The organism is Williamsia serinedens (genome assembly GCF_024171725.1).
In the GTDB taxonomy this organism is placed as follows: Bacteria; Actinomycetota; Actinomycetes; order Mycobacteriales; family Mycobacteriaceae; genus Williamsia_A; species Williamsia_A serinedens.
In genome coordinates this window covers 1-57,671 of record NZ_JAMTCG010000010.1, presented here as the reverse complement: position 1 = coordinate 57,671, position 57,671 = coordinate 1, and the positions used below count along the sequence as shown (strand labels likewise).

Sequence of the window (57,671 nt, the reverse complement as noted above, 5' to 3'; positions counted from 1 at the left end):
ATACCACTCCCGGTGCGCCCGGGCCCGAGTCCGACCCGGACGACGGCTACCAGCGCGGCCTCTCCGCCCGAACCGTCCAGATGATCGCGCTCGGCGGCGCGATCGGCACGGGACTCTTCTACGGCGCCGGTGGCGCGATCGAACAGGCCGGACCGGCCCTGATCCTCGCGTACCTCGTCGCCGGGCTCGCGATCTTCGTGGTGATGCGCGCCCTCGGCGAACTGCTGATCTATCGCCCTGTCGCCGGGTCGATCTCGGAGTACGCCCACGAGTTCCTCGGCCGCTTCCTCGGTTTCACGAACGGCTGGACCTACTGGGCCGTGTGGACGACGACCTGCATGGCCGAGATCACCGTCGCCGGGAAGTACGTGAACTACTGGCTGCCGTCGATCCCGGTGTGGGTCACCGCGCTGGTGGTCCTGATCATCCTGTTCGGGGTCAACCTCATCTCCGTCGGCGTCTTCGGGGAGGCCGAGTTCTGGTTCTCGATGATCAAGGTGACCGCCATCCTCGGCATGATCCTCGTCGGCGCTCTGGTGCTGCTGCCGATCGCCGGGATCGGCCCGGGCAGTGGGCCGTCGGTGACGAACCTGTGGAACGACGGGGGCTTCTTCGCGACCGGTTTCGACTCCGCGCTGTTGAGTCTGCAGATCGTGCTCTTCGCCTACGTCGGTGTGGAACTCGTCGGCGTCACCGCCGGTGAGGCCGCGAACCCGAAGGTGACGCTGCGCAAGGCGATCAACACGCTGCCGTTCCGTATCGGCCTGTTCTACGTCGGCGCGCTGTTCGTCATCCTGTCGGTGCGGGGGTGGCGCAACTTCTCCGACGGCAACAGCCCGTTCGTCGAGGTGTTCTCCTACATCGACATCCCCGCCGCGGCGGGCATCGTGAACTTCATCCTGCTGACCGCCGCGCTGTCGTCGTGCAACTCCGGCATCTACTCCACCGGCCGCATGGTGCGCAGCCTCGCCCAGCGCGGGGAGGCACCGGCGCGGTTGACGGCGTTGTCGGGTCGGCACGTCCCTGTCGCCGGGATCGTGCTGTCGGCCGCCGTGATGGTGATCGGCGTGATCGTGAACATCGTCAGCCCCGACAAGGCGTTCGCCTACATCACCTCGGTCTCGACCATCGGCATCATCTTCGTGTGGAGCTCGATCCTCGTGGCCCACACCGTGTACCGCCGCCGTGTCGCCCGCGGTGAGGTGGAGGCATCCGACTACCGACTGCCGTGGGCGCCGTATTCGACGGCCCTGGCGCTCGCGTTCTTCGCACTGGTCGTCGTGCTGCTCTTCTTCAGCGACTCCGGGCGCACGGCCATCGTGGTCGGCGTGGTCTGGTTCGCCGGTGTCACCGCGGCGTACTTCCTGCGAGGCCGGAAAGCAATTGTGCACAGTTCGCGCTGAGTTCACAGGTTGTGCGCTTTCCGCCTGATCGCGGGACGGGGTGTCGGTGCAGGCGCCTAGAGTCGTACACATGTTCGACGAGGTGCTCGAGGCGGCGGATCGCCTCGCCGATGCCGTCCGCGGGTGCGAGATGCCCGCGGATGATGACGCGTTGGTGGCGGGGGTGCGTGCCGCGGTTACGGCGCGCAATGCTGCGGACGGGTTGCTGGCCCGGGTGACCGGGGAGATCGAGTGCCACGGGACGGCGAAGCGGGTGGGGATGTCGGCGCGAGAGCTGCTGCGACGTCACGGCTGCGTTCCTGGGGTCGCATCCCGGGCGATCCGGCTGGGGCGTGCGATCGCGCATCTTCCGGCGCTGGCGCGGCATCTGCGAGATGGATCGATGTCGGCGGAGTATGCCGACGCGGTCGCCCGCGGAGTTCGGCACGTCTGCACGCGCACCCGGTCACCGCTGGGGTCGGAGTTCGCAGTCGACACCGAGGCGGTGTTGATCGGGCACGCTTTGGCGGGCCGGTCGCCGGTTGAGATCGACGATCGGGCGCGGGCGATCGCGCTCGAGAACCAGCCTGAGGTCGACGGGCCGGTGCCACCGGTTGCGGAAGACACGACACTCAATGAACTGTCGTGGGCGCAGCGCGACGACGGTCGGCTGGCGGGGTCGTTCGACCTCGACGTTGTCGCGGGTGAGCGGTTGATCTCGTGCGTCGACACCGCCTCGCGGCCGCGGCCGCTACCGGACGGCACGCCGGACCCGCGGTCGGCGAATCAGCGGCGGGCGGATGCGTTCGTGCAAGTTGTCGAGGCGGCGTCCCGAGCGCTCGGGATAGATGGGCTCGTCGGGTCGGCCAAGACCGAGATCCTGCTGACCGTGCCCACCGCCGGTGGCTCGTGCTGCGGGATCACCCCGGTCGGGCCGGCGCACCTGCAGTGGATGGGCAGCGTCTCCGACGAGGCGGTGTCGCTGCTGTCATGCGACGCCTCGGTCACCCGCATCGCCGTGGACGTCGACGCCGCGCCCGTCGACATCTCCCCGAAGGCCAGGTTGTTCACCGGCCGCACCCGTAAAGCCATCGTCGCCCGTGACCAAACGTGCGTCATGTGCGGGAATCCCGCCTCATGGACCGACGTCCACCACATCGTGTTCCACTCCCAGGGCGGGCCCACCACGTGTGACAACGGGTGCCTGCTCTGCCGCACCTGCCACGTCGCCGTGCACCAGCACGGCTGGGAGATCGAGATGGGACCCGACCGCCACCCCTGGATCCGACCACCAGCCACCGTCGACCCCCGACGCGAACTACAACCCGCCTACAACCGACGAACACTCCGACTCGACTCCATGGCCGCCTGACACGACTCAGCGACAGCACATTCCGTGCACCTGACCACCGGTCAGGACCGCATCAGTACCTTGACAACTCCACAGAGTGGGCCGTCACGTCGGTCGGATCCCGACGTACACGCCCTCCGGCCGGAATCGCAACGGTGTCTCCGCGTACTCCTCCAGCGCGTGCGCGACCCAGCCGACGATTCGCGCGAGCGCGAAGACGGTCATCGCCGCGTCGTCGATCATCCGATACCGCGTCGCAATGACGGCCAGCGCCAGGTCCGAGGTGACAGGGAGATGCCGGGCGGCAGCCTCGGTTCGGATCGCGTCGGTCACCTCCTGCAGGTGATGCGGCATGCCGTCGTCGTACATGGCGGTGAACAGCGCCTCGGCGCGCGGGTCCTGCTCGCGATACACGACGTGACCGCACCCGGGGAGTCGTTCTCGAGCTGCGAGGTCAGTTCGCACGTCGCCCGGCACGTCGACGAGTGCACGCACGAATTCCTGCGCAGCGGAGGCGGCACCCCCGTGCAGGGGTCCGTCGAATGCTCCGAGTCCCGCGGACACGACGGCGTACACGCTGCCGCGGGCGCTGGCGGCCACCCGCGCGGCGACAGCACTGGCGGACAAGTCGTGATCGGCCAGCAGGACGAGCGCGGCGTTCAGCAGCCGTACCCGGCGCGGTGTAAGGGCCATCGCGGTGAGTCGGGGCCACAGGCATTGCGCGAGAGACGATCCGGTGCCGGGGTCGTCACCCGCAAGAGGCAGCGACATGACTGCGGTCTGCACCATCTGTGCCGCGGCGGCGACGCGCGCCGATGTCTGCTCGACATGACGGTCGGCGTCGAGGGCGCCGAGTTCTGCGACGACGGCGTGGATCACGTCGAGTCCGCGGACGTCCCGCGGCACCCGTACCGGGGACACCCGCACCGTCGGCCAGGGCGCGTCCCACAGGAGGGCCGCAACCTCGGTGACGTCGCACTCCCACGCCAGGTCGACGGCGCGGCGGCCGCGGTAGTACAACTCGTCGCCCTCGATGAGGGTGAGCTCGGTGCGGATGCGCTCGACCACCCCGGCGGGTGGTCGGCGCTCGGTCCGGCGCGCGAACGCCTCGATCTCGGCGACGGCGAACAAGCTCCCGCGCTGCCCCTCGATGCGCACGCTGGTGAGCCGGCCGCGGCTGACGTAGGCGTACACCGTCGCCGGCTGCACCCCGAGCACGCGGGCGGTCTGCGCGGTCGACAGGTAGTCGCGGCCGTCGTGACGGATGGCGGTGGGCCAGCGTCGGGTGTGTCGTCGCACGGCAGCTGCCTCCGATGTTGATCCGATCAACATTGACGACGTCGTCGCCACGGCCGAACGTAGCCGGTGTGACCACGATTCGTATGGGTGACCCGACATGACCCTCATCGAGGCGGCGCCCGGGCTGTCCGACGTCTCCGTCGCGGAGACGACCATCGGGGACGTCCGTGGCGACGAGGGCCTCTACCACTACAACCGGTACCCGGCGACGGACCTCGCCCGCTCGTCGTCGTTCGAGCGCGTGTGGTTCCTGTTCGTCCACGGGCGCCTCCCGGACCCGGCCGAACTCGACACGTTCGTCGAGCGGATCCGCACCGACCGCGTGGTGCCGGAGGACCTGGTGGCACTCGCGCGCACGATCGGCTCGACGCCCGGCGACCACCGCCCGCTGGTCGATCTCCGGACGGTGCTGTCGGCAGCCGCCCAGTACACGGGCATGCGACCACTGTGGGACTGCGACGAGGACACCCGGCGCGACGACGGGATCCGACTGTGCGCCATGGTCCCGACGCTGCTCGGCGAGGTACATCGCGCGGCCCACGGACTCGACCCCGTGGTCCCCCGCGAGGATCTGGACACGCCAGCCCACTGGCTGCACGCCGTGACCGGCGAGGTGGCCGGACCCGACGAGACCCGTGCGATCGAGCAGTACCTCATCTCGACGGTCGAGCACGGCTTCAACGCCTCCACCTTCGCCGCCCGGGTGATCGCGTCGACCGGCGCGGATTTGCCGTCGGCGATCTGCGGCGCCATCGGGGCGTTCTCGGGCCCGCTCCACGGCGGTGCGCCCGACCGCGCACTCGACGCCCTCGACGCCATCGCGGCGCGCGGTGGTCCCGCGATGACCGTCGCGGACGCCGGCGACGTCGCCCGCCGGTGGGCCCGGGACGAACTGGACGCGGGCCGTCGGCTCATGGGCTTCGGCCACGCCGTGTACCGCACGCGCGATCCCCGCTCCGAGCTGTTGCGCGAGGTCGCGACCCGACTGGGTGGGCGCACGGCCGAACTCGCCGTCGAGGTCGAACGCGCTGTCGTCGAGGTCCTCGCGGAGGCCCGTCCCGATCGCCCGCGCTACGCCAACGTCGAGTTCTACGCGGGCGTCGTGATGGATCGCTGTGGTCTCCCGCGGGAGATGTTCACGCCGACGTTCGCGGTCAGTCGCGTCGTCGGCTGGACCGCCAACGTCCTCGAACAGGCACGCGATCGCCACATCATCCGACCCCGCGCCACCTATGTCGGTCCGCCCATGGATCCGCCGGTCTGACGGTTTTGTCCTGACCGCATGCGATCCTCTCGACCCGAGTGCGGCAAACCCGGTGGGCGCGACGCCGACGGCCTGTCATCGTCGTGGGCATGCAGGAGGTACCGCCCCACGACCACCCCGAGGACACTGCTCCGACCCGCCGATACGGCGCTCCCGGCGACGCAGACCTGACGGCGACCAGCGCGCGGGCGCATCGTCTCCGACGGGCCTGGCGGCGATCCCTCGACCCGGGCCAGCAGTCGGCGCTGCTGTCGTGGACGTCGTTCACCACGACGTTCGTGGCGGTCCGCGCTCTGACGCACTGGATCCGCGCCGGGCACGGTCCCGCCGGTGGTGGCATGAGCCTCGGCGGGAAGCATTTCCACCACTACAACATCGGCATCCTCATGCTCGGCGGCGTCGGCGCCATCGCCGTCCGCGGCGCCGAGCACCACCGTCGCCATCCGCTCACCGCCATCAGCTACGGGGTCGGCACGGCGCTCATCGTCGACGAACTCGCCCTCCTGCTCGACCTGGAGGACGTCTACTGGTCCAGCCAGGGCCGCGAGAGCGTCGACGCCGCCGTCACGATCATCGGCGCCGGCGGCGTCGCGATCGCGGGCACGGCGTTCTGGCCGGAGGCACGACGGGCCCTGCGCTGATCGCGTCCGGTACCGACGTGACACGCTGAGGGTCCCGGACCCGACACGAGCGCGAGGTGAGGGTGAACGCCCGCCGCACGACCCACCGTGACCGCGACGAGGAGGGGCGCGCCCACAATGCGCGTCCCCGTGATCGCCTCGGCCGCCCGCTGCCGCGGGACGCCGCCGGGGTGACGCCACCCGGCCCGGGCGACGACGTCGTGCTGTCGGCCGCGGAATCGCTCGCCCTCGCCCAGGATCTCCTCGACACCGGCTGGCCGTTCCGCGCGCACGAGATCCTCGAGGCGACGTGGAAGCAGACCTCGGGTGACGAGCGCGGCGTGTGGAAGGGACTCGCACAGCTGGCGGTCGGCGTCACCCACGCCGAGCGCGGGAACCCGTCGGGTGCGCGGCGGCTCATCGAGCGCGGGCGCGACGCGATCACCGCCGGGTCCGATGCCGCACCCGACGGCGTCGACGTCGACGGACTGCGGACATGGGCCGACGAGTCCCTGCACGCACTGCTCGACGTGGACGGCCCGCTCGTCCTGCCGACGCCCCACCTGGGCAGGATGGGGTCGTGACCGGGCTGCACACCGCGTGGACGCGCTCGGTCGGCCTGACCACCCCGATCGTCTGCGCGCCGATGGGCGGTGCCGCGGGCGGCGCGCTCGCGACGGCGGTCAGCCGCGCCGGGGGCCTCGGCATGATCGGGATGGGCAGCAGCGGGTCCACCGACCGGTTGCGCGCTGAGCTGTCGGTGTTCGACGCCCGCGACCGCCCGTGGGGCATCGGCCTCGTCGACTGGCGGATGCGACAGGACACGGAGCTGCTGCCCACCGCCATCGCTGCCGGTCCCACGCTGCTCAGCGTCAGCTTCGGCGAGTCCTTCGAGTGGGTCGCGGACGCGCGCGCCCAGGGGATCACCACGACGACGCAGGTCGCCACCGTCGCCGAGGCGGTCCGTGCGCAGGACGCCGGGATCGACGTCGTCGTCGCACGGGGATCCGAGGGGGGCGGCCACGGCGCACCGACGGTGGGCGCGCTGACCCTGCTGTGCGCGGTGCTCGACCGCGTGCAGATCCCCGTCCTCGCCGCGGGCGGCATCGCGTCCGCGCGGGGTGTCGCCGCGGCGCTGGCCGCCGGCGCATCCGGCGTCTGGGTCGGCACCGTGTTCAGCGGATGCGTCGAGTCGCTGATCGACGACGACGCGCGGGCCGCCCTCGTGACGGCCGACGAGACGACCACCGAGGTGACCACCCGCTTCGACCGCGCCGCCGGACACGCCTGGCCCGACCGCTTTCCCGAGCGCGTCCTCACCTCCGCGGTCGACGGCGGCACCGGGGTGAACGCCGGCCAGGGGGTCGCGATGGTCCGGCGCACGCGATCGGCTGCCGAGGTGATCGCCGACCTCACGTCGGGTGCGGCGGACCTTCTGGGCCGGTGGTCGCGGTGACCCTGCCCATCGATCCCGACGACGCCCCGGACCTGGCCACTCTCGACGCCGCACTCGTCGACTGCCGCGCGTGTCCTCGCCTCGTCGAGTGGCGCGAACGCGTGGCCCGCGAGAAGCGCCGCGCCTACGCCGATCAGACCTATTGGGGCAGGCCGGTTCCCGGCCTCGGACCGGCCGACGCGCGGCTGATCATCGTCGGACTGGCCCCGGCCGCTCACGGCGCCAACCGCACCGGGCGGATGTTCACCGGCGACCGCAGCGGCGACGTCCTGTTCGCGGCACTGCACGCCGTGGGCGTGGCCAGTCAGCCGACGGCCGTGTCAGCCGACGACGGCCTGACGCTGCGCGGGGTACGCATCACCGCCCCGGTGCACTGCGCGCCGCCCGACAACAAGCCGACGATCGCGGAGCGGGACACCTGCGGACACTGGCTCGACCGCGAACTCACCCTGCTGGCCCCGACGACACGGGCGGTTCTGACGCTCGGGGGCTTCGGGTGGCAGGCCGCCCTGACCGCGCTCCGCGCCCACGGCTACGAGATCCCCCGACCGCGCCCCACCTTTGGTCACGGCGTGTTCGTCGACCTCGCCGCCGCCCCCGGCCACGAAGTCCCGCCCATCCGCCTGTTCGGGTGCTACCACGTCAGCCAGCAGAACACCTTCACCGGACGACTCACCCCGACGATGCTCGAGGACGTGCTCGCAACGGCTGTTGAGTTCGCGGGGTTGTGAGCGACCACCACCGCACATCGGCGAGAATGTGCCGATGACCCCTCTGCGACGCACATGACGGACGGCCCGGGATTCGACCCCATCGCCCGGGCACGCGACAACTGGGTCGCGGCCGGATGGGGCGACGTCGTCTCGGGGATGGTCGCCGTCACGTCGGTCATGCGGGCACACCAGATCCTGCTCGCCCGGGTCGAATCCGCGCTGCGCCCCTTCGATCTCAGCTTCTCCCGCTTCGAACTGCTGCGCCTGCTCGCGTTCAGCCGCAACGGCGCCCTGCCGATCACGAAAGCCAGTGTGCGCCTGCAGGTCCACGTCACCAGCGTGACGCACGCGATCCGGCGTCTGGAGTCCGCCGGTCTCGTCCGCCGCACACCACACCCGACCGACGGGCGTACGACGCTGGTGGAGATCACCGACATCGGCCGCTCGACCGTCGAGGAGGCGACGACCGTCCTGAACCGGGAGGTGTTCGCCGACATCGGCATCGACGAGGACGACGCCGGCCAACTGGCCGACATCATCGAGTCGTTGCGTCGCAGCGCCGGCGACTTCTGACCCCGACCGCCGCGTCAGCCGCGGTCGTGCAGCGTGACGTGGTAGCCGTCGGGATCGGCGAAGGTGAAGGTGCGCCCGAACGGTCCGTCGAACGGCTCGACCACGATGGCCGCGCCCTCGGACGCGAGGGAGTCGTGGATGTCCTGCACGTCGGTCGCATGCAGCCACAGAGCCATGCCCACACCCGGCTGCGCGACGGCGTCGAGGTCCGTCCCCGGCGCGATGTCCCGCAGGGCGAACGCGATGGGCCTCGTGTCGAAGACGACCGCGTGCGGCGGGCCCGCGGGCGATCGCACGAGACCGAGGTGGAGCGCGTAGAAAGCGTGCGAGGCGTCGAGATCGCGGACCTGCAGGGAGATGAAATCGGGACCGGTGACCGGCATGGCTGGGCTCCTTCACGGGACGTGTCAGTTTTCTGACATGTCCGAAGGTATGTCAGACTACTGACATGAGTCAAGGTGCGGAACGGATCGACCTGTCGGTCTCGGTGGGCTATCTGCTGAAGGAGGCGTCCGCGGCGCTGCGCGCGGCGATGGAGGACGTGCTCCGCCCGCTGGGGATGACCATCACCCAGTACTCCTGCATGGAGTTGCTGGCGCAGCGGCCGGGGCTGTCGAACTCCGACCTCGCGCGCGGCGCGTTCGTGACACGGCAGTCGATGAGCGTGCTCCTGCAGGCCCTCGATCGCGACGGCCTCGTGGCTCGCGCGGATCAGCCCGACGTCGGCCGCGCGCTGCCCACGCGCCTCACCCCGGCCGGACGTCGTCGACTCGACAAGGCCAGTGCCGCAGTGCGATCTGTCGAGGTGCGGATGCTCGGGGATCTCAGCGACGCCGAGCGCGACCAGGCGGTCCGCCTGCTCCGCACGATGGTGCGGTCGCTGACGACCGAGGCCGACCCCGCCTAGGGGCCCCTCAGCGCAACGTCTCGATGATGGCGCTGAAGTCGCGATGGCCGTTCTCACGGGCGAAGTCGGCGTAGAGCTCGGCGGCGTGCGTACCGATCGGCGCGCGCGCCTGCGTGGAGGCGACGGCGTCCATCGCGAGCCCGAGGTCCTTGTTCATCAGCGCGGTCGCGAACCCGGGACGAAAGTCGTTCGTCGACGGCGATCCCGGGACCGGGCCCGGCACAGGGCAATTGGTGTGCACGGCCCAGCAGTTGCCGGTCGCACCGGTGATCACGTCGAACAACGACTGTGCCGACAGGCCGAGCTTCTCGGCGAGCACGAACGCCTCCCCGACGACGATCTGCTGCGCGGCGAGGACCATGTTGTTGCACACCTTCGCGGCCTGTCCGCTGCCGGTGCCACCGCAGTGGATGACCTTGCCGGCCATGGGGTCCAGCACGGGCTGCGCAGCGGCGAACGCCTCGTCGGTCCCGCCGACCATGAAGGCCAACGTCCCCGCGGTCGCGCCCTTCACCCCACCGGAGACCGGGGCGTCGACCTGCAGCATCCCGGCCTCACCGGCACGCGCGTTCACCGCCCGGGCGTCGTCGACGGAGATGGTGGAGCTGTCGATCAGCAGCGTGCCGGGGTCGACGACGCCGAGGATCTCGTCGTAGCAGGACGACACCAGGGCGCCACTGGGCAGCATGGTGACGACGACGTCGGCCCCGCGCACCGCCTCGACCACCGATCCGAGCGTGATGACACCTGCATCGGCGGCGCGTGCGACCGCCTCGGCGACGGGGTCGTAGCCGTGCACGGTGTGACCGGCGGCGACGAGGTTCGCGGCCATCGGCCCGCCCATGTTGCCCAGGCCCAGAAAAGCGATGGTGGTCATCGTGTCCCTCCGGTGGTGTTCTTCGCGACGGACCGTCCGACGACCATCCGCATGATCTCGTTGGTGCCCTCGAGGATCCGATGCACCCGGAGGTCGCGGACGATCTTCTCCAGGCCGTAGTCGTGCAGGTATCCGTACCCGCCGTGCAGTTGTAGCGCCCGGTCGGCGATGTCGGAACAGCGGTCGGTCACGAACAGCTTGGCCATCGCGCACGCGGTGACCTTGTCGGGGTCGTCGGCGTCGAGGGCGTTCGCCGCGTGGGTGAGCATGAGCTTTGACGCCTGCAGGTCGGTGGCCATGTCGGCGAGGGTGAACCGGATGGTGGGCTCGTCGATCAGCGTGCCGCCGAACGCCTCCCGCTCGGCGAGGTAGGTGCGCGCCTTGTCGAGGGCGGTGCGGGCCCCGCCGAGCGAGCAGGCGGCGATGTTGATGCGGCCGCCGTTCAGTCCGTTCATCGCGATCCGGAAGCCGGTGCCCTCCCCCGCGTCACCGCCGAGCAGGTTGGAAGCGGGCACGCGGACGTCGTCGAAGATCACCGCGGCGGTGGGCTGGGCGTTCCAGCCCATCTTCTTCTCCTGGGCCCCGAACGACAGTCCCGGCGTGCCGCTCTCGACGACGAACGTCGAGATGCCCCCCGGGCCGTCGTCACCGGTCCGGGCCATCACGACGTACACGTCGGAGTACCCGCCGCCGGAGATGAACTGCTTGACCCCGGTGAGCACGTACTCGTCGCCGTCCCGGACCGCCCGGGTCCGCAACGCGGCGGCGTCGGAGCCGGCGGCGGGTTCGGTCAGGCAGTAGCTCGCGATGAGCTCCATCGAGGCCATCCGCGGGATCCACTGCGCGCGTTGCTCGTCGGTGCCGTAGGTGTCGACCATCCAGGTCGCCATGTTGTGGATCGACAGGAACGCCGCCGTGGTCGGGTCGGCGGCGGCGAGCTCGGTGAAGATGCGGACCCCGTCGAGCCGGGACAGCCCGCTGCCCCCGAACTCCTCACGGCAGTAGATCGCCGCCATCCCGAGCTCGGCCGCGGCACGCAACTCGTCGACCGGGAAGTGCTTGGCCTCATCCCATCCCAGCGCGAACGGGGCGAGACGCTTCGCCGCGAAGGCCGCCGCGGTCTCGGCGATCACGGCGCCGAGATCCTCGGCGTCGCCGGTGGCGGTGCTCATCGGGTCACTTCATGGTGGGGATGACGAACTCGGCACCGTCCTTGATGCCCGACGGCCAGCGCGTCGTGATCGTCTTCACCTTGGTGTAGAACTGGATCGACGCAGGTCCGTGCTGGTTGAGATCGCCGAAGCCGGACCGCTTCCAGCCGCCGAAGGTGTGGTACGCCACCGGGACCGGGATCGGCACGTTCACACCGACCATGCCGACCTGCACCCGTGCGCAGAAGTCGCGGGCGGCGTCACCGTCGCGGGTGAAGATCGCGACCCCGTTGCCGTACTGGTGATCCGACGCCAGCGCCAGCGCCTCCTCGTAGTCGCCCGCGCGGACCATGCACAGCACCGGCCCGAAGATCTCGTCGGTGTAGATCGTCATGTCCTTGGTGACGTGGTCGAACAGCGTGGGCCCGATGAAGTAGCCGCCCTCGAGCTGCGCTTCGCCGAACGTCAGATCGTCGGCCGCCCGCTCGCGTCCGTCGACGACGAGGTCGGCGCCGGCGTCGACGCCCTGAGCGATGTAGTCACGGACACGCTCCAGCGCGGCACCGGTCACCAGTGGACCGTAGTCAGCCTTCGGGTCGTGCGAATGACCCACACGCAGCGCGGTGACCCGCTCGATCAACCGCTCGCGCAACCTGTTCGCGGTCTCCTCACCGACCGGGACGGCGACACTGATGGCCATGCAGCGCTCACCGGCGCTGCCGTAACCGGCGCCGATGAGCGCGTCGACGGCCTGGTCGATGTCGGCGTCGGGCAGGACGATCATGTGGTTCTTCGCGCCGCCGAAGCACTGCGCACGCTTCCCGTGCGCCGCGGCCGTCGAGTAGATGTACTGCGCGATGTCGGAGCTGCCGACGAAGCCGACCGCCTGGATGTCCGGGTGCTCGAGGATCGCGTCGACCGCGACCTTGTCGCCGTGCACCACCTGGAACACCCCGGCAGGCAGACCGGCCTCCAGGAACAGCTCGGCCAGACGCACCGGCACCGACGGATCCCGCTCGCTGGGCTTGAGGATGAACGCGTTGCCACACGCCAGGGCCGGACCCGCCTTCCACAACGGGATCATCGCCGGGAAGTTGAACGGCGTGATCCCCGCGACCACACCGAGCGGCTGGCGCACCGAGTGCACGTCGATACCGGTGCCGGCACCCTCGGTGAACTCGCCCTTGATCAGATGCGGGATGCCGATCGCGAACTCGATGACCTCGACACCGCGCTGGATGTCGCCGTGCGCGTCGGCGACGGTCTTGCCGTGCTCGATGGACAGGAGCTCGGCGAGCTCGTCTGCGTCCCGGCGGACCAGCTCGACGAAACGCATCATCACCCGCGCGCGGGCCTGCGGGTTCCACGACCCCCACACCTTCTGCGCCTGCACCGCCGACGCCACCGCGGTACCCACCTCGTCGACCGAGGCCAACGGCACCTGCGCCTGCACCTCGCCGGTACTGGGGTTCATCACGTCGGCCGTGCGGCCGGACGTGCCCGCCGTGCGGACACCGTCGAGGAAGTGGGGGATCTCGGCGACCATGGGTGGCCCTTCTCGCGAACTGTGGATGTCGGCGAACAGCTCTCCTGTTGCGTGGATCACCGTACACTAGGAACTCCTAGTAATCGATCCCCGAGTGGAGAGCGCCCATGACATCGACCGGTCCCACCGAGGCGTTCCGCGCGGCACGAGCAGCGCTGCTCGAGAACGCCGACGACCTCGACGCGGCGCGGGCGGCGTTCGCCTGGCCGGAACTCGACCGGTGGAACTGGGCGACCGACTGGTTCGACGTGCTCGCCGCCGAGCGTGAGGCCGCCGGCGACGACCGGCCTGCGCTGTGGCTCGTCGAGGAGGACGGCAGCGAGCAGAGGTTCTCGTTCCCCGAGATGCGGGACCGGTCGATCCGCGTCGCCGCGTGGCTGCGCGAGCAGGGTGTCGCGCCCGGCCACCGCGTCCTGCTGATGCTCGCCAACCAGGTGGAGTTGTGGGAGGTCATGCTCGCGGCGATCCGCCTCGGCGCCGTCGTCATCCCCGCGACGACCCAGCTGTCGAGGGCCGACGCCGCCGACCGCATCTCGCGCGGCGGGGTCGACCACGTGATCGTCCGTGGCGACATCACCACCACCATCGACGAGGCGATCGACTCCCTCGCCGGCGACCCCTCCCCCACCCGCATCGCGGTCGGCGACGCCGCCGGCGCGTGGCTGCGCTACCCCGACGCCGGCCCGCTCCCGGATCCGAGCGGGTTCGTCGCCCACGAGACCCACGCCGACGACACCCTGCTGCTGTACTTCACCTCCGGCACGACGTCGCGGCCGAAGCTCGTCGAGCACACCCACGCCTCGTACCCCGTCGGCCACCTCTCGACGATGTACTGGATCGGCCTGCAGCCCGGCGACGTCCACCTCAACGTGTCGTCGCCCGGGTGGGCGAAACACGCGTGGTCCAACGTGTTCGCGCCGTGGAACGCCGGTGCGTGCGTGTTCCTGTACAACTACACCCGCTTCGACGCCGCCGCCCTGATGGCCCAGATGCAGCGGTGCGGTGTCACCACGTTCTGCGCGCCACCGACGGTGTGGCGCATGCTGATCCAGAGCGACCTGAGCCGTCTGTCCACGCCGCCCCGACTGGCCGTCGGTGCCGGCGAGCCGCTCAACCCCGAGGTCATCGATCGTGTCCGCGACGCCTGGGGCGTCACCATCCGCGACGGGTTCGGACAGACCGAGACCACGGTGCAGATCGCGAACACCCCCGGCCAGCCGATCAAGGACGGGTCGATGGGCCGTCCGTGCCCGGGCTACACCGTCGGTCTCGTCGACCCCGCGACCGGCGAGTCCGGGGTCACCGAGGGCGAGATCTGCGTCAGCCTCGAGCAGCGGCCGCTGGGACTGATGGTCGGGTACCACGGCGACCCCGACCGCACCGCCGCCGCGATGGCCGACGGCTGGTACCACACCGGCGACGTCGGCAGCCGCGACGACGACGGCTACATCACCTACGTCGGCCGCACCGACGACGTGTTCAAGTCGAGTGACTACCGCATCAGCCCGTTCGAGCTCGAATCCGTTCTGCTGGAACACGATGCGGTCGCCGAGGCGGCTGTCGTGCCCGCCCCGGACGAGCTGCGCCTGTCGGTGCCGAAGGCGTACATCGTGCTGGCCGCCGGGTGGTCACCCGACGAGCAGACCGCCGCCGCGATCTTCGCCCACAGCCGTGACCACCTCGCCGGGTACAAGCGCGTCCGCCGCATCACCTTCGGTGACCTGCCCAAGACCATCAGCGGCAAGATCCGCCGCGTCGAACTCCGTGCGGCCGAGAGCGCCGGCGACGTCACGGAGTTCCGCGAGGAGCAGATCGACGCGACCGGCCCGGTCAGCGGGCGGGGCTAGGCTGGTGTGATGACCGCCACCATCGCACTCGACGACCTCATCGCCGCGCTGTCCGACGGCGCGGTGGTCACCGATCCCGACATCGTCGCGGGCTACCGGCAGGACCGCGCGCTCGACCCCGACGCGGGCACCCCGCTCGCCGTCGTCCGTGCGACGAGCACCGACGACGTCGCCGCCGCTGTGCGCTGGTGTGCGCGCAACCATGTCGCGGTGGTCCCCCGTGGTGCGGGTACCGGGCTGTCGGGCGGGTCGAGCGCCGTCGACGGAGCGATCGTCCTGACCACGGAGAAGATGCGCCACATCCACGTCGACCCCGTGATGCGCACCGCGACGGTGCAGCCCGGCCTGCTCAACGCCGAGGTGAAGGCGGCTGTCGCCGAGCACGGTCTCTGGTATCCGCCGGACCCGTCGTCGTTCGAGATCTGCTCGATCGGCGGCAACGCCGCCACCAACGCGGGCGGCCTGTGCTGCGTCAAGTACGGCGTCACCACCGACTACGTCCTCGGCATGGAGGTGGTCCTCGCCGACGGCCGCGTCGTGCAGCTCGGCGGCCCGCGCCTCAAGGACTCCGCCGGGCTGTCGCTGGTGAAGCTGTTCGTCGGCAGCGAGGGGACGCTCGGGATCATCACCGAGCTCACCCTGCGCCTCCTGCCGCCGCAGCCGCCCGCGTGCACCGTCGTCGGCAGCTTCGCCTCCGTCCACGACGCGACCGAGGCCGTCCTCGCGATCACCAACCGGATCCGCCCGGCCATGCTCGAGTTCATGGACTCGGTGGCGATCAACGCCGTCGAGGACCAGTTGAAGATGGGCCTCGACCGCGACGCCGGCGCCCTGCTCGTCGCGCAGAGCGACGCCCCCGGCGCGGCCGCCGCCGAGGAGATCGCGATCATCGTCGAGGCGTTCGAGTCCCACCGCGCGTCCGAGGTGTTCTCCACCGACGACCCCGCGGAGGGTGAGGCCTTCACCGTCGCCCGACGCATGGCCATCCCGGCCGTCGAGAAGAAGGGCACGCTGCTCCTCGAGGACGTCGGCGTCCCGCTGCCCAGCCTGCCCGCCCTGGTCGACGGCATCGCCGCGATCGCCGAGAACCGCGACGTCATGATCTCGGTCATCGCGCACGCCGGCGACGGCAACACGCACCCGTTGATCGTCGTCGACCCCGACGACCCCGATCAGCGCGCCCGCGGCGACGTCGCGTTCGGCGAGATCATGGACCTCGCGATCGCGTTGGGCGGCACCATCACCGGCGAGCACGGCACCGGCCGCATGAAGAAGGCGTGGCTGCCGAACCAGGTCGGCGAGGACGTCATGGACATCTCCCGCAAGGTGAAGGCCGCCCTCGACCCGGACGGGATCCTCAACCCCGGCGCGATGTTCTGACGCGCTTGCCCTGTGGGAACCGCGCATTCCGATCCGATCACGTCGGCGCAAACCCGACCTGTCGGTGACCAGCCCGCATAGCGTCGGGGGCACTGCCACCGCGAGTCAGGAGATGCCATGAGCGATCACGTGTACCGGGTCACCGAGGTCGTCGGGTCGTCGACCACCAGCACCGACGACGCGATCCACACCGCGATCGCCAAGGCGAACGAGACCGTCCGCAACCTGGAGTGGTTCGAGGTCACCGAGACCCGCGGTCACATCGAGAACGGACGGGTGGCGCACTTCCAGGTCACGCTGAAACTCGGCTTCCGCCTGGGTGACTGACGCCGTGGCCGCTCAGTAGCCGAAGTACCCCTCGAGCAGTCGGAGGTAGATCTCGGCGGGCGTCGGGTAGCTGGGCACGGCGTGCCACAGGTCGTCGACGGTGACTTTCCCGACGATCGCGACCGTGGCGGCGTGGATGAGCTCGCCCGCCTCGGGCCCGACGAACGTCGCACCGACCAGCGTGCGGGTGGCGTCGTCGACGACGATCTGCGCCGTCCCGGACGCGTCGTCCCGCAGCAGTCCGACCCCGGCGGCCGCCGTGATCGGCTTCGTGATCACCGTGACGCTGTCGTACGTCGCGCGCGCCTCCTTCTCCGACAGCCCGCTCGACGCGACCTCCGGATCGGTGAACACCACCTGCGGCACCGGCGGGTCGGCCGGGACCGTCGGCGGTGTGCGTCCCTCGGCGATCGCGGCGATGCGCTGACCGACGATGCGCGACTGGTACTTCCCCCAGTGGGTGAGCATGGGACCGAACGACGCGTCGCCGACGGAGTACAGCCAGTCGACGCCGTCGTAGCCCTCCGGTGCGGACACCTGCGACGGGTCGGTCACGCCGACGGTGTCGAGGCCGATGTCGTCGACGGTGCGGTGCCGCCCGGCGGCGACGAGGATCTCCGCGGCGGTGATCTCCTGCCCGTCGACGGTCACGGTGACCGGCCCGCCGTGCGGGACGCCCGTTGCGCCACCGGCGTCGTCGACGGACTCCCGGCGGGCCTCGGTGATGTCGACGCCGAGGCGGATCTCGACGCCGGCATCGCGCAGCGCCTCGGCCACGGCCTCGCCGGCGAAGTCGTCGAGGCTGCCGAGCAGGGTGCTGCGGACCAGCATGGTGACGGTGCTGCCGAGCGCGCTCATCCACGTCGCCGCCTCGCAGGCGACGACACCGCCGCCGACGACGATCAGCGACTCCGGCACCTCCCGGACGCCGGTCGCGTCCCGCGAGGTCCACGGGGCGACGTCGGCGAACATGTCGGGGATCGACGCGGTGCTGCCGGTCGCGACGACGACGGCGTGACGGGCGTGCAGCGTGCGCGGCCCGTCGCCGGTCTCCACGGTGACGGTCCTCTCCCCTGCCAGTCGACCGGTGCCGGTGACGACGTCGATCCCGGTGTCCGACGCCCACTTCCGCTGCGAGCTGTCGGAGTAGTGGCTCACCCAGGTGTCGCGGCGGTTCATCAGCGCGGTGGCGTCGACGCCGCCCGCGACGGTGATCCCGTCGAGGTGGCGGGCGGTGTTCGCGACCTCCAGCGGTCTCAGCAGCGCCTTGCTGGGCATGCACGCCCAGTACGAGCACTCGCCGCCGAGCAGCTGGTTCTCGACGATGGCGGCCGTCCGGTCGGAGTTCGCGACGGCGAACTGGGCGGCCACCTCCCCGACGGCACCACCGCCGAGGACGATCACGTCGTAGGTGTCGGGGTCAGTGGCGGCGTTCTGGGGATCGGTCACCCTCACACACTGCTACGGACGCGCGGGGTTGTCACCGCCTCGGGGGTGGTTGCGTCACCGGTCCCGCGAATCGCGGAGATGCGGGCGAGGACGACGACCGCGACGACCATCACGGCCAACGCCACCACCATGAGCCCGTTCTGCCACCAACCGACGCGCACCGACTCGCCCAGCAGGGTGACACCCAGCGCCATGGAGACGGCCGGTTCCATGACCGTCATCGCGGGGAACGACGTCTGCAGCTCACCGGCGACGAAACTGCGCTGCTGCGCGACGATGCCGCCGACGGCGACGACCGCGAACAGGTAGGCCTCGGGACGCGACCACAGGTGCAGCGGGTCGTGCAGGGCCTGGTAGACGACAGCCTTCACCAGCAACGCACCGATGCCGAACAGCGTGCCGGCCACCAGTCCGTAGCAGAGGGCGCGGTAGTGGTCGTCCGCCTTCTCCGCGACGACGACGAGACCGATCAGCAGGGCGATGGCCGCGACGACGGTGCCCGCGATCAGCAGGTGGTCGGGGCGGCGGTCGACCTCTTTCGGGTCGGCCAGGAGGAGGAACAGACCGACGCAGACGACCAGCACGCCACCCCACCCCCACTCGTGGCGGGTCGGGCGTCGGTGGTCGAGCACGGCCTCCATGGGCAGGGCGAACAGCACCGCGAGCACGACGATCGGCTGGACGAGCAGGATGGATCCGAGGCCGAGAGCGCCGGCCTGCAACCCGAAGCCGAGCAGCGCGACCGCGGCACCCACCGTCCACATGACGGAGATGGCGCCACCGGTGCAGGAGGCCCGTTGTCGCAGCACGGTGCCCAGAGCGATCAGCGCGGCGGCGCCGATCGCGAGGACTGCGGGGATCCACGTGTGCACTGGATCGAGGTTAACGGTCGGGCGCGCGTGCGGCAGGGCTCAGCGCGGGTGACGGCGCGTCGTGGTCGGGGTGGGTCTCGAACTCGGTCTCGCGCTCGGCGGCGAACTTGGCCAGCACCACCACCGCGTACCCCATGGTCAGCAGGACGACCCCGACGACGACGCCCTCGACGACGTCGACGTTCGCGCGTTCGCCGAGCAGCAGCACGCCCAGCGCCATCGCGACGGCCGGCTCCATCACCGTCATCGCAGGGAACGAGGTCTGCAGGTCGTGCGCGGCGAAGGCCAGCTGTTGGGTGACCACCGACGCTCCGGCGACGACGAGGATCAGGTAGATCTCGGGGTGGGTGAAGGGTCGGGCGAGCCCGTCGCCGAACTGCGTCGTCACCGATTTGACCAGGAACGACTGGACACCGGTCAGCAGACCCGAGGCGGACCCGTACAGCAGCGCTCGATAGTGCAGCGACACCAGACGCGCGCCGATCACCAGCCCCGCGAGCACCACCACGACCGTGACGATCGTCCCGGCGAGGATTCCCGGGTCCAGGGTGTGCTTGGCCGGGGTGGGCATGGTGATCAACACGAACGCCGCGATGCACAGGGTGAGGACGATGCCCCACTTCCACTCTGCGAAGCTCAGCCTGCGGTGGTCGAGGTGGGCCTCCATCGGCAGCGCGAACAGCACCGAGAGGACGATGAGCGGTTGCACCAGCAGCAGCGTCCCCAGGGACAACGCGGCCGCCTGGAGGAAGAACCCGACGGCCGCGATCGCGACGCCGAGCCACCAGCGCCTCGTGATGCCGCCGGACGGCGTCGACGATCGCTGCCGGACCAGCGTGCCGGTGGCCACCAGCAGCGCCGACGCCACGGCCAGGGCCGCGGGCAGGATCAGGTGCATCCGGCCAACGGTACTGGCCCAGAACGGTGCTCGACAGTCGGCGACCGACGGCCTGGGGAATCCTCACGCAACTCTCAGACGCACGACTTCGCGCCGCGCCGCGCCGGGTGTTTCCCTCGTGTCCGACCGTCGTCCTACCGTGGTCGACATGCCTGATGACGGTGCTCTCATCCGCGAGCTGGAGCTGCTCGCGACGCTGTCGCAGTCGCAGATCCGCGCCGCCCTCGACAGCGTCCCCGCTCGCGCCGAGCTCGTCGCGTTCGCGCTCGACGAGGACGTCGAACTCCGGCGCGAGGCCGACCTCGCCCGTGACGTCGACGACGAGGAGACCGCCTGCCACCTCGAGCAGGAGGCCGCGGCGTGGCGCGCGACGGCGACGGCTCTGCGCCGCGCAGGGCGGCGCACCGCTCCGGACGCCGGGCGTCGCTCGGCATGACCCGCACCCTGGTGCTGATGCGGCACGGGAAGTCGGGGTATCCCGACGGCGTGTCCGACCACGACCGGCCGCTGGCCGACCGCGGGCGACGCGAGGCCGCACTCGCCGGCGAGTGGATGCGCCGCGACGGGGTCGTCGCCGACGCGGTCGTCTGTTCGACGGCGACGCGGACCCGGCAGACGCTGGAGCGGACAGGAGTCGACGCGGCGAGCGTCGCGTTCGTCGAGGACGTGTACGGGGGGATGCCCGAGCAGATCCTCGAGGCGGTGCGGCTGCACGTGCCGGAGGACGCGTCGACGGTCCTCGTCGTCGGGCACGAACCCGGCATGCCGATGACCGCACGCACGCTCGACCCGGACGCCGAGATCGGCCACTTCCCGACGTCGGCCTACGCGGTGCTGTCGGTGACGGCGACCTGGGACCGCCTCGGGTGGTCCGCCGACGACACCGCCACCTTCCGGGGCCTGTTCATCCCCCGCTGACTGTCACCCGCCGTCTGTTGGGCACCCGGAGCCGCTCGTTGGGCGGTTGGAGCCGTTCGTTGGGCAGTTGGAGCCGTTCGTTGGGCGGTTGGAGCCGTTCGTTGGGCGGTTGGAGCCGTTCGTTGGGCGGTTGGAGCCGTTCGTTGGGCGGTTGGGGCGGTCGAGTGGGCGCTCAGAGGCGCGGGAGCAGTGCCGCGGCGAGGTCGACGCCCGACCGCCACGCACTCTCGACACGCGGCGCACCCTGAGGGCACCACTGGTCGCCGGCGAGACCGACGACGCGATCACCGTCGACGGCCAGGTGGCACGAGACGTCGTGCTGCGACGCCGGCTTCGCGAACGTCCACCGATGCGCGTGTGTCCACGCCGGGTCGCCGACACCCAGGAGTCCGCGCAGAGCGTCCACGACCACCGGCACCGCACCGTCCGGATGGTCGAGGTGCTGTCGCGCACGGTCGGGCGTGGTGTGCGCGACGAGCACCGGCGCGCCGTCCCCACGTCGCGAGCCGTCGTCGGCGAGGAAGGACACGTCGGGGTGGTCGTTGACGAAGGCCGCATCGGCGAACGGCAGGTCGAGACCCCCGTCCAATCCGACGACGACGGCGATGACGGGCTCGTAGTCGACGGTGTCCGGTACGTCGACCAGTCGAGCGGCCTGCGGATCGGGCATCGCGACGACGACGTGCCCGTCGGGCAGCGACTCGAGGTCGGCGGTCTCCACGGCGATGTCCCCGAGGACGTCGCGGACGAGTGAGCGAAGTCCACCGTCGGTGGCCCAGCGGGTCGGTCCCGACTTCGTCGACGGGGCCGCGTCCGGTGAGAGCACACCGAACGTGTCGGTCCACGGACGCGCGAGTCCTCGAGCCTGCCAGTCGTCGACGACCGCCTGGAAGCCGTTGTCGCGCACGGTGAAGTACCCGGCCCCGACGTCGACGCGCCGGTCATGCAGCGTCGGCGACGCCATCCGGCCGCCGGGCGCCCGCCCACGGTCGAGGACGCGCACGGCGACTCCTACGCGGACGAGCTCCGCGGCGCACGCCGCCCCCGACATCCCGGCCCCGACGACGGTCACCTCTGCGCTGCTCATGTCACACGGTAACCGCGCCGACAGCGCCCACCCGACGGCTCCAACTGCCCAACGACGGGCTCCAACTGCCCAACGAGGGGTTCCGACTGCCCAACGAAGGGTTCCGAGTGCCCAACGAACGGCTGCGAGTGCCCAACGAGGGGTTCCGAGTGCCCGACGAACGGCTCCGAGTGCCCGACGAACGGCGGGCTACTTGACCAGGGCGCGCTCGAGGATCGGCGAGAGGTCGAGGCCCGGGGGCAGGGTGCCGAAGGCACTGCCCCAGTTCCGGGCGAGACGCGTCGCCGCGAACGCCTCCGCCACCGCGGGGTGCCCGTGGCGGAGCAGCAGCGCACCCTGCAGGCCGACGCACAGCGACTCCGCGAGTCGGCGCGCACCGATCACCACGTGCTCGAGGTCGCCGAGCTGCGACTTGATCGACGCGACGTGCGCGTCGTAGCGCTCGTCGAGACCCAGCGCGGAGTCGAGTTCGTCGGTGATCGCCTCCACCGACTTCGGAGCGGTCGCCATCGCACGCAACATGTCCAACGCGCTGACGTTGCCGCTCCCCTCCCAGATCCCGGCGAGCGGCGACTCACGGAACAGCCGGGCCATGCCGAAGTCCTCGATGTAGCCGTTGCCGCCGAGGCACTCCATCGCCTCGGCCGCGAACGCCGGCGCCCGCTTGCACGTCCAGTACTTGGTGGCGGGCAACCCGATCCGCCGGATCAGGCCCTCCCGTTCGTCGCCGCGCTCGGCGGCGTCGGTCGCCCCGGCCATCCGCATCGACACGGCGATCGCGGCCTCGGCCTCGATCGCGAGGTCCGCCAACACGTTCCGCATCAGCGGCTGGTCGATGAGGTAGTCCCCGAACGCGCTGCGGTGCTGCGCGTGGTGCATCGCGCGCGACAGCCCGGTCATCATCACCGACGCGCTCGCGACGGCGCAGTCGAGTCGGGTGAGGCTGACCATCTCGATGATGGTCCGCACGCCGCGGCCCTCCTCGCCGACCAGCCACCCTGTGGCGTCGTCGTATTCGATCTCCGACGACGCGTTGCCGTGGTTGCCGAGCTTGTCCTTCAGACGCTGCAGCCGCAGCCGGTTGCGGGTGCCGTCGGGCAGGACGCGCGGCACGAAGAAGCACGACAGGCCCCCGGGCGCCTGGGCGAGGGTGAGGAAGAAGTCGCTCATCGGTGCCGACGTGAACCACTTGTGGCCGACGATCGTGTACGTGCCGTCGCCGTTCGGCGTCGCCGACGTCTGGTTGGCGCGGACGTCGGACCCGCCCTGCTTCTCGGTCATCGACATCCCCGCGGTCAGCGCGCGCTTGCTCGTGGGGACGGCGAGGACCGGGTCGTAGTCGCGTGTGGTGAGCAGCGGCTCGTAGACGGCGGCCAGGTCGGGCGCGTGGCGCAGCGCGGGCACCACCGCGTAGGTCATCGAGATGGGGCACAGGTGACCGGCCTCGACGTTCCACACGGCGAGCTTCGCCGACCGCACCGCGTGCGCGCCCGGACGGTGGTCGGTCCACGGTCCCGAGTGCAGGCCGTGCTCGGTCGCCGTCCGCATCAGCTGGTGGTACGCGGGGTCGTACTCGACCTCGTCGACGCGGTGCCCGAACTTGTCGTGGGTGTGCAGGACGGGACGGTTGCGGTCGGCGAGGTCGCCCCAGCGCATCGCCTCCTCGGTGCCCGCCAACGCGCCGAGCGCCTGCACCTCGCCGAGACCCCACTCGCCGCCCTCGCGCACGAGGGCCTCGGTGAGCGCCGGGTGGTCGGCGGGGTTGTGCCCGACGAACGGCGGGACCTGGTTGAACACGGAATGGGTGTCGGCCATGACGGCCAGTGTCCTCCATCACAGGCGGCGCCACCAGCATCGGGGCGGCGCCGCACCGCACCTACCCTCGGCGGTGATGACGTCGACCACCGCACTCGTGCTGGCGCACGAAGACGACCGCGATCGTGGGCGCGTCGAGGCCGGGTCGCTCGCCGACGCCCTGCGGGCCCGCGGGCTCACGCCCCTCGTCGCGCACCCCTCCGACGACCTGCCCGACCCGGCGACCGTCGAGGCCGTCGTCGTCCTGGGCTCCGTCGACTCCGCCTACGACGACTCACTGTCGTGGCTCGCCGCCGAGCGCGCCTACCTCGATCGCGTCGTCGACGCCGGGACACCGACGCTCGGCGTCTGCTTCGGCGGGCAGGTCCTGAGCCGCGTGCTCGGCGGGGTCGTCGAACGGTCACCGCACCCCGAGGTCGGGTTCGTGGACCTCGTCCCCGACGGCGCGGCCGCGTCCTGGATCGACGACGGCCCGTGGATGCAGTGGCACTTCGACCACTTCTCCCTCCCGCCGGGCGCCCGTCGGCTCGCCCACAACGACGCCGGCCTGCAGGCGTTCGTCCGCGGGCGTGTCGTCGGGACGCAGTTCCACCCCGAGATCACGGCGGCGTCGTTCGCGGCGTGGCGGATGGGCTGGACCCGCGAGTCCGAGCAGGAGGTGCAGCGCGACTTCGGGATCGACGTCGACGAGCTCGGCGCCCGCATCGAGGCCGACCGCGGCTCCCTGACCGCCCGCTGCGCCCGACTGCTCGACGGGGTGCTCGACGGCGGGTTGCTCGAGAACTGACCGCCCACTCGACGTCCGGAACCGCCCACTCGACGCACGGAGCCGCCCACTCGACGGGTGACGCGACAGGCGGGTGAGGGTGAACTGCGTCAGGCGAACGCGACCACGCTGACCACACCGGCGGCGAGGCAGTAGACGACGAACGGGTACATCGTCCGGGTCCGGAAGAACCGCTCGAGGAACGCCACCGCCACCAACGCGGCGACGAACGCGCACACGGCCCCGACGATCACCTGGCCGCCGATGCCCTGTCCCTCGGGCCCGAACAGCTCGGGGATCTTCAGCACACCGGCGGCGAGGATGACCGGCGTGGCCAGCAGGAACGCGAACTTCGCCGACGACTCGTGGTCCATCCCGCGCAGCAGCCCGGCGGAGATCGTCGACCCCGACCGGGAGATGCCCGGCAGCAGCGCCAGGATCTGCGCGGCACCGATGACGACGGCGTCGCGGTAGCGCAGGCGGTCGATCTCGGCGTCGGGATCACCGGCGACCACCTCGACGGCGTGCGCACCGGTGGCCGCGCGGCGTCGCAGCAGCTCGGCGGCCAGCAGAACGAACCCGTTGGCGACGAGGAAGACCGCCGACGCGAGCGGCGTCGCGAACACCTGCCGCAGCGGCTTCTCGGCGACGAGCCCGACGATCCCGACCAGCAGGGTGCCGACGATGAGCAACCAGGCGAGCTTCGCCTCGCGGGTGTCGATGCGACGTCGGACGACGCTGTGGACGAAGCCCCGCACGATCGCGACCCAGTCGCGCCAGTAGTAGACGACCAGCGCGAGGGCCGTCGCGACGTGCAGTGCGACGAGGAACGCCAGGAACGGCGTGTGTCCCTTGCTGTTCGACTGCGTCACCAGGGTCTCCCAGCTGCCACCGATCCACGCCGGCACCAGCAGCGAGTGCCCCAGGCTCGACACGGGGAACAGCTCGGTGACGCCCTGCAGGAGGCCCATCACCACCGACTGGGTGTAGGTCAGCGAGCTCACGCATGTCCTCTCGTCGGGACGGGCTCGACGTCAGTCGTCGAGTACCAGGTCCAGGCGTACCCCGAGCAGCCGGACGGGCCGGTCGAGCTCGAAGCGGTCCAGAAGAGTGTGCACCGTCGGCTCGATGTCGGTCAGATGGGTTGTCGGCGTGGGCAGTTTGCGGGATTTGGTGCGGGTGAAGAAGGTCGACGTCCGCACCGTCACCGCGACGTGGGACACGACACGCCCCTCGGCCCGCACCAGGGCCAGCACGTCGGCCGCCAGCGCGGAGGCCCGGCGGTGCAGCTCGTCGACGTCGGTGACGTCGGTGGGGAACGTCTGCACCTTGGAGTGCGACCGCGCGACGTGTGGCTCCTCGGTGATCGTCGCGTCCCCACCACCGCGGGCCAGCACGTACAACCAGGTCCCCTGGTGGTTGCCGAACCGCTCGACGAGTGTCTCGCGCGGCGTCGCGACGAGGTCGGCGACGCTGTGGACGTCCATCGCGGTCAGTTTCTGCGCGGTCTTCGGCCCCACGCTCCACAGGTCCCGGCACGGGTGGTCGCCCATCCGGGCCATCCAGGTCTCCGCGGTGAGGATGTCGACGCGGTCGGTGCCGGGCGGCTGCTCCTTGGCGAAGTTCGTGGCCATCTTCGCGCGCTGCTTGTTGTCGCTTATGCCGACGGCGCAGGTCAGGCCGGTCTCCTCGCGGATGCGGCGGATGATCGTCGCGGCGAGGGCGCGCGGGTCCTCGACGTCGGCGCCGACGTACGCCTCGTCCCACCCCCACACCTCGACGGGGTGGCCGAGGCCGCGCAGCACCGTCATGACCTCCTCGGAGGCGATGTCGTAGGTCTCGTGGTCGGTCGGCAGGTAGACGGCGTCCGGCAGCTTCCTGTGCGCGGTCCGCAGCGGCATGCCGGCCCGGACGCCGACGTCGCGGGCCTCGTAGGACGCGCAGGTCACCACGGTCCGCGGCGCGTGCGGGTCGCCCGCCCCGCCCACGATGACCGGGACCCCGACGAGCTCGGGGGCGCGCAGCCGCTCCACGGACACCTGGAACTGGTCGAGGTCGACGTGCAGGATCCAACGCCGTGGCCGGGCGTCCGCGGCCGTCGTCACGCGCGGTGTGACGTCACCCTCGCCCACCTCCGTCGCCATTGAGCCATTGTCCCGCGTGTGGGAAGGTGTTCGGTGCCGCACAGGCACACGACGTCGGGGGACGCACGAGCGCCAGGTCTGCGCAGCTCGCATGCCGTGCGGTCATCGCGCGACGAGACGCCCCACCGGGCCCGACACGAAGTGGTAACCGCATGACCTTCGCGAGCCGCCGCGCGCCGTCCGTGCGCGCCGCCCTGTCCACCCTGGTCGTCGCCCTCGTCGCGGCGTTCGGCCTCGTCACCGTGGGCACCGGGACGGCGAATGCGTGGGGTCCCCGCCCCGCCCCGACCTTCAAGTCCGCGACCATCAACGGCTACGGCATGCCCAGCCCGGTGATCCGTACCTGGGCGTCGACGACGACGAACCCGGCCCAGGCGCCGACGATCATCTTCCTCGACGGGCTGCGCGCCACCAACGACGTGAACGGCTGGGAGAAGGAGACGAACGTCCCGTTCCTGTCGCAGCGCGGCTACAACGTCGTCATGCCCGTCGGCGGCCAGTCGAGCTTCTACGCCGACTGGAACGCCCCGAGCCCGTCGGCCGGCCAGACCCGCCCCTACCGCTGGAACAGCGTCCTGACCGGCAGCCTGCCCGCCTACCTCGACAGACTCGGGTTCTCCCGCAACCGCACGCTGGTGGGCCTGTCGATGTCGGCGGCGCCGGCCATCATGCTCACCACCACGCGCCCCGACCTCTACACCCGCGCGGTGTCGATGTCGGGCTTCCCGCACCCGACCGCGCCGGGCATGCAGACCATGCTGCGCGCCGCCGCGTTCGACTCCGGCCGCTACGACCTCAACAACATGTGGGGCATCTTCCCCAACCTGAAGGCCTTCCAGAACGACCCCTGGCTGAACCTGCCCGCCATGGCGGGACGGCACCTGTGGGTCTACGCCGCCGCGGGCATCTGGAACGGTCCGCCGACGAACATCGCGACGTTCGGCACCGGCCTGTCCGGCTCGGCCCTCGAGGTCGTGTCGCAGGAGCAGTCCCAGACCTTCGCCCTCGCGGCCCGTGCCGCCGGTGCGAACGTGCGCTCGAGCTTCTGGCCCGTCGGCATCCACGCGTGGAAGTTCTGGCAGGACGAGATCTGGCGCATCGACCGCGCCGGCTGGTTCCGCAACGGCTGATCGGACAATGCGGACCGTTCCTGTCCGCGTCCGGTGACATCGTCCCTCTCGTCAGAACCATCGACGAGAGGGACGAGTCATGAGCAGCACCGAATCCGCCACCACCGCGCCCGCCACCGGCGTGCGCGGCGGCCCCTGGACGCTCGAGGTCGTGATGCTCCCGGTGAGCGACCCCGACCGCGCCAAGGAGTTCTACACCCGCATCGGGTTCACCCCCGACCACGATCACGTCGTCCCGCCGGGCCAACCCGGCAACGACGGCGACACCCCGGTCCGCTTCGTGCAGATGACGCCCGTCGGCTCGAACTGCTCGATCGCGTTCGGCGACGGCCTCGTCGAGGGTGAGCCCGGCTCGGTGAAGGGCCTGATGATCTGCGTGACCGACATCGAGGCCGCGCGCGAGCACCTGCTGTCCGCCGGCGTCGAGGTGGGACCCGTCGACGTGCAGCCGTGGGGCCATTTCGTGTATTTCGCCGACCCCGACGGCAACGAGTGGTCGGTGCAGTACCTGCCCCATCGCCACGCCTGAGCAACGCCGGTGGGGCACACTGTGACCCCATGGCCACCATCCGCACCGACGTCCTGGGTCACCTGCAGAGCGCGGGGGTCGAGATGCTCGTGGGCACCGTCGTGAACCCCGCCGGACTGACCCACGCGAAGGTCGTCGACGTCGCCCGCGTCCCCGCGTTCGCCGACGCGGGGCTCGGCGTCAGCCCGGTGTGGCACGTGTTCACCATCGACCGGACCGGCATCGCCTACACCGACCGCTTCGGCGCCGTCGGCGACCAGCGCATCCGCGTCGACCTCGGCGCGGTCCGCATCATCGGTGACCACATCGCCTGGGCTCCCGCGGATTTCGTCGACCAGTCGTTCGAGCCGGTCGGCGCGTGCGCCCGCACGACGCTGCGGAGTGTCGAGGAGCGGCTCGCCTCGTCGGGGTTGATCGCCCTCGTCGGCCACGAGCTGGAGTTCACCCTCCTCGACGACGCCGCCGCGCCGGTCCCGTCGACGATGTGGGCGCAGTACGGGCTGGCCGGCGTGCTCGAGCACGAGGGGTTCGTGCGCGACGTCGTCGCGTCGGCGAAGCGCGCCGGTGTCGAGCTCGCCCAGATGCACCCCGAGTACGGCAGCAACCAGTTCGAGGTGTCGCTGGCGCCCCTGTCGCCGGTGGCCGCGGCCGACCAGCTGGTCGCCGCACGGATGGTGATCGGACGCGCGGCCCGTCGCCATGGCCTCCGCGCGTGCTTCTCGCCGAAGCCGTTCCACGACGGCGTCGGCAACGGTGCGCACCAGCACTTCTCGCTCGCCGGCGCCGGCGGGCCGCTGTTCTCCGGGGGCGACGGGCCGCGGGGCCTGACGTCGTCCGGTGGCGCGGCGATCGGCGGCGTGGTCGCCGGACTGCCCGAACTGCAGGCCGTGCTGTGCGGCTCGATCCTGTCGGGTCTGCGTGTGCTGCCCGGCTTCTGGGCGGGCGCCTACGCCTGCTGGGGCACCGAGAACCGCGAGGCGTCGGTGCGCTTCATCGAAGGCGGACCGGCGAACCCGGTCGGCGCGAACGTCGAGGTGAAGATCGTCGACCCGTCGGCGAACCCCTACCTCGCGTCCGCGGCGATCCTGGGCCTCGCGGCCGACGGCATCGAGCGCGGTGCGCTGCTCCCGCCGGAGACGACGGTCGACCCGGCGACGCTGTCGGACGCGGAGCGTGAGGCTGCCGGCACGGTGCTGCTGACCGGCGACCAGACCGCGATGCTCGACGCGCTGGAGGGGTCGTCGACGGCGCGGTCGGTGCTGGGCGACGAGGTGGTCGAGGCGACCCTCGCGGTCCGCCGGTACGAGGCGTCGACCTACGGGGATCGCTCCCCGGCCGAGCTGGCGGAGATGTTCCGGATGGCGTGGAGCGTGTGAGCGCGGCGTCGGATGCACTGCGGGAGCACCTGTCCCGGGTGGAGCTCGTCGACCACCACGTCCACGGCCGGTGGGCCGCCGACGGCGACGCCGCACGGCTCGCAGCGGCCCTGAACGAGGCCGACCCCGATCCGGTGACCGCGGCCGCGTCGGGGTGGGAGACGCAGCTCGGCGTCGCGGTGCGAGCTCGCTGCGCCCCTCTGCTGGACCTGCCGCGACACGCGTCGCCGTCCGAGTACTGCGCGCGACGTGCCGTACTGGGCGAGGGCGAGGTGTCCCGGCGGTTCCTGTCCGCGGCCGGGGTGTCGACGTGGTTGGTGGACACCGGGTTCCACGCCGGGCTGACCGATCCCGACGACCTCGCGACCCTCGGCGGCAGCGTCGCACACGAGGTGGTCCGCCTCGAGGAGGTCGCCGAGCAGGCCGCCGCCGCGCCGGGCGACTACGCCGACGAGTTCGTCGAGATCCTGCACCGCAGAACCGGTGCCGCGGTGGCGACGAAGTCCGTGCTGGCCTATCGCGGCGGGTTCGGGGGCGACCTGTCGGACCCGCCGGAGCGGCTCGTCGCGCTCGCCGCGGAACGCTGGCGCGCCGCCGGCGGCACGCGGCTGACCGATCGGGTGCTGCTGCGGTTCGGGTTGCACCGGGCGCTCGACGTCGGTCTGCCGCTGCAGTTCCACGTCGGGTTCGGCGATCGGGACGCGCGGTTGTCGCAGACCGATCCGCTCCTGCTCGACGAGTTCCTCCGCGAAGCCGGCGACGTCCCGATCATGCTGCTGCACTGCTACCCCTGGGAGCGGCAGGCCGGGTATCTCGCGCAGGCGTTCCCGTCGGTCCATCTCGACGGGGGGCTCTCGATCCACCACCTCGGCGCACGGTCGGGGCCGTTCGTCGGGCGACTGCTCGAGATGGCGCCGTTCACGAAGCTGCTGTACTCCTCCGACGGCTGCGGGCCCGCCGAGTTCCACTTCCTCGGTGCCACTCTCTGGCGAGACGGGATGGCGTCGGTCCTGGCGGGGTTCGTCGACGCCGACGAGTGGTCGCTGGACGACGCGCTGCGCGTCGCCGACCTCGTCGCCCACGGCAACGCCCGCCGCGTCTACCGACTCTGACCCCACGCCTGTGACCCCGCACCTGTTACGCCGCGCCCCGGGCGAGACCTCGCCGAGCGTGCACCAGATCCCGCCGATCGTGCGGTAGACCCCGCCGACCGTGCGGTAGATCCCGCCCAGGGTGCCAAAACCCTCCGCCGACCGTGCCGATACCGAACTCGCCGAGTGTGCGGCTGGACGTCGTCAGGCTGTCGCCGCGACGGGGATCGGCGCACCCTGGGCGACGAGGTCGCCGCCGCGGTCGTAGTCGTCGTCGCAGCGGTGGGTGAGCACCCCGACTGCTCGGCCGGCGTCGTCGGCGTACCAGACGGTGAGCCCACCGTCGTCGTGGAACACCGGGATCGCCGACGTGAACCCGTCACCCCATGCGCTGTACTTCACGGTCTCGTCGCCGATCTGGGTCCAGAAGCCGGGCACCGCGTCCCAGCGTGCCGCGGTCCCTGCCGCCGCGGCGCCGGCGATCCGGCCCTGGTCCTCGGCGTCCTGCCAGTGCTCGGTGGGGACCACCCGTCCGGCGGTCGCGTTCATCGCCGCGGCGACGTCGCCGGCCGCGAAGAGGTGGGTTGCCGACGTCCGCATCGACGCGTCGACCGCGATCCGACCGGACCGCATCGACAGTCCCGCGACGTCGGCAAGGCGCGAGCGCGGTGAGATGCCGGTGGCGGCGAGAACGAGGTCGACGTCGACGGTGACGCCGCTGTCGAGCTGCGCCGCGAAGCCCTCCCCCACCCGCCCGCGGACGGCGTCGACGTGGGCGCCACCGGAGTAGCGCACCCCCGCGTCGTCGAGGATGGACGCCAGCCGAGCGCCCGCGTCGGGTCCGAGTCGTCGGTGCTGAGGCACCTCGTCGGGGCCGACGACGGTCGTCGTCACGCCGCGGGCCGCCAGCGACGCCGCAGCCTCACAGCCGATGAAGCCCCCGCCGACGACGAGCGCCGACGACACCTGGCCGGCCCACCGCCGCAGCGCGTCGGAGTCGGCGACCGACCGCAGCGTCGGGACCGCCTCGCCCCCGTCCGCGGGCAGGGGCATCGGCGCCGCGCCGGTCGCGATGACCGCGTTCTCGTACCGGATGACGTCGCCGGTCCGGCTCTCCGCCTCCCGATCGCCCGGCCGTAGCCGCGTGATGTCGACGCCGGTGTGGACCTCGACGTCGTTGTGCTCGTAGAAGGTGTCCGGCCGCAGCGCGATGTCGGGCAGGTCGCTCTCACCGCGCAGGAAGTCCTTGCTCAGCGGCGGCCGCCAGTAGGGCTGATGATCCTCCGGCGTGACGACGACGACCCGTCCCCGGCCGCCGTGGTCCCGATACGACTCGGCCGCGGCGACCCCTGCCGGCCCCGACCCGATGACGAGCAGTGCGGTGTCCATCTCGACCGACTACCCACCCCACCCCGGACCTACCCACCCCACTCCCCGCGGCGAACCGCCGAGCGTGCACCAGATCCCGCCCACCGGGCAGAAAATCCCGCCGAGTGTGCGCCAGATCCCGCCCACCGGGCAGTAGATCCCGCCCAGCGTGCACTCCGAGATCCGAGTGAACCGTTCGACGGCCATGTGCGTCCAACGAGCATGAGCATCGACAACCGCCCATTCGCACTCGGCGACCACGGTCTGCCGGGCGACGTGGGTCCGCGAGACATACGCCGGGACTTCCGCATGGTGCATCGCGGCGTGTACGCCGAAGCCGCGTCACCATTGACGGCCGTGGAGACCATCCGGGCAGGATGGCTGAGGGCGGGCCCTGACTCCGTGGTGGCAGGCGTCAGCGCTGCGGTCCTGCATGGCGGCACGTTCTTCGATCACGGTGCGACCGTCGAGCTGATCCGACCGCCGACCGGCCAGGGACGGCGATTCAACGACGTCCGCATCCATCGCACTGAGGTGAACCCGGCCGACGTAGTTGTCATCGACGGCATGCCGGTCACCTCACCGATCAGGACTGCGTTCGATCTCGGACGTCGCACTCCTGCCTGGCTGGCTTTGGCACATCTCGACGACCTCACGCGAGCGACCGATTTCGACCACATGGACTTGTGGCGGTTCGTCGTCGCACACCCGGCGGTACGGAACATTCGACAGCTCCGTGGGCTCGTCCCGTGGATCGACGCCGGCGCCGAGTCGTCGGGCGAGAGCTGGACGCGGTTCCTCATGCTCGACGGCGGCCTGCCGAAGCCGGAGACACAGGTGAAGGTCTACGACGAGGCGGGCGTGATCATCGCCAAGTTCGACCTCGCCTACCGCCGCGAGAAGATCGGCGTGGAGTTCGACGGGTTCGAATACCACTACAGCGAAGACCAACGGCTTTCCAATGCGGCGCGCGATCGGCAGACCGCCGCCCTGGGATGGCACACCGAGAGACGGAACAGCGTCCAGCTGTCCGGCGATCCGGGCGGGTTTCTCGCGCAGCTACGCGGCCTGCTCGACGCCCGCGGGCGTCGACGAGGACGCTGAGCGCCACGCTCGGCGGGATCTGGTGCACGGTCGACGGCATCTGGTGCACGCTCGGGGGGATCTACCGCACGCTCGGCGAGGGGTTTTGGCACGCTCGGCGGGATCTGGTGCACGCTCGACAGCATCTACCGCACGCTCGGCGGGTTGGCGCGACGGGCACAGACGCAGGACGGCCCCCACCTCGCGGTGGGAGCCGTCCTGTCGATCAGGGACTACTCGGGGTCAGCGGTAATCGCTGGAGAATCCGTAGTCGTCCAGCGGCACCGCAGCACCCGACGGGGCACCGAAGGTGCCGTCCGGGCTGTAGTAGGTGTCGTCGTACGACGGCACCGCGTACGCGGCGGCACGCGCCTCCTCGGTCGGCTGCACCTGAATGTTCCGGTACCGGTTGATGCCGGTGCCGGCCGGGATCAGCTTGCCGATGATCACGTTCTCCTTCAGACCCACCAGCTTGTCGCTGCGGCTGTTGATCGCCGCGTCGGTCAGGACACGCGTGGTCTCCTGGAACGACGCCGCCGACAGCCACGACTCGGTGGCCAGCGAGGCCTTCGTGATGCCCATGAGCACCGGACGACCGGCCGCGGGCTCGCCGCCCTCGCCGACGACGCGACGGTTGGCCGCCTCGAACTCGGCGCGCTCGGTGAGCGACCCGGGCAGGAACTCGGTGGCGCCGGAGTCGATGATCGTCACGCGACGCAGCATCTGACGGACGATCGTCTCGATGTGCTTGTCGTGGATCGACACACCCTGGCTCCGGTACACCTCCTGCACCTCGTTGACGAGGTGCACCTGCACCTGACGCGGGCCCATGACACGCAGGACCTCGTGCGGATCCGCGGCGCCCTCCATGAGCTGCTGTCCGACCTCGACGTGGTCGCCGTCGGCCAGCAGACGCTCGGAGCCGTCGTCGTGCTTGAACACACGCAGACGCTGACGCTTCGAGATCTTGTCGTAGACGACCTCTTCCGATCCGTCGTCGGGGACGATCGTGATCTTGTAGAAGCGGTCGTCGTCCTCGAGACGGATCCGGCCGGCGACCTCGGCGATCGGAGCCTTGCCCTTGGGGACACGGGCCTCGAACAGCTCCTGGACACGCGGCAGACCGCCGGTGATGTCGTCGCCGACACCACCCTGGTGGAACGTACGCATCGTCAGCTGGGTACCGGGCTCACCGATCGACTGCGCGGCGATGATGCCGACCGCCTCGCCGATGTCGACGAGCTTGCCGGTCGCCATCGAGCGGCCATAGCACATCGCGCACACGCCGGTGCCCGTCGTGCAGGTCAGCACCGACCGCACCTTGACCTCGGTGATGCCGGCCGCGAGGAGTGCCTCGATGGCCGGGTCGCCCAGGTCGTGGCCACGCTCGACGACGACATTGCCGTCGGCGTCAAGGGCGTCGGACGCGAGGGTCCGTGCGTACGCGGAGGTCTCGACGTGCGGGTCGCGGATCAGCGAGCCGTCGGCCTGCTTCTCGGCGAGCGTCACGACGATGCCGCGCTCGGTGCCACAGTCGGTCTCGCGGACGATGACGTCCTGGCTGACGTCCACCAGACGACGGGTCAGGTACCCGGAGTCGGCGGTGCGCAGGGCGGTGTCGGCCAGACCCTTGCGGGCGCCGTGCGTGTTGATGAAGTACTCCGCCACCGTCAGGCCCTCGCGGAACGAGGACTTGATCGGACGCGGGATGAACTCACCCTTCGGGTTGGTCACCAGACCCTTCATGCCCGACAGGTTGCGGACCTGGGTCATGTTGCCCGTCGCACCCGACTTCGGGATCATCGCGATCGGGTTGTCCTCGGGGTAGTACGCCTCCATCGCGGCGCCGACCTCTTCGGTGGCCTGCTTCCAGATCTCCACGAGAGCGTCACGACGCTCGTCCGGGGTGAGGGCACCACGCTGGAACTTGCGCTCCAGGCCGTCGGCCCGCTCCTCGTACTTGTCGAGGATCTCCTTCTTGTTCGGCGGCACCAGCACGTCGGCCATCGACACGGTGACACCCGAGCGGGTGGCCCAGTAGAAGCCGACGTCCTTGAGCTTGTCGACGGTCTGCGCAACCACGATCATCGGGTAGCGCTCGGCCAGGTCGTTGATGATGACGGCCTGACGCTTCTTCGGCATCTGCTCGTTGACGAACGGGTACTCCCGCGGCAGCAGCTCGTTGAAGAGCACGCGACCCAGGGTGGTCTCGATCGTCCACGCCTCACCGACGGTCCAGCCGTCGGGGAAGTGCTCGGCCTCGATGTCGGCCGGCGGACGCTGATCGGTCAGACGCACCTTGATCTTCGCCTGCACGCTCAGCACGCCACGGTCCATCGCCATGATGGCCTCGGCCGGGGTCGAGTAGACACCGCGCTCGACGTCGTCGTCCGACGACGCCGCGTACTCACCGAGCGCCCCGTCCTTCTGGGTGGTCAGGAAGTACAGACCCGTGACCATGTCCAGACGCGGCATGGCGAGCGGACGACCCGACGCCGGCGACAGGATGTTGTTCGACGACAGCATCAGGATGCGGGCCTCGGCCTGCGCCTCCGCCGACAGCGGGAGGTGCACGGCCATCTGGTCACCGTCGAAGTCGGCGTTGAAGGCCTCACACACCAGCGGGTGCAGCTGGATCGCCTTGCCCTCGACGAGCTGCGGCTCGAACGCCTGGATGCCCAGACGGTGCAGCGTCGGCGCACGGTTCAGCAGGACCGGGTGCTCGGCGATGACCTCTTCGAGGACGTCCCACACCGCGGGCCGCTGACGCTCGACCATGCGCTTGGCCGACTTGATGTTCTGCGCCTGGTTCAGGTCGACCAGACGCTTCATCACGAACGGCTTGAACAGCTCGAGCGCCATCAGCTTCGGCAGACCGCACTGGTGCAGCTTGAGCTGCGGGCCGACGACGATGACCGAACGGCCCGAGTAGTCGACGCGCTTGCCGAGCAGGTTCTGACGGAAACGACCCTGCTTGCCCTTGAGCAGATCGCTCAGCGACTTCAGCGGGCGGTTGCCCGGCCCGGTGACCGGACGGCCGCGACGACCGTTGTCGAACAGGGCGTCGACCGACTCCTGCAGCATCCGCTTCTCGTTGTTGACGATGATCTCGGGGGCACCGAGGTCGATCAGTCGCTTGAGGCGGTTGTTGCGGTTGATGACGCGGCGGTACAGATCGTTCAGGTCCGACGTGGCGAAGCGGCCACCGTCGAGCTGGACCATCGGGCGCAGCTCCGGCGGGATCACCGGCACCGCGTCGAGGACCATGCCCAGCGGCGAGTTGCCCGACTGCTGGAACGCCGCGACGACCTTCAGTCGCTTGAGCGCACGCAGCTTCTTCTGACCCTTGCCGTTGCGGATGGTGTCCCGCAGGATGTCGGCCTCGGCGTCGATGTCGAAGGTCTCGAGGAGCTTCTTGATCGCCTCGGCACCCATCGCGCCGGTGAAGTACTCGCCGTAGCGGTCCTGCAGCTCACGGTAGAGCCGCTCGTCGATGATCATGTCCTTCGGGGCGAGCTTGGTGAACTTGTCCCAGATCTCGTCGAGCTCGTCGAGCGCACGCTGTGCGGTGTCGCGGATCTTGCGCATCTCGCGCTCGCCCGCGTCCTTCACCTTGCGACGCGCGTCGGCCTTGGCACCCTCGCGCTCGAGCTCGGCGAGGTCCTCCTCGAGCTTCTTGGCGCGCTCCTCCAGGTCGGAGTCACGGGTGTCGGCGACACCCTTCTTCTCGACCTCCATCTCGGCCTGCAGCGTCGACAGCTCGTTGTGGCGGAGCTCGTCGTCGACCGAGGTGATGACGTAGGCGGCGAAGTAGATGATCTTCTCGAGATCCTTCGGCGCCAGGTCCAGCAGGTAGCCCAGGCGCGACGGGACGCCCTTGAAGTACCAGATGTGGGTGACCGGTGCGGCCAGCTCGATGTGACCCATCCGCTCACGACGCACCTTGGCGCGGGTCACCTCCACGCCGCAGCGCTCGCAGATGATGCCCTTGAAGCGGACGCGCTTGTACTTGCCGCAGTAGCACTCCCAGTCGCGGGTAGGGCCGAAGATCTTCTCGCAGAAGAGTCCGTCCTTCTCCGGCTTGAGGGTGCGGTAGTTGATGGTCTCCGGCTTCTTGACCTCGCCGTAGCTCCACCGGTGGATGTCGTCGGCGGTCGCGAGACCGATCTTCAGTTCATCGAAAAAGTTGACGTCGAGCACGTGTTGCCTCTCGGGTTGCTCTGGGTCGGTGAGGGCTGGTGGAGGTCGGTGCGCCCGGAGGCGCACCGACGCTCATCAGTTCGCGAGGTCGTCGACGGTGGCGGACTCGTTGCGGGACAGGTTGATGCCGAGGTTGGCCGCGGCACGCTCCAGGTCCTCGTCGTCGCCGTCGCGCATCTCGATCGCGGCGCCGTCGGAGCTGAGCACCTCGACGTTCAGGCACAGGGACTGCAGCTCCTTCAGGAGCACCTTGAACGACTCGGGGATGCCCGGCTCGGGGATGTTCTCGCCCTTGACGATCGCCTCGTACACCTTCACGCGTCCGACGACGTCGTCGGACTTGATGGTGAGCAGCTCCTGCAGCGTGTACGCCGCGCCGTAGGCCTGCATCGCCCAGCACTCCATCTCACCGAAGCGCTGGCCACCGAACTGCGCCTTACCGCCCAGCGGCTGCTGCGTGATCATCGAGTACGGACCCGTCGACCGCGCGTGGATCTTGTCGTCCACGAGGTGGTGCAGCTTGATGATGTACATGTAGCCGACCGACACCGGGTACGGGAACGGCTCGCCGGAACGACCGTCGAACAGCGTGGCCTTGCCGTCACCGTTGACCATCACCTCGCCGTCGCGGTTCGGCAGCGTCGAGGACAGCAGTCCGGTCAGCTCCTCCTCGCGCGCGCCGTCGAACACCGGGGTCGCGGTGCGGGTGTCCGGGCCGGCCGAGAGCATGCTCTCGTCCAGACGCGACGCCCACTCCGGCGTGCCGCCCGCGACGTCGATGTTCCAGCCGGTCTTGGCGATCCACCCGAGGTGGGTCTCCAGGATCTGACCGATGTTCATACGACGCGGGACACCGTGGGTGTTCAGGATGATGTCGACCGGCGTGCCGTCGGGCAGGAACGGCATGTCCTCCGCCGGGAGGATCTTGCCGATGACGCCCTTGTTGCCGTGGCGGCCGGCCAGCTTGTCGCCGTCCTGGATCTTGCGCTTCTGCGCGACGTAGACGCGGACGAGCTCGTTGACGCCCGGGGGCAGGTCGTCGTCGTCCTCGCGGCTGAACACGCGGATGCCGATCACCTTGCCGGTCTCGCCGTGCGGCACCTTCAGCGAGGTGTCGCGGACCTCCCGCGCCTTCTCACCGAAGATGGCGCGCAGCAGGCGCTCCTCGGGGGTCAGCTCGGTCTCGCCCTTCGGGGTGACCTTGCCGACGAGGATGTCGCCGTCACGGACCTCGGCACCGATGCGGATGATGCCGCGCTCGTCGAGGTCGGCGAGGACCTCGTCGGAGACGTTCGGGATGTCCCGGGTGATCTCCTCGGCACCGAGCTTGGTGTCGCGGGCGTCGATCTCGTGCTCCTCGATGTGGATCGAGGTGAGCACGTCCTCCTCCACGAGGCGCTGCGACAGGATGATCGCGTCCTCGTAGTTGTGGCCCTCCCACGGCATGATCGCCACGAGCAGGTTCTTGCCCAGGGCCATCTCACCGGTGTCGGTGCAGGGCCCGTCGGCGAGGACCTGGCCGGTCTCGACACGCTGCCCCTCGTCCACGATCGGACGCTGGTTGGCGCAGGTGCCGTGGTTCGACCGGGCGAACTTGCGCATCCGGAACGTGTCGCGGGTGCCGTCGTCGGCCATGACGGTGACGTAGTCGGCCGAGACCTCCTCCACGACGCCCGCCTTCGCCGAGACGATGACGTCCCCGGCGTCGACGGCGGCACGCAGCTCCATTCCGGTGCCGACCAGCGGCGCCTCGCTGCGGACCAGCGGCACCGCCTGACGCTGCATGTTCGCACCCATCAGGGCGCGGTTGGCGTCGTCGTGCTCGAGGAACGGGATCATCGCGGTCGCGACGGAGACCATCTGTCGCGGCGAGACGTCCATGTAGTCGATCGCGTCCGGTCCGACGAACTCGACCTCGCCGCCCTTGCGGCGGACGAGGATGCGGTCCTCGGTGAAACGGTTGTCGGAGTCGAGCTCGGCGTTGGCCTGGGCCTTGACGAAGCGCTCCTCCTCGTCGGCGGTCAGGTAGTCGATCTGGTCGGTGACCTGGCCGCCGACGACCTTGCGGTAGGGCGTCTCGATGAAACCGAACGGGTTGACCCGCGCGTACACCGACAGCGAGCCGATGAGACCGATGTTCGGACCCTCGGGGGTCTCGATCGGGCACATGCGGCCGTAGTGCGACGGGTGCACGTCGCGGACCTCGAGGCCGGCGCGCTCACGGGACAGACCGCCGGGGCCCAGCGCCGAGAGACGACGCTTGTGGGTCAGGCCCGACAGCGGGTTGTTCTGGTCCATGAACTGCGACAGCTGGCTGGTCCCGAAGAACTCCTTGATCGCCGCCACGACGGGACGGATGTTGATCAGGGTCTGCGGGGTGATCGCCTCGACGTCCTGGGTCGTCATGCGCTCGCGCACGACGCGCTCCATGCGGGACAGGCCCACGCGGATCTGGTTCTGGATCAGCTCGCCCACGGTGCGCAGACGACGGTTGCCGAAGTGGTCGATGTCGTCGACCTCGACCGGGACCTCCACGCCGCCGGGGACGGTCATGTAGGTGGTCGTGTGCGCGTCGGCCTCGTGCAGGCGCACGAGGTACTCGACGGTGGCGACGATGTCGTCCTCGGTGAGCACCGAGGCACCCGTCATCGGGTTGTCGGTGAGGCCGAGCTTCTTGTTGAACTTGTAGCGACCGACGCGCGCGAGGTCGTACCGCTTCTCCTTGAAGAAGAGGTTCTCGAGCAGGGTCTGCGCCGACTCCTTCGTCGGGGGCTCGCCCGGACGCAGCTTCCGGTAGACCTCGAGGAGGGCCTCGTCGGTGCCGGCGGTGTTGTCCTTCTCCAGCGTCGACATCATGATCTCGGAGAAGCCGAAGCGCTCGGTGATCTGCTCGTTGGTCCAGCCGAGCGCCTTGAGCAGCACGGTGACCGACTGGCGGCGCTTGCGGTCGATGCGGACGCCGACGGTGTCGCGCTTGTCGATGTCGAACTCGAGCCAGGCGCCACGACCCGGGATGACCTTCACGCTGTGGAGGGTCTTCTCGGTGGTCTTGTCGATGGTGGAGTCGAAGTAGACACCGGGGCTGCGGACGAGCTGGCTGACGACGACACGCTCGGTGCCGTTGATGATGAAGCTGCCCTTGTCGGTCATGATCGGGAAGTCGCCCATGAAGACGGTCTGCGACTTGATCTCACCGGTGTTGTTGTTGATGAACTCCGCGGTGACGAACAGCGGCGCCGCGTAGGTCATGTCCTTGTCCTTGCACTCCTCGACGGAGGCCTTCACCTCGTCGAAGCGAGGGTCGGAGAAGGAGAGGGACATCGAGCCCGAGAAGTCCTCGATCGGCGACAGCTCGGCGAGGATGTCGTCGAGACCACCCGAGGGGTGCTCCTCGCCGCGGGCGATCGCACGCTCACGCCACTCGGGCGACCCGATCAGCCACTCGAACGACTCGAGCTGGACGTCGAGGAGGCCAGGGACCTCCAGCGGTTCGGTGAGCTTCGCGAAGGAGGCGCGGTGCGGCGCTCCCGGGATGGTCCGGCGCGCTGCGCCGTCGGTTGTGGGGGTGGACTGGCGGGTGACTGCCAAGATGCGTCCTTCCAACACGGATCTCTGTGTGCCCGACGAGGTGCGTCATCCGCGGGAAGACGGGTGACACCGTGGGCGTTGTTGTCGGCGGCGCTGAGACTTCCCTCCGGGGCGTCCTGCGCGATCGCCGTCGACGGACACAGGTGTGGCCCGCGTGGGAGATCGTGATGTGGACAGAAGGCAGCCAGCGCAACGTCCAACTGTATCAGAAAAAACCGGTCCGATGTCAACATCGGTACGAGGTCGTCAGAAGACCTCCGCGCTGGTGCGACCACCAGTGGCTGCCGGTGTCCGTCGCTGGGAACAGCGTGCAACCACCGGGCGTGCGAGTCAAGAGGAACGCGCAGGTCGGTGCGTCAGAATTCCGTACAGACCCTCAGAAGTCGCTGAAGTCCGCGACCAGCCACTGGCCGTTCACCTGCTGCATGGACACCTGGTAGCGCTTGGTCCCGCTGCCGGAGGCCGTCTGCCCCTCGGTCTGGCTGAGGATCAGGTTCACCACCAACGTCGCGGAGTCACCGGTGATCGACCGGACGCCCACGGTGTCGACACGGCAGTCGACCCCGCCCTCGGTGAGCCCCGTCTGCCCGAGAGCGTCACGGACGGCACCGGCGTACTGGGTGAAGCGTGTCGACGCCTCCCCCGTCACGTTGGCCTTCGCGGTGCGCTCCCAGTCGTCGAGCTTGGCGTAGTTGACGGCGAACACCGAGCAGATGCGGGTCTTGGCCTGGGCGCTGACCTGGCTGGTGAGCGACGCGTCGACGAAGGCCTTGTTGTCGGAGAGGTCGACGCCGGGTTTCGCGGCGGCGACACCCGCGACGACACCGATCACGACGGCGATCGCCGCGAGGACGCCGACGGTGCGCCAGCCGAGGAACCGGCGACGACGCGACGGGCGGGTCGCGTCGTCGGTCGCGGCCGCGGTGGGGCGCTTCGGCGCGGGTCGCGTCGACTGGGGCTTGATGGTCGAGACCTTGACCGCGGGCCGCGACTTGCCGCGCGGGCTCGCCGGCGCCGCGGGCTTCTTCCCGAGGTCCACTCCGGCGTCGGCGGTGTCGGTCGCGGCCTCGTCCGCCTCCGCGGCGGGGTCCGCGGGGGTGGTGCCCGCCGTCGACGCCGCGGCGGGCGTCTCGGTCTCGGACGTCTCCGCCTCGGGCGTCTCGGTGACAGGCGTCGCGGGGGCGGACGTGTCGGTGTCAGGCGCCGACGGTTCGACGGTCTCCGGCGTCGTCGCGTCGTCGTCGGTCGGCCGCGACGTGGGGCGGTCGGGCGAGGTGGGTCGGGTCGCCGGGCGGCCGGCGACGCGGGGACGACGGTTGCCGCGGGGTCCGCGGGGCGTGGTCATCAGTTCCCTCCGGGGGCGGGCGCGGCGCTGCTGGGGGCGGCGGACGGGGCCGCGCCTCCCGCCTGGCCGGCGTCGGTCGAGTCGATCGCGACGGAGTCGAGCGGCTGGATGTTGTTCGCCTTCCAGATCCCGCCGTCCTTCGTGACCGACACCTGGAAGCCCATGGTCTGCGACGACGACGCCTGGTTCGGTCGGGACGACGTCACGTTGAGGAACACCAGCGTCGTGGCGTTGCTGCGGTCGTCGTCGAGGGAGACCACCGCGCTGCGCTGCAACTTGGCGGTGAGCGTGGCGGCGTTCGCCGGGTCACCCGCCTGCTTCTGCAGCTCCCCCAACCCGGTGCTGCCGAGCAGCTGCTGCTGCGCGTTGCCGGTGACCGAGGCCTGCAGGCGCTTCTGGTAGGCGTCGCTGTTCTTCAGGTCGATGTTGAGGATGTTGAGCATGGCCTGCTCGGCGCCGCCCAGCGCGTCGTCGCGGGCGGTCTGCACCGGCACCTTGTTCTCGGCGTCGTCGTACCACCGGTAGCCGTAGATCCCGGCGAACACGATCGCCGCGATCAGGCCCGCCACCACGACGACCGCGGCGACCGGCAGGGCCGCGGTGCGGGCGACGCGTCGCGCACCGGCGACCCGGGACGAGGAGGTCCCCTCGTCCCCCGTCGCACTGTCGGTGGCGGTGGCCGTCGGCGACGGGGTCGATGCGGCGGCGGGCGTCGACGTCGACTCGGACTCCTGGGAGGCGGCGGTGTCCTCGGGGTCCGTCGGGTCCGTCGCGGGGGCCGTGGGGTCGGGAGTGTTCATCGCCTCGTCACTGTAGTCATGGACTCTGAGAGCTCCCCCACACCGGCGCCGGACACACGACAGCCGCACACCGACAGGGTCGGTGTGCGGCCGGCGAGGTCAGCGCGGGAACACCCCGAGCAGGTACGACAGCTGCGTGACCAGGGGGTTCAGGTTCAGCTTGTCGGGATCCTTCTTAGGGATGTTGTCCCAGGGCTGCGGCGTGTACGGATCCGCGTAGACGGCGTTCTGCGCACCGCGGACACCGGTCGGGCTGCCCTGCGGCAACGAGCACTTCGCGTCGGTGTTGAACGGGAAGTCGTCGTAGTTGATGTCGAAGTTCGGGTTCTTCCGCTTCTCCTCGGCGATGATCTGCTGCGTTCCCTCGTACCCGAACGTGCACGACGGCGGGTTGTTCGTCTCCAGGGTGGCGCCGAAGTGGATCGTGCCGTCGCCGGGTGCGGGGCTGTAGCTCGCCGACGACACCGCCGACAGCAGCGCCAGCGCCGGGGAGACCCCCGCGTAGGTGCCCTTCACGTTGCGCACGTCGAGCGCGAGGTTGCGGACGGCGGTGGTGATGTCGCCGCCGCTGCGCTCGAGCAGCGCCGACAGCTGCGACGCCGACGTCTGACCGGTGGTGAGCAGGCGACGGAGATCGGGGTCGCTGGTCGCGAGCTGGGCGGTGATGAGCCCGATGTTCTGCGACCAGTTGAGGATCTCGTCGGACTGCGCCGCCTGGGTGGTCAGCACGGTGTCGGAGTTGCGGATCAACGAGATGGTCTGCGGCAGATTGTCGTTGCCCGACTTCGACAGGTTCGCCAGGGAGTCGACCAGCGTGCGCAGGTTCTCCCCGTTGTTGTCGAACGCCTTGCCCAGCTCGGTCACGACGGTCCGCAGGTCGTTCAGCGGGACCGACCCGGTGAAGTCGACCGCCGAGGAGATGACGTCCTGCACAGGCACCGGGATGGAGGTGTTGGTGATGACCGACCCCTCCTTCAGGTACGGCCCACCCGTCGACGACGGACGCAGGTCGACGTACTGCTCACCGATGGCCGAGCGGTTGGCCACCACGGCCTGCGCGGTCGCGGGGATCTTCGCGTCACCCGAGTTCATCGTCAGGTTGACGCGGACACCGTCGGGACGCAGTTGCAGCGACCCGACGCGGCCCACCGGGGTACCGAGGTACGTGACCTCGGCGTTGGTGAAGATGCCGCCGGAGTCCGGGAAGTCGGCGTGGACCGTGTAGGTCCCGATGCCGAACAACTTGTCCAGACGGGCGTAGGTGGCACCCACGTAGGCGACGGCGACGATGGCGATGATCGCGAACACGATCAGCTGCCACTTCGCGAGCTTCGGGATCACCTGCCCCCTCCCGTCGCACCGGGCGCCAGCATCGCGGCGGGCGCGGTCAGAGCGGTCTGTCCCTGTCGCGGCGACGGCAGCAGGCTGTACTGCCCACCCGACGGCGGCGTGTTCGGCCCCGGCCGCGAGTTGAGCAGCGGCAGCAGCGTGATCGTCGGGAACCCGAGCCGGGCACCGTTGCCGTTGTAGTACGGGTTCCGCGGGTCGACCTTCTGCGGTGGACCGCTGCCGACCGGGACGTACCGCGGCTCGGGCTGACCCACGCCGAGCGCCTCGAGCTGGTTGAGCAGTCGCAGGTCGACCGAGAGGAACAGGTTGGTCGAGTCACCGCGGACACCCGGCAGCAGGTCGTCGGGGAACGGGTAGGTGAACAGCAGCGGGGCGGCGGTGATGAGATCCGGCGCCGCGCCGGCGAGCGCCGACAGCGTCGGACGCAGCGCGCGGAGGTCGGTGATGATCTCGTTGCGCGCCCGACCCAGGATGTCGACACCGACCTGACCCAGCGAGTCGAGCTTCTGCAGCAGCGTCACGAACTGCGGACGCTGGTCCTCGAGCACCTTCACACCGGCGGGCAGCTGGTTGAGGATGCGGTCGATCTGCTGGGTCTGCTGCGACGTCCGGTCCGACAGAGTCGCCAGGCCGTCGATGGCCCGCGTGATGTCGTTCTTCTGGTCGTCCAGCGAGGAGATCAGACGCTGAGTCTGGTTGAGCAGCGACTTGACCGTGCCCTCACGGCCCTCGAACGCCTTGTTGAGCTCGTTCACGATCGGCGTGATCTGCGCGATCCCGCCCCCGTTCAGCAGCATCGACAGCGCGCCGAGGACCTGCTCGATCGTCGTCGCGGTACGCGTCCGGTCGGTCGGGATGGCCTCGTTCTCCGGCTGGCGCGGCGCGCCGGCGTTCGACGACGGGTCGACCAGGGCGACGAACTTCTCACCCAGCAGGTTGGTCTGCTCGACGTTGGCCTGCGCCTTGTCCGACAGGTCGATCTTGTTCTTGACCTGCACCTCGACCTGCGCCGACCACTGGTTCGGCGCGATCTCGATCTTGGTGACCTTGCCGACCGTGACGCCGTCGAGCTTGACCGCCGACTGCGGCACCAGGTCGAGCACGTCGTCGAACTGGATCTTGTACGTCCGCGGGTTGTCACCCGTGTCCGCACCACCGGGCAGCGGCACCGAGTAGATGCCACCGGAACACCCGGTCATCACGATCGCGGCCACCAGGCCGGCCGCACCCACGGCGGCGGCCCGCAGGCGGCCACGCATCACCCGGCGGGTCATCGCGGTCCTCCGGACAGTCCCGGCGACGGTGTGCCCGGGACGGTGCCCGGCACAGCGCCGCGACGCTGCTGGTTGTCGGTGCTGAGGATGCCGAACGGCAGGTTCAACGTCGGCGTCTTGATGCCCTGGTCGATCTGTGACGTGATGTTCGCGCACTGGTTCAGGATCGGCCGCAGCGTGTTGCTGAACTGCACGAACGCCGGGTCGCCGGGCTTGAGCTGACCGAGGTCGAGCAGCTTGCAGCTCGTGCCGGCCAGACTCTGCAGCTCGGGCAGCACCACGCGCAGGTCGAGCGTTCCCGATTCGGCGTTGTAGGCGTTGGCCAGGTTGCTCAGCGTGACGGGGAGAACCGTGAGGATCTCCTTCTGGAAGTTCGTCGTGTCGGCCAGGGTCTTGGTCGTCGGCAGGAGCTCACGCACCCGGTCGCCGAGGGCGATCCGGTTGTCCTGGACGAACGTCGCGACGTCACCGAGGGCGATCGACAGCTTGTTCAGCGCCTGACCGAGCTGCTGCCGCTCACCGGCGAGAAACTCCGAGAACGACGAGAGCTGGGTGTTGAACTGCCGCACCTGGGCGTCGTTGTCGGCCAGGGCCCCGACGAAGACGTCGAGGTTCTTGATCGTGTCGACGAGGTTGCCGCGCGAGTCCGACAGGGTCTGCGTGGCCGCGGACAGCTTCTCGATCGTCTGGCCCAGCTTGTCGCCGTTGCCGCTGAGGTTCTTCGCGCCCGTGGTGATCAGGTCGCTCAGAGCGCCCTGGCGGTTGGCGCCCTGCGGGCCCAGCGACTTCGACAGCTTCTCGACGCTGGAGTAGAGCTGGTCGACCTCGACCGGCACCATCGTCTGGTTGAGGCTGAGCGTGATGTCCTTGCCCGCCTTGCGATCACCGTCGTGGTACGTCGGCGTCAGCTGGATGTAGCGGTCGGCGACGACGGACGGCGTGATCTGCACCGCGCGCACGTCGGCCGGCAGCGGCTGACCACCGTCGACGCTGAGCTCGACCTTCACCTGCTCGCCCTGGGGCTCCACCTTGTCGACGGAACCGACCTTGACGCCCATGATGCGGACGTCGGTGCCCTCGTAGATGCCGACGCTGCTCTTGAAGTACGCGGTGATGTGCGTCTTCGAGATGGACGTGAACACCCACCACAGGACGCCGGCCGCGATGAGCGCGACGACGACGGTGGTCACCAGGATCGCGATGTGCCGCGGCGTGAACCACCTGCCGGGACCGGAGGTGTCCCGGAGGTCGTGCCGGGCGGACTGGTCGGACATCATCCGGTCGCCTCCGTTCCGCCGTTGTTGAGCAGCCGGTACTTGTTCGGCGGCCGGGTCGTGTTCTGCGCCGGCAGGCCGGGCGGCAGAAGGTTCTTGATCACCGTGTCGAACCAGCGTCCGTTGCCGAGGACGTTGGCGTAGAGCCGGTAGAAGGGTGCGAGGTAGGTGATCGAGTCACGCAGGTTCTTGTCCTGCCGCTGCAGGATGTCGGTGACACCCTTCAGCGACTCGAGCGCCGGACCGATCTGCTGCTCGTTGTCCCGGACGATCCCGGTCAACGTCACCGACAGGGTCGTCGTCGACTGCAGCAGTCGGCTGATGTCCTGCTGACGGTTGTTCAACTCGTCGAGCAGGTCCCCCGCGCCGGCGATCAACCGCGTGAACTCACGGTTGCGGTCGGCCAGGATCTGGCTGGTCCCCTTCGTCGCCTCCAGCAGCCGACGGACCTCCTGGTCGCGCGAGGCGATCGTCTGCGACAACCGGCTCAACCCGTCGAGGGAGTTGCCGATCTCGTTCGGGGTGCCCGCGAACGCCGCCGACAGGGTCCGGAAGCTCGTCGCCAACTGGTCGGTGTTCACGTCGGTGATCTGCCGCGACGCGTCCTGGAACGCCTCGATCACGTCGTACGGCGACGTCGTCTGCGTGATGACCTTCTTCGGGTCGGCCAGCTTGTCCCCGCGCGGGTCGATCTGCAGGTACTTCTGGCCCAGGATCGTCTTGATCTGGATCGACGCGGTGGTCTGGTCGCCGACCCAGGTGTTGTTGACCTGGAACGCGATCCGCACCTTGTCGCCGTGGATCTGCACGGACTGGACCTTGCCCACCTTCACGCCGGCCACACGGACCTCGGCGTTGGACTTGATGCCCGCGCCCTCGGTGAAGTCGGCCTGGTAGACCGTGCCCGCGCCGACCAGCGGCAGGCTGCCGAGGAAGAACGCCGACAGCGTCACCATGATGAGCAGGAGCAGGCCCAGACCACCGACGGTGATCGGACTGCGACGAGGTGCGTCGGGACGACGGTTCTCGTTCTTGGGTGCCATGTCTGCCTCCTTCCCTAGCTCGGCGGCTTGTCGTCGGCCCAGCATCGCGTCGCGACGTTGGTGTACAGGACGTGGTTGATGTCGGGCAGCGGGATGAGCGGCTGGCTCAGCAGCGTGCTCTTGCCGTTGCCGGCGACGATGTCGATGCCGCACAGATAGAACTGGAACCAGGAGCCGAAGGTGGCGGCCCGGCCGATCTTCTGCGCCTTGATCGGCAGCGTCTCGAGCGTCTTCTCCACCTCGCCGCGGCGATCGGTGATGATCTTCGACAGGTCGTTGATCGACGCGATGCTGCCCTGGATCGACGGGCGGGTCGGCGTCAGGATCGAGCTCGTCACCGCGGTCAGGTTGGCGACCGAGGTGATGGCCGACCCGACCGAGTTCCGCTGCGCGGCCAGCCCGGTGACGAACTTCTCGGTCGTCGTGAGCAGGTCGGTCAACTGGTCGTCGTTGCGGTTGACCGTGTCGAGCACCTTGGTCAGGTTGGTGATCAGGTCACCGATCACCTGGTCCTTGTCGGCGATCGTGTTGGTCAGGTCCGCGGTGTCGGACACGAGCTGGGTGATGGTGCCACCCTCGCCCTGGAAGACCTTGATGATCTCCTCCGACAGCTTGTTCACGTCGTCGGCCGTCAGCTCCTGGAACAGCGGGCGGAACCCGTTGAACAGGTCGGTCAGGTTCACCGCGGGGTGCGTGTTCGCCTGGCTGATCGTCGTGCCCGTGCCGATGGTCTGGCCGGGGTCGCCCGGGCCCTTCTCCAGGGCCAGGTACCGGATGCCGGTCAGCGTGCGGAACCGGATGTAGACCTGCACACCCTGCGGCAGCTCCCCGCGGTTGATCGAGAAGTCGACCTTGGCGAGGTTGTGGTCGTGCACCTGCACCGACTGCACCGTCCCGACGCGCACACCCGCGATGCGGACGTCGTCACCCGGGTTGAGCAGCGAGGCGTCGGTGAAGATCGCCGAGAAGTTCTTGTCGCCCGACGTGCCCGAGTTGGCGATCGTCAGACCGAGCGCGCCGGTGGCGAGCACGGTCACGACAGCGAAGATCACGAGCCGGATGAGCGGCCCGAGGAACCCACCTCTCATTTGACGGTCACCTGCGCTCCCTGCAGGCCCGGGGCGACGATCTGCGCGATCCAGCCGGGGACGTCAGCGGGGTCGGTGCCGGCCTCGGCGGCCATGATCGCCTTGAGCGCGACCTTGTTCTGCGGGTCGTCGTAGACGCTCGGCTGGATCGTCCCGGCCGGGGTGGCCGAGAAGTCCGGGATGGGGAGCTGCGCGACCCGCTGCGGGCCGGGGTTGCGCGACGGCACCTGGTACGAACCGTCGTTGATCGACCCACCCGGGTACTGCGGGAACGGACGTCCCTGCTCGTAGTGCTTCGGGTAGCAGCGCGGCCCGCGGTTGTCGAGCAGTCGGGGCTCGTCCTGGTTCGGCAGATACCGACCCTTCGGGTTGGAGAACGTCAGGGTGACGCGCACACCGGGGTTCTTGGTGCCCTTGCCGACGATGTTGTTCACCTCCGGGATGAGTCCGGCGAAGTTCTTGAACGTGCACCCGAAGGCCGGGGACTGCGTGGCCAGTGCGGTCAGCAGCGGCTCGGACTCGATGGACAGGTCCAACAGGTCCCGACGGTTGGTGGTCAGGAAGTCGGTGGTCTCCACCGTCGCCTTCTGCACCGTCGAGATGAAGGCCCGCAGGTCCCCCTGCTTCTCCACCAACGTGTTCGACGTCGTGCGCAGCGTGTCGAGCGCGTCGATCACGTCCGGCAGGGCCTGCGAGTAGGTCTGCGAGAACGTGGCGAGGCCGCGGATCGTGCCCTGCAGCTCCGGCATGTTCGCGTTGACCTGGGAGAAGATGTTGTTCAGCTCGTCGAACGTCGCGCCGAGTCGATCGCCGTTGCCCTGCAACGCCTTCGACAGCGAGCCGAGCGTGACCGACAGGTCCTGCGGTGGGATCGCGTCGAGCACGGGCAGCAGCCGGTCGAACAGGGTCTGCAGTTCGAGGGCGTTGCCGCTCGAGTCGGTGGCGATCGTGTCGCCGTTGCCCAGCGTCGACCCGTCCGGGTTCTGCGGGAGCACCAGCGAGACGTAACGCTCGCCGAAGAGGGTCTTCGGCAGGATGCGCGCGGTGACGTTGGCCGGGAGCATCTTGGCCTTGTCGGGCTCGAGGCCCAGGGTCACCGTCACGCGGCCGTTGTCGGAGGCCTTCACGTCCCGCACCTGACCGACGATGAGTCCGCGGACCTTCACGTCGGCGTTCGGCGGCAGGTTGTTGCCGGCGGAGTCCGTCGCGAGGTCCACGTCGGTGAACGAGGTGAACGTCTGATTGAACTTCAGGATCGTGCCGCCGATGAAGAGCGCGACGACGACGAAGAAGACCAGACCGAGCAGTCGGATACGCAGTTTCCCACCCATGTCAGCCCGCCACCCTCACAGACGTGCTGGTGCCCCAGATCGCCAGGCCCAGGAAGAAGTCGAGCACGGCCAACAGGACGAGCGCCGCACGCACGGCACGTCCGACGGCCACGCCGACGCCCGCCGGGCCGCCGCTGGCGTAGTAGCCGTAGTAGCAGTGCACCAGGATGATGACGAACGCGAAGATGAGGACCTTGCCGAAGGACCACAACACGTCGACCGGTGGCAGGAACAGGTTGAAGTAGTGGTCGTACGAACCGGGTGACTGCCCGTTGAACACGGTGGTCACCGTTCGCGTCGCCAGGTACGACGCCAACAACCCGAGGACGTAGAGCGGGATGACGGCGATGAACCCGGCCACCACGCGGGTGGTCACCAGGAACGGCACCGACGGGACCGCCATGACCTCGAGCGCGTCGATCTCCTCGGAGATCCGCATGGCACCGAGCTGGGCGGTGAAGCCACACCCGACCGTCGCCGACAGCGCGAGCCCGGCGACGAGCGGCGCGACCTCACGGGTGTTGACGTAGGCGGAGAGGAAGCCGGTCAGGGCCTGCGAACCGAGCTGGTCGAGCGCCGCGTAGCCCTGCAGGCCGACGACGACGCCGGTGAAGCCGGTCAGCAGCACCATCACGCCGATCGTGCCGCCGATGACGGCGAGACCGCCGGCACCGAACGCCACCTCGGCGAGGAGACGCAGCATCTCCTTCGGGTAATGGGTGACGGTGCGCGGCGCCCATCCGACGGCGCGACCGTAGAAGGACATCTGCTCGCCGGCGCCGTCGAGCACCTTCAACGGTGCGTTGACGCCCTGGCGGAGGCGGTAGTTGAGCTGGTCTGCCCTGCTCTTGGCGATGGTCATCGTCGATCCCCTCTACGAGCCCCGAGGAGGGACGATCTGCAGGTACACGGCCGTCAGGATCAGGTTCGCGAAGAACAGCAGCAGGAACGTGATGACGACGCTCTGGTTGACCGCCTCACCCACGCCCTTGGGTCCGGAGGCCGGGTTGAGTCCCTTGTAGGACGCGACCACACCGGCGAGCAGACCGAAGATCGCGGCCTTGATCTCGGCGATGTAGAGGTCGGGCAGCTGGGCCAGCGTCGAGAACGAGGCGAGGTAGGCACCCGGGGTGCCGCCCTGCACGATCACGTTGAAGAAGTAGCCGCCGGCGATGCCGACGACGCAGACGAGGCCGTTGAGCAGGACCGCGACGAGCACCATGCCGAGCACACGCGGCACGACGAGGCGCTGGACCGGGTTGATGCCCAGCACCCGCATGGCGTCGATCTCCTCGCGGATGGTCCGCGAACCCAGGTCGGCGGCGACGGCCGAGCCGGCCGCACCCGCGACGAGCAGGGTGGTGATGACCGGGGCGGCCTGCTGCACCACCACCAGCACGCTGGTGGCACCGGTGAACGACTCGGCGCCGAGCTGACGGATCAGCGAACTGGTCTGCAGGGAGACCACGGCACCGAACGGGATCGCGATCAACGCGGTCGGCAGGATCGTCACGCTGGCGATGAACCACGCCTGCTGGACGAACTCACGCAGCTGGAACGGGCGGACGAAGATGTTCCGGATGACGTCGGCGAACAGCTGGACGATGTTGCCCGTCTGTGTCAACGCCGCGCTACCGGCCTGGTTCACCCGTTCGACGCCACGCGTGGTGGCTGAGCTCATCGAGATGCCCTTGTCGTCGTGCTGTCAGGGAGGGTCGTGCTGTCGGAGAGGACGGTGTCGGTCACGCGTTGCCGGCCCGGTAGGCCGGGAACTGCTCGGTGTTCGCGTCGGATCCGGCGTACTGGTCGTCGTGACCGTCCCGCTCGGAACCGTTGCGGCCGTCACCGTTCTGGGCGTCGACCTTCTGACGCTCCTCGCGGATCTCGTCCTCGGCCTGCTGGGACTCGCGGATCGCACGCTGAGCGTTCTCCGGCAGGGTGTGCAGCATCTCCTCGACGCGCTCGCGGTGGCGAGCGGCCGCCTTCCGCTCCGGCATGCCCGGGTTGGGCTGCACCTGCGGGATGATCTCGGAGAAGTCGTCCTTCGTGCCACCACCGGAGACGCCGGCCTCGGCCAGCTGCGCCTCCTGGGCGGCGGTCGCGTCGTCCTTCTCCTCGGACATGCCGATCGGACCGAAGCGGTCACCGGAGAGGAACTGCTTGACCGCGGGCTCCTCGGAGGTGAGCAGCACCTCGCGGGGCCCGAACATGACGAGTTCCTTGCGGAACAGCATGCCGATGTTGTCCGGGATGGTCCGGGCGATGTTGATGTTGTGCGTGACGATGAGGATCGTCGCGTCGATCTCGGCGTTGATGTCGATCAACAGCTGCGAGATGTAGGCCGTGCGGACCGGGTCGAGACCGGAGTCCGGCTCGTCGCAGAGGATGATCTGCGGGTCGAGCACGAGCGCGCGGGCCAGACCGGCGCGCTTGCGCATACCGCCGGAGATCTCGCCGGGCAGCTTGTCGCCGGCGTCGGCCAGACCGACGAGGTCGAGCTTCTCCATGACGATGTCACGGATCTCGCTCTCCCCCTTCTTGGTGTGCTCGCGCAGCGGGAAGGCGGTGTTGTCGAACAGGCTCATCGAGCCGAAGAGCGCGCCGTCCTGGAAGAGAACACCGAAGAGCTTGCGGATCTCGTAGAGCTCCTTCGAGGAGCACTTCGTGATGTCGGTGCCGTCGACGATGACCGAGCCCTGCTCGGGGTGGAGCAGACCGATGAGGGCCTTGAGGAACACGGACTTGCCGGTACCCGACGGGCCGAGGAGAGCCGAGACCTCGCCCTCGGGGAGCGTCAGGGTGACGTCGCGCCAGATGTTCTGGGAGCCGAAGGACTTGGTGAGCCCCTCGACACTGACCTCGACACCCACTATCGGACTCCCTCTGCTGTTCCCGCCCCGCTTGTGGTTCGAGTCACTGTAACCCACGGTTCGCTATCGCCGAACATCAACGCCCCATTTCGTGACCCGCATGGGGAATAGGCCTTCTAGCTGGGACAACGGCGCGAAATCGGGCTCAGACGACGACAAGGCCACCCCGCGGATGCGGGGTGGCCTCGTCTGGTCCGCGCAGGGAACCTACGCAGGGGTAGCTCGCGTCAGCGAGCCGGCGTCACTTGACCGAGACGGACGCGCCGGCCTCTTCGAGCTTGGCCTTGGCGGCGTCGGCGGCCTCCTTGTCGACCTTCTCGAGGATCGCCTTGGGGGCGGACTCGACGAGGTCCTTGGCCTCCTTGAGGCCCAGGCCCGAGACGACCTCACGGACGACCTTGATGACCTGGATCTTCTTGTCGCCGGCGCCCTCGAGGACGACGTCGAACTCGTCCTGCTCGGCAGCGGCCTCGGCGGCACCGCCGGCGGCGGGCGCACCCGCGGCCGCGACGGCGACCGGAGCGGCCGCGGTGACCTCGAAGACCTCTTCGAACTTCTTCACGAACTCGCTGAGCTCCAGCAGGGTCAGTTCCTTGAACTGATCGATGAGCTCGTCGGCGCTGAGCTTCGCCATGATGGCGTCCTTCCTGTCAGACCCCGGTGGGGGTGTCGATCCCCGCGGGGATGGTTTCTGTGGTGGCAGCGGATGCCGCCGGGTGTGGAGGGGTGTGGCGGAGGACTACTCCGCGTCCCCCGACTGCTTCTCCTGCAGGGCCGCGGCGAGACGCGCCACCTGCGACGCGGGCTGCGTGAACAGCCCGGCGGCCTTGCTGAGGTTGCCCTTCATGGCACCGGCCAGCTTGGCCAGCAGGACCTCGCGGGTCTCGAGATCGGCGATCTGCTCGATCTCGGCCACGGACAGCGCGCGGCCGTCCATGTACCCGCCCTTGACGACGAGCGCCCTGTTGTCCTTGGCGAAGTTCTTGATCGCCTTCGCCGCGACGACGGGCTCGCCCTCGATGAAGGCGATCGCCGTGGGGCCGACGAACAGGTCGTCGAGTCCCTCGATGCCCGCCTCACCGGCGGCACGCTTCACCAGGGTGTTCTTGGCGACGGAGTACGTCGTGCCCTCGCCGAGCGAACGACGCAGCTCGGAGATCTGCTTCACCGACAGACCGCGGTACTCCGTGATGACGGTGGCCGTCGAACCCTTGAACTGCTCCGCGATCTCCGCGACAGCGGCGACCTTCTCGGACTTGGCCATGTCTCGCCTCCTCTCTGTGCATCTCGTGCCGGGCGACTCCCCTGGGGGATCGCGGGCCCGTGAGACGACGAACGCCCCGGACGCAGTTGTCCGGGGCGCGAGAGAGGCACACCGACACGGTCGGCAGCACGGTCACACCTCGATCACCTGCGTGGGTCGCCGGCGTGAACACCGGGCCTTCGGAACCCTCCGTGCGGAGAGATCGACCGACGGTCTCTGGTTGAACGATCAGAGCGTGTCGTCGAGGCGACGAACGCACTGGTGTCCCAGCGTACGGGGCGTCGGGCCGGCACTCCAAATCGCGGCGCGGGCACACGTCCCGGCCGCCCGGACGGTGTGCGGAAAGTGACGGTTGCATAACGGTCGGATGGAGCGATTCCACTGTTGTCACGAAGCCCGCAGGCCCCTCGTGGCCGCGCAATAGGTTCGGTTACATTCGATCGAACATGGTCGTGACCTGCGCCACAATCGGCGGGGTCGTGACCACCGACGAGGGAGTGGACTCGAGGACGCGTCCGCTGCGATCACCGGCACATCCACGCAGGTGAGGGTCGCAGACACGTGCTCACCCGCCACAGCGAAGGTGCACGAGATGACAGTGTCTGCAGAACCCGGCGACGTGCCGGCCATCCGGCCGACGTCCACAGCGCCGCGTGCGGTCCCCGTCCCGCGGCGGACGGTCGGCGACCGCACGGCACCGCTGCCCACCCTTCCCCTCGGTGACCCGACCGGCGGCGCCGACGCCCTGCGGTGGACCCAGCTCGTCGACGGACCGCAGCGCTACCCGCACGTCTCCATCGACCGCGACGTCGAGATCGTCATGTCCGACGGCGTCACCCTGCGCGCCACGGTCATCCGCCCGGCCGACGCGATGCGCAGTGCCGTCCCCGCGGCGCACCCCGCGATCATCAGCATGAACCCGTACAACCGCGCCCTGCTCGACGCGATCGACACCGCCCTGCACAACCCGGTCTTCGGGCGCGGGCTGCGCGGCCTCGCGGGCGCCGTCGACCTCACCGGGACCCCGCTCGCGGGTGTCACGGGGGTCACCCAGACCCTGTCGGGCGGGGCGCTCGAGGTGTTCGGCATCAACCGCAGCCTCGTGCGCAGCGGGTACACCCAGGTCATCGTCGACGTGCGCGGCACGGGGTCGTCGCACGGCAAGTGGCAGATCCTGGGCGCGCGGGAGCAGCAGGACTCGGTGGAGATCTGCGAGTGGGTCGCCGAGCAGTCGTGGTGCGACGGCACCTTCGGTCTCGCGGGGTGGTCGTACTCGGCCATCAACTCGCTGCAGGCCGCCGACAAACGACCCGCCGGCCTCAAGGCGGTCTTCGCCGTCGAGGGTTGCGAGGACATCGTGCGCGACATCTACATCACCGGCGGGATGCCGTCGCTGTTCATCCCGATCTGGCTCGGCGTCGTCAACGTCCTGAAGTGGCTGCCGAACCCGGCCACCGCGGCCGGCGACCTCGTCGACGGCAAGGCACTGCACTGGTTGCGGCACCGCGTGGCCTCGCCGGCCACCGAGGTCGGCTCTCTCGCATGGGGTTTCCTCACCGGCCGCGACGACCGGATCTACGACGATCCCTACTTCGACGAGCGCGATCCCGAGGTCGAGCGGATCGACGTGCCCACCTTCCTGTTCGGCGCCTGGCACGACCTCTTCGGTCGGAGCGCGACGTCGGTCTATCAGCACCTGCGGATGGCGCCCGGTCGCAAGCAGCTCGTCGTCGCCGACGGCTACCACATCGACGCCGGGGCCGGCTTCGGCGGAACGGGCAACCCACCGCGCGTGGACGTCCTCGAGCGGGCGTGGTTCGACCGCTGGCTCAAGGACATCGACAACGGGGTCGAGCACTACGGTCCGGTCACCCTGCAGCAGCAGGGCGGGTCCTGGACGTCGGGGGAGAGTTTCCCCCGTCCCGGCGCGACGGTGCGTCGCCTCGAACTGACCGACGCCTGCTCGTCGACCGCGGACCACGCCGTGTTCGACGGGGCCCTCGGCACCGATCGTCCGCGGGGGCGTCGCGCGCTCGGCGTGCGCCCGGACACCCGCGGACTCCGCTCGCGCGACATGACGCAGGTGACGGCGGGCATCACCGCGATGCTCGGCCGCGACTACACGGTGGACGCCCGCGGGCAGGAGGCCGGTGGCCTCACCTTCACGACGGCCCCCGCGCGGGAGCGGACGCAGATCTCCGGTGCGATGAACCTGCACCTCTACGTCTCGACGACGGGCAACGAGGGCACGTGGGCGGTGACCGTCAACGACGTCGCCCCCGACGGCACGTCCACGGTGCTCACGAACGGTGCGCTCACCGTCTCCAACCGCGCCTACGACAAGTCGCGGTCGGAGTACGCCGAGGACGGCACCCTGCTCTCGCCGTACCACCACCTCAGTCGCCGACGGAAGCTGCCGGTGCCCGCCGACGTCCCGGTGCCCATCGACATCGACCTGGTGCCCACCGACGCCGTGCTCGACATCGGCCACCGTCTCCGCGTCGACGTCTACGCGTCGAGCTTCCCGCGCTACCTCACCGTCGTGCCGGATCTTCTGCGCGCGCGGGGTCGTCGCCAGGCGCTCGTCCTCGACGCCAAGCACCCCAGCCACCTGTCGTTCCTGGCGATCGGCGCGCCCGGCTGGTGACCGCGGGCGGTCAGCCCGCCTGAGCTCCCCGACCGTGCACCAGATCCCGCCGAGCGATGCTCCTATAAGAGTCAAGCCGCGAGCGGGACGGGTGTTGCGGCGATGTGGTGGTAGATCTCGCGGGCTACGTAGCGTTTGAGGCAGCGGGTGATCTCTCGTCGGGTTTTGCCTTCGGTGGTGCGTCGGGCGAGGTAGGCGCGGGTGCGTTCATCGGTGCGCAGTCGGGTGGTGACGATGGTGTGCAAAGCCCGGTTGGCTTGCCGGTTGCCGCCGCGGTTGAGGCGGTACCGGGTGCGGGTGCCTGAGGAGGCGTGGATCGGGGCTGCTCCGCAGAGGTGGGCGAATTTCGCGGGGCTGGTGATGCGCACGGGGTTGTCG

General features: G+C 69.8%; 50 protein-coding genes (1 of these 50 running past the window's edge). 21 read left to right on the top strand and 29 right to left on the bottom strand.

The features are described 5' to 3' along the window. Both LX12_RS21030 and LX12_RS21025 read left to right on the top strand, forming a co-directional pair. Positions 1-1,403, top strand: the 3' portion of a protein-coding gene (locus LX12_RS21030; RefSeq protein ID WP_253656571.1) for an amino acid permease. Its footprint begins 10 nt before the window's first position; 1,403 of the gene's 1,413 nt are visible here — the last part of the coding sequence; the start codon falls outside the window, past its left edge; its stop codon occupies positions 1,401-1,403. Positions 1,404-1,473: 70 nt separating this feature from the next. Further along, the gene (locus tag LX12_RS21025; protein WP_253656570.1) at positions 1,474-2,754 is read left to right on the top strand and encodes an HNH endonuclease; all 1,281 of its coding nucleotides are present in this window, start codon (positions 1,474-1,476) and stop codon (positions 2,752-2,754) included. Between the two features lie 84 nt (positions 2,755-2,838). On the opposite strand, the gene LX12_RS21020 is transcribed toward LX12_RS21025, so the two are convergent. Next, entirely contained in the window at positions 2,839-4,032 is a 1,194-nt protein-coding gene (locus LX12_RS21020) for a citrate synthase (protein ID WP_253656569.1), read from the bottom strand. Between the two features lie 97 nt (positions 4,033-4,129). Here LX12_RS21020 and LX12_RS21015 point away from each other — a divergent pair, with 97 nt between their 5' ends. From LX12_RS21015 to LX12_RS20990, 6 genes are all read left to right on the top strand, one after another. Further along, positions 4,130-5,296: a citrate/2-methylcitrate synthase gene (locus tag LX12_RS21015; RefSeq protein ID WP_253656568.1), complete on the top strand. Its 1,167-nt coding sequence runs from the start codon at positions 4,130-4,132 to the stop codon at positions 5,294-5,296. A gap of 89 nt (positions 5,297-5,385) precedes the next feature. Beyond that, positions 5,386-5,937: a hypothetical protein gene (locus LX12_RS21010; RefSeq protein WP_253656567.1), complete on the top strand. Its 552-nt coding sequence runs from the start codon at positions 5,386-5,388 to the stop codon at positions 5,935-5,937. Between the two features lie 56 nt (positions 5,938-5,993). Beyond that, positions 5,994-6,500, top strand: a complete 507-nt coding sequence (locus tag LX12_RS21005) for a DUF309 domain-containing protein (protein WP_253656566.1) — start codon at positions 5,994-5,996, stop codon at positions 6,498-6,500. Further along, the gene (locus LX12_RS21000) at positions 6,497-7,372 is read left to right on the top strand and encodes a nitronate monooxygenase (protein WP_308214049.1); all 876 of its coding nucleotides are present in this window, start codon (positions 6,497-6,499) and stop codon (positions 7,370-7,372) included. The genes LX12_RS21005 and LX12_RS21000 overlap by 4 nt, the downstream gene beginning before the upstream one ends. Further along, on the top strand, positions 7,360-8,103 hold the full coding sequence (locus tag LX12_RS20995; protein WP_372505120.1) for a uracil-DNA glycosylase: 744 nt from the start codon (positions 7,360-7,362) through the stop codon (positions 8,101-8,103). Before LX12_RS21000 ends, LX12_RS20995 begins: the two co-directional genes overlap by 13 nt. A 54-nt stretch (positions 8,104-8,157) precedes the next feature. Beyond that, positions 8,158-8,658 carry a MarR family transcriptional regulator gene (locus LX12_RS20990; protein WP_253656565.1) on the top strand — a complete coding sequence of 167 codons (501 nt, stop codon included), beginning with the start codon at positions 8,158-8,160 and terminating at the stop codon, positions 8,656-8,658. A gap of 14 nt (positions 8,659-8,672) precedes the next feature. Here the strand turns inward: LX12_RS20990 and LX12_RS20985 are convergent, their stop codons facing one another. Next, entirely contained in the window at positions 8,673-9,041 is a 369-nt protein-coding gene (locus tag LX12_RS20985) for a VOC family protein (protein ID WP_253656564.1), read from the bottom strand. Between the two features lie 65 nt (positions 9,042-9,106). Between LX12_RS20985 and LX12_RS20980 the strand changes: the two genes are divergently transcribed. Then, positions 9,107-9,565 carry a MarR family winged helix-turn-helix transcriptional regulator gene (locus LX12_RS20980; protein ID WP_253656563.1) on the top strand — a complete coding sequence of 153 codons (459 nt, stop codon included), beginning with the start codon at positions 9,107-9,109 and terminating at the stop codon, positions 9,563-9,565. A 7-nt stretch (positions 9,566-9,572) separates the two neighbouring features. Here the strand turns inward: LX12_RS20980 and mmsB are convergent, their stop codons facing one another. From mmsB to LX12_RS20965, 3 genes are read right to left on the bottom strand one after another with little or no spacing between them, the layout of a single operon-like run. Continuing rightward, a complete protein-coding gene (mmsB, locus tag LX12_RS20975; protein ID WP_253656562.1) occupies positions 9,573-10,442 on the bottom strand; it encodes a 3-hydroxyisobutyrate dehydrogenase in 870 nt (289 codons plus the stop codon). Next, positions 10,439-11,614, bottom strand: a complete 1,176-nt coding sequence (locus LX12_RS20970) for an acyl-CoA dehydrogenase family protein (protein ID WP_253656561.1) — start codon at positions 11,612-11,614, stop codon at positions 10,439-10,441. Before LX12_RS20970 ends, mmsB begins: the two co-directional genes overlap by 4 nt. A 4-nt stretch (positions 11,615-11,618) precedes the next feature. Continuing rightward, positions 11,619-13,139, bottom strand: coding sequence for a CoA-acylating methylmalonate-semialdehyde dehydrogenase (locus tag LX12_RS20965; RefSeq protein WP_253656560.1), 1,521 nt, complete (start codon positions 13,137-13,139; stop codon positions 11,619-11,621). A 107-nt stretch (positions 13,140-13,246) separates the two neighbouring features. On the opposite strand from LX12_RS20965, the gene LX12_RS20960 reads away from it, so the two are divergent. The 3 genes from LX12_RS20960 (at position 13,247) to LX12_RS20950 (ending at position 16,693) form a co-directional block, all read left to right on the top strand. Further along, positions 13,247-14,986: an AMP-binding protein gene (locus tag LX12_RS20960; protein WP_253656559.1), complete on the top strand. Its 1,740-nt coding sequence runs from the start codon at positions 13,247-13,249 to the stop codon at positions 14,984-14,986. A 9-nt stretch (positions 14,987-14,995) separates the two neighbouring features. Then, complete coding sequence (locus tag LX12_RS20955) at positions 14,996-16,366, top strand: FAD-binding oxidoreductase (RefSeq protein WP_253656558.1); 1,371 nt, start codon at positions 14,996-14,998, stop codon at positions 16,364-16,366. Between the two features lie 117 nt (positions 16,367-16,483). Further along, a complete protein-coding gene (locus LX12_RS20950) occupies positions 16,484-16,693 on the top strand; it encodes a dodecin (RefSeq protein WP_253656557.1) in 210 nt (69 codons plus the stop codon). 12 nt (positions 16,694-16,705) lie between these two features. Here LX12_RS20950 and LX12_RS20945 read toward each other — a convergent pair whose 3' ends face one another. From LX12_RS20945 to LX12_RS20935, 3 genes are read right to left on the bottom strand one after another with little or no spacing between them, the layout of a single operon-like run. Further along, positions 16,706-18,142 carry a dihydrolipoyl dehydrogenase family protein gene (locus LX12_RS20945; RefSeq protein WP_253656556.1) on the bottom strand — a complete coding sequence of 479 codons (1,437 nt, stop codon included), beginning with the start codon at positions 18,140-18,142 and terminating at the stop codon, positions 16,706-16,708. 2 nt (positions 18,143-18,144) lie between these two features. Next, on the bottom strand, positions 18,145-19,014 hold the full coding sequence (locus tag LX12_RS20940; protein ID WP_253656555.1) for a DMT family transporter: 870 nt from the start codon (positions 19,012-19,014) through the stop codon (positions 18,145-18,147). 10 nt (positions 19,015-19,024) lie between these two features. Then, a complete protein-coding gene (locus tag LX12_RS20935) occupies positions 19,025-19,912 on the bottom strand; it encodes a DMT family transporter (protein ID WP_253656554.1) in 888 nt (295 codons plus the stop codon). 148 nt (positions 19,913-20,060) lie between these two features. On the opposite strand from LX12_RS20935, the gene LX12_RS20930 reads away from it, so the two are divergent. Further along, the gene (locus LX12_RS20930) at positions 20,061-20,348 is read left to right on the top strand and encodes a hypothetical protein (protein WP_253656553.1); all 288 of its coding nucleotides are present in this window, start codon (positions 20,061-20,063) and stop codon (positions 20,346-20,348) included. Continuing rightward, positions 20,345-20,830, top strand: a complete 486-nt coding sequence (locus tag LX12_RS20925) for a SixA phosphatase family protein (protein WP_253656552.1) — start codon at positions 20,345-20,347, stop codon at positions 20,828-20,830. Before LX12_RS20930 ends, LX12_RS20925 begins: the two co-directional genes overlap by 4 nt. Before the next feature lie 172 nt (positions 20,831-21,002). Here the strand turns inward: LX12_RS20925 and LX12_RS20920 are convergent, their stop codons facing one another. Both LX12_RS20920 and LX12_RS20915 read right to left on the bottom strand, forming a co-directional pair. Then, complete coding sequence (locus LX12_RS20920) at positions 21,003-21,917, bottom strand: NAD(P)/FAD-dependent oxidoreductase (protein ID WP_253656551.1); 915 nt, start codon at positions 21,915-21,917, stop codon at positions 21,003-21,005. A 189-nt stretch (positions 21,918-22,106) separates the two neighbouring features. After that, entirely contained in the window at positions 22,107-23,732 is a 1,626-nt protein-coding gene (locus LX12_RS20915; RefSeq protein ID WP_253656550.1) for an acyl-CoA dehydrogenase family protein, read from the bottom strand. A 76-nt stretch (positions 23,733-23,808) separates the two neighbouring features. Here LX12_RS20915 and LX12_RS20910 point away from each other — a divergent pair, with 76 nt between their 5' ends. Further along, complete coding sequence (locus LX12_RS20910) at positions 23,809-24,519, top strand: type 1 glutamine amidotransferase (RefSeq protein WP_253656549.1); 711 nt, start codon at positions 23,809-23,811, stop codon at positions 24,517-24,519. 89 nt (positions 24,520-24,608) lie between these two features. On the opposite strand, the gene LX12_RS20905 is transcribed toward LX12_RS20910, so the two are convergent. Both LX12_RS20905 and LX12_RS20900 read right to left on the bottom strand, forming a co-directional pair. Continuing rightward, positions 24,609-25,502 (bottom strand): undecaprenyl-diphosphate phosphatase, encoded by an 894-nt coding sequence (locus LX12_RS20905; RefSeq protein ID WP_253656548.1) that lies wholly within the window; start codon positions 25,500-25,502, stop codon positions 24,609-24,611. A 30-nt stretch (positions 25,503-25,532) separates the two neighbouring features. After that, positions 25,533-26,642: a DNA polymerase IV gene (locus LX12_RS20900; RefSeq protein WP_253656547.1), complete on the bottom strand. Its 1,110-nt coding sequence runs from the start codon at positions 26,640-26,642 to the stop codon at positions 25,533-25,535. Between the two features lie 152 nt (positions 26,643-26,794). On the opposite strand from LX12_RS20900, the gene LX12_RS20895 reads away from it, so the two are divergent. The 4 genes from LX12_RS20895 to LX12_RS20880 all read left to right on the top strand — a co-directional run bounded on the left by LX12_RS20895 (position 26,795) and on the right by LX12_RS20880 (position 30,789). After that, entirely contained in the window at positions 26,795-27,772 is a 978-nt protein-coding gene (locus LX12_RS20895; RefSeq protein WP_253656546.1) for an alpha/beta hydrolase-fold protein, read from the top strand. Between the two features lie 79 nt (positions 27,773-27,851). Continuing rightward, on the top strand, positions 27,852-28,301 hold the full coding sequence (locus LX12_RS20890; RefSeq protein WP_253656545.1) for a VOC family protein: 450 nt from the start codon (positions 27,852-27,854) through the stop codon (positions 28,299-28,301). Positions 28,302-28,330: 29 nt separating this feature from the next. Continuing rightward, entirely contained in the window at positions 28,331-29,677 is a 1,347-nt protein-coding gene (locus LX12_RS20885) for a type I glutamate--ammonia ligase (protein ID WP_253656544.1), read from the top strand. Then, entirely contained in the window at positions 29,674-30,789 is a 1,116-nt protein-coding gene (locus LX12_RS20880) for an amidohydrolase family protein (RefSeq protein ID WP_253656586.1), read from the top strand. The genes LX12_RS20885 and LX12_RS20880 overlap by 4 nt, the downstream gene beginning before the upstream one ends. 183 nt (positions 30,790-30,972) lie before the next feature. Here LX12_RS20880 and LX12_RS20875 read toward each other — a convergent pair whose 3' ends face one another. Then, entirely contained in the window at positions 30,973-32,157 is a 1,185-nt protein-coding gene (locus LX12_RS20875; RefSeq protein ID WP_253656543.1) for an NAD(P)/FAD-dependent oxidoreductase, read from the bottom strand. A gap of 201 nt (positions 32,158-32,358) precedes the next feature. On the opposite strand from LX12_RS20875, the gene LX12_RS20870 reads away from it, so the two are divergent. After that, positions 32,359-33,240 carry a type IV toxin-antitoxin system AbiEi family antitoxin gene (locus tag LX12_RS20870; RefSeq protein ID WP_253656542.1) on the top strand — a complete coding sequence of 294 codons (882 nt, stop codon included), beginning with the start codon at positions 32,359-32,361 and terminating at the stop codon, positions 33,238-33,240. 222 nt (positions 33,241-33,462) lie between these two features. Here the strand turns inward: LX12_RS20870 and LX12_RS20865 are convergent, their stop codons facing one another. The 15 genes from LX12_RS20865 to rplJ all read right to left on the bottom strand — a co-directional run bounded on the left by LX12_RS20865 (position 33,463) and on the right by rplJ (position 54,646). Then, a complete protein-coding gene (locus tag LX12_RS20865) occupies positions 33,463-37,419 on the bottom strand; it encodes a DNA-directed RNA polymerase subunit beta' (protein WP_253656541.1) in 3,957 nt (1,318 codons plus the stop codon). Positions 37,420-37,494: 75 nt separating this feature from the next. Beyond that, the gene (rpoB, locus tag LX12_RS20860) at positions 37,495-41,025 is read right to left on the bottom strand and encodes a DNA-directed RNA polymerase subunit beta (protein WP_253656540.1); all 3,531 of its coding nucleotides are present in this window, start codon (positions 41,023-41,025) and stop codon (positions 37,495-37,497) included. A 358-nt stretch (positions 41,026-41,383) separates the two neighbouring features. Then, positions 41,384-42,352: a hypothetical protein gene (locus tag LX12_RS20855; RefSeq protein WP_253656539.1), complete on the bottom strand. Its 969-nt coding sequence runs from the start codon at positions 42,350-42,352 to the stop codon at positions 41,384-41,386. Next, the gene (locus tag LX12_RS20850) at positions 42,352-43,152 is read right to left on the bottom strand and encodes a hypothetical protein (protein ID WP_253656538.1); all 801 of its coding nucleotides are present in this window, start codon (positions 43,150-43,152) and stop codon (positions 42,352-42,354) included. Before LX12_RS20850 ends, LX12_RS20855 begins: the two co-directional genes overlap by 1 nt. Positions 43,153-43,251: 99 nt before the next feature. Then, positions 43,252-44,493 (bottom strand): MCE family protein, encoded by a 1,242-nt coding sequence (locus LX12_RS20845; RefSeq protein WP_253656537.1) that lies wholly within the window; start codon positions 44,491-44,493, stop codon positions 43,252-43,254. Next, positions 44,490-45,776 (bottom strand): MCE family protein, encoded by a 1,287-nt coding sequence (locus LX12_RS20840; protein ID WP_372505119.1) that lies wholly within the window; start codon positions 45,774-45,776, stop codon positions 44,490-44,492. Before LX12_RS20840 ends, LX12_RS20845 begins: the two co-directional genes overlap by 4 nt. Continuing rightward, positions 45,773-47,050: an MCE family protein gene (locus tag LX12_RS20835; protein ID WP_372505118.1), complete on the bottom strand. Its 1,278-nt coding sequence runs from the start codon at positions 47,048-47,050 to the stop codon at positions 45,773-45,775. The genes LX12_RS20840 and LX12_RS20835 overlap by 4 nt, the downstream gene beginning before the upstream one ends. Next, positions 47,050-48,093, bottom strand: a complete 1,044-nt coding sequence (locus LX12_RS20830; protein WP_253656535.1) for an MCE family protein — start codon at positions 48,091-48,093, stop codon at positions 47,050-47,052. The genes LX12_RS20835 and LX12_RS20830 overlap by 1 nt, the downstream gene beginning before the upstream one ends. A 14-nt stretch (positions 48,094-48,107) precedes the next feature. Further along, on the bottom strand, positions 48,108-49,181 hold the full coding sequence (locus tag LX12_RS20825) for an MCE family protein (RefSeq protein WP_253656534.1): 1,074 nt from the start codon (positions 49,179-49,181) through the stop codon (positions 48,108-48,110). Then, complete coding sequence (locus LX12_RS20820; protein WP_253656533.1) at positions 49,178-50,512, bottom strand: MCE family protein; 1,335 nt, start codon at positions 50,510-50,512, stop codon at positions 49,178-49,180. Before LX12_RS20820 ends, LX12_RS20825 begins: the two co-directional genes overlap by 4 nt. Before the next feature lies 1 nt (position 50,513). Further along, a complete protein-coding gene (locus tag LX12_RS20815; protein ID WP_253656532.1) occupies positions 50,514-51,374 on the bottom strand; it encodes an MlaE family ABC transporter permease in 861 nt (286 codons plus the stop codon). A 12-nt stretch (positions 51,375-51,386) separates the two neighbouring features. Beyond that, a complete protein-coding gene (locus LX12_RS20810; protein WP_253656531.1) occupies positions 51,387-52,193 on the bottom strand; it encodes an MlaE family ABC transporter permease in 807 nt (268 codons plus the stop codon). 61 nt (positions 52,194-52,254) lie between these two features. Next, a complete protein-coding gene (locus tag LX12_RS20805) occupies positions 52,255-53,382 on the bottom strand; it encodes an ABC transporter ATP-binding protein (RefSeq protein ID WP_253656530.1) in 1,128 nt (375 codons plus the stop codon). A 241-nt stretch (positions 53,383-53,623) separates the two neighbouring features. Then, complete coding sequence (rplL, locus tag LX12_RS20800; RefSeq protein ID WP_253656529.1) at positions 53,624-54,016, bottom strand: 50S ribosomal protein L7/L12; 393 nt, start codon at positions 54,014-54,016, stop codon at positions 53,624-53,626. Between the two features lie 105 nt (positions 54,017-54,121). Continuing rightward, positions 54,122-54,646: a 50S ribosomal protein L10 gene (gene rplJ, locus LX12_RS20795; protein WP_253656528.1), complete on the bottom strand. Its 525-nt coding sequence runs from the start codon at positions 54,644-54,646 to the stop codon at positions 54,122-54,124. Positions 54,647-55,238: 592 nt separating this feature from the next. On the opposite strand from rplJ, the gene LX12_RS20790 reads away from it, so the two are divergent. Next, on the top strand, positions 55,239-57,293 hold the full coding sequence (locus LX12_RS20790) for a CocE/NonD family hydrolase (protein ID WP_253656527.1): 2,055 nt from the start codon (positions 55,239-55,241) through the stop codon (positions 57,291-57,293). Between the two features lie 71 nt (positions 57,294-57,364). Here the strand turns inward: LX12_RS20790 and LX12_RS20785 are convergent. Further along, positions 57,365-57,671: transposase (locus LX12_RS20785; RefSeq protein WP_253656526.1), on the bottom strand; the 307-nt coding region annotated here is incomplete at its 5' end.

Coding starts and splice junctions, on each gene's coding strand:
- LX12_RS21025 (WP_253656570.1), top strand. CDS start 1,474: ATGTTCGACGAGGTGCTCGAGGCGGCGGATCGCCTCGCCGATGCCGTC.
- LX12_RS21015 (WP_253656568.1), top strand. CDS start 4,130: ATGACCCTCATCGAGGCGGCGCCCGGGCTGTCCGACGTCTCCGTCGCG.
- LX12_RS21010 (WP_253656567.1), top strand. CDS start 5,386: ATGCAGGAGGTACCGCCCCACGACCACCCCGAGGACACTGCTCCGACC.
- LX12_RS20990 (WP_253656565.1), top strand. CDS start 8,158: ATGACGGACGGCCCGGGATTCGACCCCATCGCCCGGGCACGCGACAAC.
- LX12_RS20985 (WP_253656564.1), bottom strand. CDS start 9,041: ATGCCGGTCACCGGTCCCGATTTCATCTCCCTGCAGGTCCGCGATCTC.
- LX12_RS20980 (WP_253656563.1), top strand. CDS start 9,107: ATGAGTCAAGGTGCGGAACGGATCGACCTGTCGGTCTCGGTGGGCTAT.
- mmsB (WP_253656562.1), bottom strand. CDS start 10,442: ATGACCACCATCGCTTTTCTGGGCCTGGGCAACATGGGCGGGCCGATG.
- LX12_RS20970 (WP_253656561.1), bottom strand. CDS start 11,614: ATGAGCACCGCCACCGGCGACGCCGAGGATCTCGGCGCCGTGATCGCC.
- LX12_RS20965 (WP_253656560.1), bottom strand. CDS start 13,139: ATGGTCGCCGAGATCCCCCACTTCCTCGACGGTGTCCGCACGGCGGGC.
- LX12_RS20960 (WP_253656559.1), top strand. CDS start 13,247: ATGACATCGACCGGTCCCACCGAGGCGTTCCGCGCGGCACGAGCAGCG.
- LX12_RS20955 (WP_253656558.1), top strand. CDS start 14,996: ATGACCGCCACCATCGCACTCGACGACCTCATCGCCGCGCTGTCCGAC.
- LX12_RS20950 (WP_253656557.1), top strand. CDS start 16,484: ATGAGCGATCACGTGTACCGGGTCACCGAGGTCGTCGGGTCGTCGACC.
- LX12_RS20935 (WP_253656554.1), bottom strand. CDS start 19,912: ATGCACCTGATCCTGCCCGCGGCCCTGGCCGTGGCGTCGGCGCTGCTG.
- LX12_RS20930 (WP_253656553.1), top strand. CDS start 20,061: ATGCCTGATGACGGTGCTCTCATCCGCGAGCTGGAGCTGCTCGCGACG.
- LX12_RS20925 (WP_253656552.1), top strand. CDS start 20,345: ATGACCCGCACCCTGGTGCTGATGCGGCACGGGAAGTCGGGGTATCCC.
- LX12_RS20920 (WP_253656551.1), bottom strand. CDS start 21,917: ATGAGCAGCGCAGAGGTGACCGTCGTCGGGGCCGGGATGTCGGGGGCG.
- LX12_RS20915 (WP_253656550.1), bottom strand. CDS start 23,732: ATGGCCGACACCCATTCCGTGTTCAACCAGGTCCCGCCGTTCGTCGGG.
- LX12_RS20910 (WP_253656549.1), top strand. CDS start 23,809: ATGACGTCGACCACCGCACTCGTGCTGGCGCACGAAGACGACCGCGAT.
- LX12_RS20900 (WP_253656547.1), bottom strand. CDS start 26,642: ATGGCGACGGAGGTGGGCGAGGGTGACGTCACACCGCGCGTGACGACG.
- LX12_RS20895 (WP_253656546.1), top strand. CDS start 26,795: ATGACCTTCGCGAGCCGCCGCGCGCCGTCCGTGCGCGCCGCCCTGTCC.
- LX12_RS20890 (WP_253656545.1), top strand. CDS start 27,852: ATGAGCAGCACCGAATCCGCCACCACCGCGCCCGCCACCGGCGTGCGC.
- LX12_RS20885 (WP_253656544.1), top strand. CDS start 28,331: ATGGCCACCATCCGCACCGACGTCCTGGGTCACCTGCAGAGCGCGGGG.
- LX12_RS20875 (WP_253656543.1), bottom strand. CDS start 32,157: ATGGACACCGCACTGCTCGTCATCGGGTCGGGGCCGGCAGGGGTCGCC.
- LX12_RS20870 (WP_253656542.1), top strand. CDS start 32,359: ATGAGCATCGACAACCGCCCATTCGCACTCGGCGACCACGGTCTGCCG.
- LX12_RS20855 (WP_253656539.1), bottom strand. CDS start 42,352: ATGACCACGCCCCGCGGACCCCGCGGCAACCGTCGTCCCCGCGTCGCC.
- LX12_RS20850 (WP_253656538.1), bottom strand. CDS start 43,152: ATGAACACTCCCGACCCCACGGCCCCCGCGACGGACCCGACGGACCCC.
- LX12_RS20840 (WP_372505119.1), bottom strand. CDS start 45,776: ATGACCCGCCGGGTGATGCGTGGCCGCCTGCGGGCCGCCGCCGTGGGT.
- LX12_RS20835 (WP_372505118.1), bottom strand. CDS start 47,050: ATGTCCGACCAGTCCGCCCGGCACGACCTCCGGGACACCTCCGGTCCC.
- LX12_RS20830 (WP_253656535.1), bottom strand. CDS start 48,093: ATGGCACCCAAGAACGAGAACCGTCGTCCCGACGCACCTCGTCGCAGT.
- LX12_RS20825 (WP_253656534.1), bottom strand. CDS start 49,181: ATGAGAGGTGGGTTCCTCGGGCCGCTCATCCGGCTCGTGATCTTCGCT.
- LX12_RS20820 (WP_253656533.1), bottom strand. CDS start 50,512: ATGGGTGGGAAACTGCGTATCCGACTGCTCGGTCTGGTCTTCTTCGTC.
- LX12_RS20815 (WP_253656532.1), bottom strand. CDS start 51,374: ATGACCATCGCCAAGAGCAGGGCAGACCAGCTCAACTACCGCCTCCGC.
- LX12_RS20810 (WP_253656531.1), bottom strand. CDS start 52,193: ATGAGCTCAGCCACCACGCGTGGCGTCGAACGGGTGAACCAGGCCGGT.
- rplL (WP_253656529.1), bottom strand. CDS start 54,016: ATGGCGAAGCTCAGCGCCGACGAGCTCATCGATCAGTTCAAGGAACTG.
- rplJ (WP_253656528.1), bottom strand. CDS start 54,646: ATGGCCAAGTCCGAGAAGGTCGCCGCTGTCGCGGAGATCGCGGAGCAG.
- LX12_RS20790 (WP_253656527.1), top strand. CDS start 55,239: ATGACAGTGTCTGCAGAACCCGGCGACGTGCCGGCCATCCGGCCGACG.